We start from the raw sequence: 57,671 nt of genomic DNA on the forward strand, positions 1-57,671 counted from the left end.
GATATTACTTTCAGTGCGGGTGTATGTGAGGCGCAAGCTGCAAAGATGGATTTAGATACATGGATAGAGTGCGCTGATCAGGCTCTGTATCAAGCCAAGCGTGATGGCCGAAACTGCGTGAGAAGCTGGGCTCAATCAGATTGAACCCAGCTGTTGTGATGAGCTTTATGACTTGAGTTTGAGGTTCAAATCTTCTTCTTTTAAGCCCGCAGAAGCGTCGTTATAGACATCGACATCAAGCTTTCCTTCGCTTTTTGCAACAATACAGGTGACCATCGAGTCACCCGTTACATTGACCGCTGTGCGGGTCATGTCGAGTAGTCGGTCAACACCGATAATCAACGCAATACCTTCAACCGGCAAGCCCACTTGTTGCAGTACCATTGCCAGCATGATTAAGCCAACGCCCGGTACGCCTGCGGTACCAATCGAAGCAAGTGTTGCGGTGAGAATAACGGTCAAAAAGTCGCCTATCGATAGGTCAATACCGTATACCTGAGCAATAAACACAGTGGCCACACCTTGCATGATGGCGGTGCCGTCCATGTTGATTGTGGCGCCTAGTGGCACAGTGAAGGACGCCACGCTGTTCTTCACACCGAGTTTACGCGTGGCTGTTTCCATCGTGACAGGAATCGTTGCATTGCTTGATGCTGTGCTGAATGCGAACAGGATTGCGTCACGCATTTTCTTCATAAAAATAAAGGGGTTCAAGCGAGAAAATGATGAAAGTAAAGTAGGGTAGACAATCGTTGCGTGGATGATCAGCACGCAGAACACCACCATAAAGTAACCCAGCAAGTTATAAATAGTGTCGAGCGCCATTTCGCTGAACAACTTTGCCAACAAGCAAAATACGCCGTAAGGGGCAAGATTCATTAGAATCGTGACCAAGCCCATAATGACTTCACTCAAATCTTCAAACATGCGTGAAACGCGTTGACCTGCTTTGCCAGAAATTGACATGGCAAAACCAAATAATAATGCAAATACAATGATTTGAAGCATGTTTCCTTTAGCCATTGCTTCAATTGGATTACGCGGGAACATATCGATAAACACTTGGCTTAACGCCGGTGCTTGCGTGGCGTTAAAGTTTGCGGCGGTATCTAGATCAAGTCCATTACCGGGGCCTATCAGTGTGGCTGCTGTCATTGCAAGCGCAATCGCAATCGCAGTGGTGAGCAAGTACAGCAATATCGACTTGCCTCCAAGGCGCCCGAGTGTGGACGCATCTTTAAGCGAACATGTTCCGCATACCAGAGAAACAAACACTAACGGCACAACAAGCATTTGTAGGCTCGCTACAAATATTTTTCCGCCAACATGAAATACGCCTTGGATGACATAAGCATCAACCAGCTCATTGTTGGGGAAAAACTGTCGAAGTAAGAAACCGCATAAAATACCGGCTCCCATACCGACTAAAATCCGTTGCGTCAGTGAAAGATCTTTAAATTTAGACATCTTTAATCCTGATTGTCGAAAAGTTGCGATAGCCTAGCAATTCATTCTGATGCTATAAAGCTTATCTGCGACGAGAGTTTGATCCAGTTAATGGAACTTTGTGATTACAGATATAGCAGAAAGTTGGTTATAGTTGTGAGTGTTTTGAACAGTCCGGCATACGCAGGGAGAAGTACATAATGTGGAATAGGGTTCAGTGGCCAGCACTTCTGATGGCAATTTTGTTATCAGGATGTGGTGGAAGCAGCGGTGGAAGCCTAGTGTTTGATGATGGTACAGGTGATGATACTGACCCTGAACCAACAGAGCCAGTTAGCACAGTAGAAATATCGTTATGGGATTGCGATAGTTACGACATTTCAGATCCTAGTATTTCCGATTGTTCTGAAACGAACGAGGTACGAGAGACGCCAACCACGGTGGTGTATGTGGTTGCCAAAGAAGGAGGGCGTGAAGCCTCCGGTGTCAAAGTCACTGTCGACACAGACAAAGGTAATTTGTCGGTCTCAGATGGCAGTGTTTTGACCAATTCAAATGGCCAAGGCTACATGACGTTAGCGCCCGGAGAAGACACCGGTGTTGTGACGCTCACGGCTAATTATTCTGATGCTGATTCAGCGGAAGTGATTGCCACTATTTTTGGTGCCCCAACTACATCTGACAAAACCATTGATGTGAGTTTATGGGATTGCCCGCCAAGTCAAAGCGGATGCATGGAAATTGATGACTTCTCATCCGCATCACCTGCACTTATTATCGTGAAAGCCACTAGCGATCAGCAACCAGCCACTAAAGCTAAAGTGGTAGTGACTGCCGACAAAGGCACCTTGTCACCGTCAGATGGTGTTGCCTTAACGGATGACGAAGGTATGGCTTACATAGACATATCAGCGGGCGTTGATAGCGGTATTGTCACCATTTCTGGCACATACGATGATGCTTCTGACGAAGTGCTAGCAACGATTAACGAGGTTAAAATCAACCTTGAGCTGACATCAACTTTGGCTCCGGGTGATGAGTTGGCCGATGGCTCTACATTGCCGATTACGGCCACATTAACCACAGATGATGGCGAACCTTATTTGTCGCCAGTGGAAGTGACGTTTACGTCTCAATGTGTGGCAAGCGACAAAGCTGAGTTAGATGATTCTATATTAGCCACCAATGGTACAGCTCAAGCCACATACAAATCAGCAGGGTGTGAAGCTGAAGATGTGATTACGGCCTCTGTGACATTGGGCAGTTCGAGCGACACGCAGCAGCTTCTTATTCCGATTGCAGTGACGTTGGCTGGCAATATCGAATTTGTTTCAGCAGCGCCAGAATTGATCAACTTGCAAGGTACGGGGGGGCAAACAAGTTCTGTCGTGACCTTTAAAGTGACAGACTCAAGTCAAAATGTGAAACAAGGCCAACAAGTTAACTTCTCACTCGCCAGTGGCGAAGATAAAGTTGAATTGAATGTGATGTCGGCCATTTCTAACAATGACGGTGAAGTGACCGTGACGGTGACGTCTAAGTCACTGCCAGGCTCGGCTCGTATTCAAGCCGAAGTGGACGGAAGTGACCCTATCATTACAGCGGTATCATCCGTGCTCGCAATTGCAACGGGCCTGCCTGACGCGGACAGTTTCTCAATTTCGTTTGATACTGTGAATCCGAATGCGTGGAGCACAGATGGTGTTCCTGTTGTTGTGACTGTTAGAGTTGCTGACCACTTTAACAACCCAGTCCCTGACGACACGTCTATCTCGTTTATTGCTGAAGGCGGTTCAATTCAACCGGCTTGTAAAACGAGTGGTGGCAAATGTTCGGTGACGTGGGAGTCTGCAGATCCAAGGCCACTCGACGCGCGCGTCACTGTATTAGCATTTGTTGAGGGTGAAGAATCATTTTATGACCTTGATGGGGATGGTTTGTACACCGAGGGTACAGACACCTTTGTTGCTTATTACGATTTAGGCGAGGCCTATCGCGATGACAATGAAAATGGTGTGTATGACGATGTGGACCAATTAATCGACCGCAACAAAGACCGTATCTATAACGGGCCAAATGGCATCTACGACGGCTTGCTGTGTAGCGATGCTTCATCTGCAACCGGTGGGTGTAATAAATCATTGGTTGATGTCACTAGTCTTGGTGCCAATGTGATTGTCATGGCTGGCAACAGTCCTGAGGCATATTTCTGTGCCAACGATGGTTCTGATGTTGATTGCAGCGGCGGACCAAGTGGTGCACCATCGACTCAAGCCAGTAATATTGATCGTGTGTATGTTTGTATACGCGACCGTGCACCAGACGGAACCTATAACCCTGTTGCTCAAGATAGTACGATTAGCTTTAGGGCGGGGTCGGGCTCTGATCTTGTGGTTGAAGCACCGTCAAATTTCGTGCAAGGATTTACCAATAACGCGATTTACCATGACTTCTTGGGTATTGATGATACCCAGTCTTGTGGTGATGGGTTGTACAGCGTTTTAATCAATACCGATGAAGGCTTGGGCAGTGTTATTGTCGAACTTGGAACTGGAGAAAACCCCATTTCATCTTCAATTTCGATAGTGGCTCCATAAGCTATAAATCGACTAAAAAGGCGCCGTTTGGCGCCTTTTTTTATGGGGGGGGCTAAAAGGACTGTTGGAATGGGTAAATAGAACCTAAATCAAGAAGTTGAGTCAGTTGATCTAGTGCCTCATGGCACTCTTGAATAAACGTCATGTCAGCGAGATCTGCTACTTCAACACGATCGCGGTAATAGCGTTTAATGCATTGTTCCAATGCTGCAATTTTAGTCTCTGACATGAGACACGCTTGGTTTACCGCGGCGGCTTCGACATCGTTTAATACCACTCGTAAACGAAGACAAGCAGGGCCACCACCATTGGCCATGCTTTGTTTCACATCGATGAATTCGACCTGTTGTATCGGCGTGTTCTGTTGCATCAAGTCTTTTAAATAAGTCTCTACGCTTGCTGTTTTTTGGCACTCTGTTGGCGCTACAAGAGCCATGGAGCCATTTTCTAGCGTTATTAGTTGAGTATTGAACAAATAACTTTGAATGGCGTCAGAGACGGATACAGCCTTATTTTTCACTTCAATTAAGTGTAACGGGTGATGACCTTCGTAGGCGGCGGTTAAGTCGGCTTTTAATTGTGCCGGTTCGGCAAACGCTAGCTCGTGATAGAAAAGTGCGTTGCTGTTCCCCACGCTGATGACGTCATTGTGAAATACGCCAGCATCAATCACATCGGGATTTTGTTGCGCGTAAACCACTTTGCTTGGCGATAATCCATGTTTCCGTGCAACCGCTTGACTGGCTTCGAGCGTTTGGCGGGCAGGAAATTTTTTGGGAGAAGGGACTGAACCATCAAAAGCTACTTTACCGTAAACAAACAATTCTACGCCCGCTGTGCCATAGTTACTGCACAAGCGCGTGTGGTTAGCAGCGCCTTCATCTCCGAAATGTTCTGACATGGGCAGAACAGCGTGATGATGGAAATGCTGACGGCTCGGAAACACCCGTTGTAAAAGTGTTCGGGTAAATTCGGGCTCTAGTGAACGATGGTACTTATTGACCAAGTTTGCTGCGGTAAAGTTGACCTTGCCGTTGGCGCAATCGGGACTGGGTGAAACCGTGGCAGCATTGGCGGTCCACATGGATGACGCCGACATGCAAGACTGAAAAATTGCAGGACATTGTTGACTTGCGGATCGAATCACATCAGCATCTGTGCCAATGAAACCCAAGTTTCGTAATGCCGAAACGTCAGGTCGTTGTTGCGGAGCGAGTACGCCTTGAGGTATTCCTAAAGAGAGTAGCGTACGCATTTTTGACAAGCCTTGAAGGGCTGCTTTTTGAGGGTTAGATGGCGTTTGAGCATTGCCGGTTGATGCAATGTTGCCAAATGATAGGCCCGCATAGTTATGGTGAGGGCCGACCAAACCATCAAAATTAAATTCTTTAAACGACATAGTTAGTTTCTGGCATTGTTTTTTGAGTAAGCCGGTCAGTAAGTATGGGAAACGTAGAGGCATTGAACAATGCCCTAGGGGGTAATTTCTTGCTCAGCAATTATCAATTTTTTGCAAACAAAAGTTGACATCCTTGCATTGAGCGCATTATCTCTCTATATATACGCATCATTTTTCGAGTTGCTTCGAACCACCAAAGGTTGCATTCAGTCATATGGGAAAATCGCTGGTTATTGTGGAGTCACCGGCTAAAGCCAAGACCATCAATAAATATCTCGGTAAAGACTTTGTAGTGAAGTCCAGTGTTGGACATATTCGCGATTTGCCTACGGGTAGTCGTAATAATGGGACAGCTGCGCGTAAGCGTGCGTCAACCGCTGGACTTTCAGCAGAGCAAAAAGAAAAACTCAAACGTGAGAAAGAGCGTAAAGCGCTGGTCTCACGTATGGGAATCGATCCCGATCATGGTTGGAAGGCTCAGTATGAAGTTCTTCCGGGCAAAGAAAAGGTTGTTAACGAACTCAAAGCGCTCGCTGAAAATGCCGACTGCATCTATCTCGCAACCGATTTGGATCGCGAGGGAGAAGCCATTGCATGGCATTTACGCGAAGTCATTGGTGGTGATCCAAGCCGCTATCAACGTGTTGTGTTCAACGAGATTACTAAATCTGCTATTCAGAACGCCTTTGCTGAGCCGGCGATCCTTAATCAGGATCGCGTTAACGCTCAACAGGCGCGTCGTTTTCTCGACCGAGTTGTTGGTTTTATGGTGTCGCCTCTACTTTGGAAAAAAGTAGCGCGAGGTTTATCTGCTGGTCGTGTTCAATCGGTAGCCGTGCGCCTTGTGGTGGAACGCGAACGTGAAATTAAAGCATTTGTACCCGAAGAGTTTTGGCGTATTCATGCTGAGCTAGACGCTCAAGGTGAGGTCTTTAAGGCGGAACTTCAGCGTTATGCGGGCAAAGCCTTCAAAGCAACCAATGAAACTGAAGCCATGACGGCGGTTAAAGCATTAAAAGCAGGGCAGTTCATTGTTTCTAATCGTGAAGTGAAGCCTAGCCGTTCTAAACCTTCAGCTCCATTTATCACCTCAACGCTGCAGCAAGCAGCGAGTACACGCTTGGGCTTTGGCGTGAAGAAAACCATGATGATGGCACAGCGCTTATATGAAGCCGGTCACATCACTTATATGCGTACCGATTCAACTAATTTAAGCCAGCAGGCGGTTGAGTCATGCCGCGAATTTATTGGTTCTAATTTTGGTAGTCGTTATTTGCCTGATTCTGCAAATTTGTACGGCAGCAAAGAAAATGCACAAGAAGCTCATGAAGCGATTCGTCCTTCCGAAGTGTCGCTTCAAGCCTCTCAGCTGTCGGGCATGGAAAAAGATGCCGAACGCTTGTATGAGTTGATTTGGAAGCAGTTTGTGGCGTGTCAAATGACTCCCGCAGAATATGATGCAACTAAGTTAAGCGTTGCCGTGGGCGACTACGAGCTACGTGCAAGTGGCCGAACGTTGAAGTTTGATGGTTGGACGCGCGTGTTGGCTCCGCTGGTACGTAAAGCTGAAGACGAAGTGATTCTGCCCATGGTTAAAGCCGGGCAACAACTGGGTCTGGAGCAACTGAAGCCAACACAGCACTTCACCAAACCGCCTGCTCGCTTCAGTGAAGCTGCATTAGTGAAAGAGCTTGAAAAGCGTGGTATTGGACGTCCATCAACGTACGCTGCAATTATTTCTACCATTCAAGATCGTGGTTATGTGCGTCTAGAAACACGTCGTTTCTATGCTGAAAAAATGGGTGAAATTGTCACCGACCGTTTGGTGGGTAACTTCCGCGATTTAATGAATTTTGATTTTACCGCTCAAATGGAAAATACACTTGATTCAGTGGCCTCTGGTGACAAGAATTGGGTCGATGTATTGGACATGTTCTACGCCGACTTCTCGGGTCAGCTAGAGCAAGCAGCATTGCCTGCTGAAGAAGGTGGAATGTCTGATAATCAAATGGTGATGACGGATATTCCATGCAGCAAGTGTGGCCGTCAAATGGGAATTCGTACCGGTCAAACGGGTGTGTTCCTTGGGTGCTCAGGATATTCCTTGCCTCCAAAAGAGCGCTGCAATAACACCATGAATTTGACGCCGGGAGATGAAGCGGAGTCGGCCAACTTGTCGACTGAAACCGAAACGCTTATGGCGATGAAGCGTTGCAGAAAGTGCGGCACTGCCATGGATAGCTACCTCATCGATACTGAGCGAAAGCTACACGTTTGTGGTAACAACCCAAACTGCGATGGTGTAGAAGTCGAGAAAGGCGAATTTAAGATTAAGGGTTATGACGGTCCTCTACTTGAGTGCGACCGTTGTGGCTCTGACATGCAACTTAAGTCTGGACGATTCGGGAAGTACTTTGGCTGTACTAACGAAGAATGTAAAAACACACGTAAGTTACTTAAAAATGGTGAAGCAGCTCCGCCGAAAGAAGATCCAGTGCCATTGCCAGAATTGCCGTGCGAAAAATCTGATGCGCACTTTGTTCTGCGTGATGGCGCGGCAGGTATCTTCTTAGCGGCTCATACGTTCCCGAAATCACGTGAAACTCGTGCGCCACAAGTGCAAGAGTTGGCTCGTTTTAGAGATCGTATCTCGTCTAAGTTCTATTATTTAGCCGATGCGCCGCAAAAGGATCCGGATGGTAATCCGTCTGTGGTTCGTTTCAGCCGCAAGAATAAAGAACAATATGTGATGAGTGAAGTTGAGGGCAAAGCGACCGGTTGGACGGCTCATTATCGTGACGATAAATGGGTTGAAGAAGCCAAGCCAAAAGCGAAACCGAAGAAAGCCGCAGCTCGCAAGAAAAAATAGCGCAGCAGTGACTCATTCTGAGCCACTTGTAACAACCAGCCTGTAAAAACGGCTAGGTTAATGCCTCAAAGGCCTTACACACCCGTGTAGGGCTTTTTTATTGCATATTGATGACTAGAGTTTGAAGGCACACCATGTTCATCGTCATGATAGCTACTGTAATTGGTCCGCGATAGATTCAATGATGAAATCAACAAAGCATTTGAGTTTTAGTGAACTTTGGTAAGGTTTGTAAAATACTGCATGAATGGGCTGGTATTGTGTGATGGTTGCGTCAGTTAGCACTTGTACCAAGCGCCCTTGAGTTAAATCGTTGCGGGTCATAAAGTCGGCTAAACACGCAATGCCCATGCCGTTGAGCGTTGCTTGCCGAATTAAAGATCCACTGCTGCACGCCAGTTTTGTGTTGAGCTCAAATGCTTTGCTCTGTTCGTCTTGAATGAGTGGCCAATGGTTCAGACTGAGCGGTTGAGAAAAACCAATACACGCATGTTGATGCAAGTCATTCACATGGTTCGGAACACCGTGATTCTTCAAGTACTCCGGGCTTGCAATAATCCGCAGCGGCGATTTGCCAACACGCCGGTAATGCAGTGATGAATCTTTCAGCTCCCCAATTCTAAACGCGACGTCAACTTGCTCGGCGATTAAGTCGATTTGATGATCAAAGCTCGCTAGTTCCAATTGAATTTTGGGATACTTTTTCATAAAGCCATCAATGTAAGGCATGATGCAGTGCTCTAGAAATGGTGTAGGAGCGTCCACTTTCAATTTACCCGCTGGTTCACCATGACTAAGGGCTGCGTTGTCTTGAATATCATTGACGATGGTCAATGCTAATTGCGCTTTTTCAGTGATGATTCTCCCTTCGTTGGTTAGGCTAATACGTCGAGTTGTGCGGGTAAATAGTTGAATATTTAACTGTCTTTCTAATTGGCCTATTTTTCGACTGATGGCTGAGGGAGTTTGTCCTAGCAATTCCGCTGTTTTACTGAAGCTGCCGCTGGTATTGACCGCCACCAAGACTTTGAGTTGATCTAATGTAATATTCATTTGTTCTCTTTTGGCACAAGTGATGTTCCATTGATGATATTTTAGTAGGTTGTTTCTGCGTTTAGTATATGTCTCCTAGAATAAATACACCGTTTTCCTTTGGAGTCATCATATGAACTTACAACTCACCAACAAGCTTGCATTGGTTACCGCATCTACTGGCGGTATTGGTTTAGAAATTGCCAAATCGTTGGCAGCCGAAGGCGCGACTGTCATTGTCAATGGTCGTTCATCTACCAGTGTTGAACGTGCAATCGAAGCAATTACTGCTGCGATTCCAACCGCGAAACTAGAGCGTCTAGTGGCTGACAATGCAACTGCCGAAGGAAATGACATCACCACCCAGCAATTCCCTAACATTGATATTTTGATTAACAATTTGGGGATCTATGAGTCGGTTGAGTTTTTGAAAAGTACCGATGAGCAATGGCAGCACATTATGGATGTGAATATTATGAGTGGAGTGCGATTATCGCGCTTTTACTTGAATACTATGCTCGCACAAGATTCCGGTAGAATTATCTTTATGTCCAGTGAGTCGGCTGTAAATCCGGCACCAGAGATGGCGCATTACAGCGCCACGAAAACAATGCAAATGTCGTTGTCCAGAAGTTTGTCGGAGTTGACGAAAGGGACTCAAGTGACAGTCAATACCTTGTTGCCGGGCTCGACTCAAACCGAAGGTGTGAAAGAATTTGTTCAAAACTTATTTCCCGAACTTGCTTATGAAGAAGCCGAACGTAAGTTTATGGAAGAGAACCGCTCCACGTCGTTGATTGGCCGTTTGATTAATCCAAAAGAGATCGCAGACTTTGCCACTTTCATCAGTAGCCCACTATCTTCTGCAATTAATGGCGCAGCACTGCGTATTGATGGCGGAATTGTGCGCTCCGTATTTTAAGCACGTTGTAGACTAATGATGTGTATCGCCCCAAAAACCGTGTGTCGGCTATGGGGCGATATGTGTGATGCACCATTACTTTTGAGGCGCTTGTTGACCATAGCGTCTTTGATAAAGGCTTTGATGCACCTTTTTCGCAGATTTTATTAAGTGCGGGTATGGAATATCTGTGGTGGTGACAAAACCTACGTTGTAGTTTTCGCCATCGTGCGCTCTGCCTGTGATAGGCGAATCGATGTATTGGAACCAGTGTGCGCCGACTAGGTATGGATTGTCGATCACCGTATCCATGTATGTTTCATACATATCTGCGCGCGTCTTTTGATTCGGCGCATGGATGATTCCGGGGTTTGGTTGACCGGTATCCGTTGAACCAATATGGAACTCACCAATAATGGTTGGCATGTCTAGCTCTTCAAGAAATCCCCACGTCACTTGATCGAGTCCTTCTCGATAATAGTTGTAACTAATCACATCTGCATATTTCTTGGCAGACCAACGTGCTTCTGGTGATGTTCCCCACGAGGTGAAACGAGCGCCCATATACATATGGTTGGGCAGTACATCAGCAACGGCTTGTTTGACGACCTTGAAATATTCATCTGCATAGCGTTCTAGTAACCACGAGAAATCACTCAGCATGGCTTCAGAGAATTCGGTGTCCATTTTGTAATCAAGGCCATTATCGAGCTCTGCCCACGAATTGATGTCTCTGTGCCATGCTGTTGCCAACGCATCGATGTTGCCATATTTATCTTTGAGCATTTGGCTGAACACGTCTTTGGTTGGGCTGTCTGATGGTGTTTTGGTGAGAGCGTCAAATACAATACCGTAGCGCTGAATCGGTTTTCCTTGTCCCCCCCAACTCATTTCATTGTCGATGAAGACACCAATACACCACGGGTTATTTTGCACTTCTTCAGCGATCACTGCCGTGGTGATATGGGCTCTGCGTACAAATTCTTGATCAAATGGATCTGGCATTGCCCCCCAATAATCAAACCCTGAGCTGAGTGTTTTAAAGTCACCTATGATCCAACCATTGGCAAAATAGGGCACTTGATTGTTGTTGTAAAATGACGCATCTGTCCAGTTACCAAATGAGGTGAATCCCCAATCATTCATTCGGTCGAGAGTCACTTGTCGCCATTGATCGATGTAAGATTTTGGACTGCTTTCACCGTAACGGCGTTCTAGGTTAGCTTGGTAAAAACTAAAGACTTCACCGTGTTCAATTGGACCCATGTGGGACTCTCTACGGTAGCCGTAATGTTCTGCTAACGGCGAGTTGTAGTCAGGCAACCACTCAAACATATTGTGACGTTGTTCATTGGCGATATAAGCTGTTTTTTGGGCTTTTGTGTAATTGCCACCAATGGCTTGAGAATCTTCAGGTGTCACATCATTTGGGTCTATGTAGCGCACAGAGTCGTCTTTATAATCAACCCCGGTAAAGGTTGATGTATTGGCCATACGAGCATTGGCAATGCCGCTGGAAAAGAACAAATAACCTTGAGGATCGACCATGGCCCATTGACCGCTCACTTTTTCTGTACGGAAGTATCCTGTTGCATTCAATTTGGGGCCCGATCTCCAACCGCCAAACTTGCTGCGTTCAGGCCAGCCCTTCGATTGTGCTAATTGTTTTAACTCTTCATCGGCACGCGCTTTGAGTTGTGCATCAGATGTTACTTTTAAGTCAAATTCAACATCATTGCGCTGCCCATACGCATCGACGATTTTATTTAAATAGTCGGCGTTGGGGGTTGGCGTTGTTTCAAATCGAACATTGTCGAGCACCACTTGAGTCAGGTTGATTTGAGTTTCGGTATAAATTGAAATGTCGTACACGTCAGAAAAATCTGCATTGACTTTCCCGCCGCGCAGAATCATTTTGCGCGCAGGTGAGTCAAACGTAGGGGGCGTATCTCGAAGGCCCGTGTCTACATTTAGATCGAGACCTTTTAATTCGAAATATAGGGTTGTTTTTTCACCTACATCGAGCCCGATTGTGCGCCGCTGAACCGCGTCTGAGAGACCTTTAACGTTGGTACTTAACATCACTGGCGTGACGCCCGTGTTTTGTATATCAAACATCAATGCATTGTTACCAAGCTCTGAAGTGTTCCAAGGTGCAGAAGGCACTAAATTGATGCCTGACGAGGCGTGTGAATTTGAAAATGATACTTGCAAACCCTGGCTATCAACCCCGTTCTTAACCAGTGTTATATCCGCATTAAACGCTTCAATGAACGATGGAATGTGAGCCGATTCAAAATCAGTGACCCGAACTTGTGATAACTGTTTATCTTCGCTATCAGTGACAGCACCACATGATGTGATGAACGGACACACGATTGAACTTAGCAGTACAAGGGGTAAGTTTAAAAATTTACTTTCGCGCAAAACGCTGACCTCAAGTTGAACGATTTAAAGTTTATTGTGGTCAGCGTTTTGAATTGACACATGTAATGTTAATTTATTTTATCGATTCATTCTCAAGCGCTAATTTGTTCTGATTCATGAGCTGTTGAATTTGTTGCTGAGATAGGGCTGCTTCATGAACGTAAAGCTCATCTAAAGCGCCTTTGAAAAACATTTGTTGCTCATGTTGAGCCTTGTCTTCGTAGCCAATATTCCGGCCTAGACTCAAAGGTCGCGACAGAGGGTGATCGAGTAAAGTATCGATTTTCGCAATGGATTTGTTTTGCGTGCGCTCTAATTCACCATCCACATAGAGCAACACATGTGTGGCAATATTAGATGTTTCGCCGCCGTAAAGAACCACTGCAATATGATGCCACTGATCGTCTCGAAGGTCGGTAGACCCTACAACTTGTGCTTGATAGGTACCAATGCGAAGTCGGCCTAAAGGGCCGTCTATCGCTTCTGGATTGGGCGAAATTTGCCAAGCAGCATAATCCTGTTGCAACCCCCAGTTGACCACACCATAGGCGTGATTGATCGAGAAATCTTTCGGAATTTTCAACCAAAAACTAACGGTTCGAGGGTCGTCATGACCAATGCCTGGAAAATTAGTTTCTAACCAGTTGCCTTGGCCATCAAACTCAATTGCCTGATCAAATACGCCGGTTATATGCGAAATTGGCGTGTCGGCTGGAGAACGATCAATAGCGGGGTATTGCTCGGATGTAAGCCCTTGACCAGTCGATGGAAACTGTTGCTCGATTTGCTCATTGAAAGACCAGTGCAAATAATCAGGCTCAAGCGCTGAGTTACCCGGCAACACTCGCATGAATTCGCTGGCATCGCTCTTGAAATTTGTTACTTGGTGGGCCAAGTCGAAGGCTAGACCTTCATCTTTTTTCGCATGGCGATAACTCTGTTCTGTATTGCCGCGCGCTTTAATTTCACCGTCTAATACATGCACCTTCGACGCACCGTTTTGGTTTACTTCAACACCAAACTCTGTTCCTAAGTCAATGATTTCTGAGCTGGGGGTGTCAATACGGAAACCAATGGCATTGGGGGGTACTCGCGCAATTAACTTGCCGTGATCCAAAATGACTTGTTCGGCTGATTTTAATTGCAACTTAATGGGGGCTTCTAAAACGAGCACCACACCGTTATTCAAGGTGATTTCGCTGTATCCTTGATGCAGCTCTACTTCGCCTCGGCCTAAATGATTCCCGATATGTAAGCTGTCCAATGCAGGTGACACGGCTGCGATTTTGGTAACTTGAGCAAAATCCTGTTGTAAATCTACATAATTGGCAGCAAACAAAATGCTCACTAACATCACAATGCTGGCAGCCATCGCCATTGGTTTTTCATACCAAGGGGTAGGGGCTTTGATGTTGTTAATTTCGTTGTTGACGCGATCCACAAGGCTGCTGGATTGCTCTGGCAGAATGCGCTCGATCACTTCACTCGAAAACGACTGAGTATCGTTTTCCGCCATGAGTTCAGCTGCCAATAATCGTTCGATGCTGACTTGTTCGCTCAACGTTGTTAACAGTTGAGGCGTCGTTTTACACTCAGCCAATAGCTCTTCAGCAACATCTTCGCCACTGAGATAAGCTGCGACCAGCCGTTCATGCTCGGGTTTTAAATGGGAATTTGATGTCATTGGGTCAGATCCCTCATTTTGCTATCGATACAGCTTTTTAATTTCTGCCGCAGCCGATAGAGCCGCATGGTCATCGTTGAATGTCGTTCATCGTATTTAGTACAAAGCTCGGTCACGGAAAAGCCGAGGTTATAGTGCTCATTTAACAACAGACGCATTTTCTGATCGAGCCGATTAAAGCAGCTTTTTAAATTGCTTAGATGTGCTGATTCATTGTCTTCGTTAAAACGTTCATCAATGTGTTCGTTGACTAACGTTTCTAGCTCAGCATGACCGCCGACGGCAATCAATTTGTGTTTACGCCTGTAATTTCTTAACAAGTTAATGGCAATGCCCCGAAGCCAGGCACCAAACGAGCAATCGGATTGGAAGTCCTCAAGCTTTTTATAGGCCAATATAAAGGCTTCTTGCGCCAAGTCTTCAGCTTCATGAGCCGTTTCTAAGCGAACACGAAGACAAGCCCTGACCGATGGTTCGTATCGTCGAACTAATATTGAATAGGCATGAATATCACCGCGTTTTACCTGTTCAATAATGTGAATATCGGTCAATTCTATGGGGGCCTTCTGGCTCATTGTGTGGAGCCACCTCTCACTGGCAACAGAGCAGAATTATCAAAACTTTGAATGAACGATGGCTTGTGGACGCTAGCTTCAACTGTGGTTGCAGTGAGTACACCTGTTTGCTTGTTGCGCTGAATTAAATTCAGACGATTACTATGCTGGTTTGCCACCAGTATGTAGTTGCCACTGGTTGAGAAATTAAAGTCTCTTGGATGGTTGCCACCGGTACTCAATTGGGTGACTTTCTTTAGTTCACCAGAGTCTTGGATTGAGTATCCGTACAACATATTTTCGCCTCGAATGGCGACGTAGAGATATTTTCCGTTAGGGCTGATACGAATGGCTGATGCGGTATTTTTCGGAGTTGTGTTTGCAGCTGAAATAACCTCCACTCGTCCAGATGGGATCAGTGTTCCATCAGAGTTTTGTTGTTCAAATATGGCGATACTGTTGCTGAGCTCGTTCAGGCTGTACACCCAGGGTTTTGACGGGTGAAAGGCTAAGTGTCGAGGGCCGTCTCCAGCGAGTGTCGAAACTTTATGTTGAGGCTTAAGCGCTTGCTTGTGGGTGTCGAACATCAATATTTCATCGGTTCCCAAATCGGTAATATACAAATAGCGGTTATTGTTGCCCCATCCTGCAAAGTGCAAATGAGGCGCTTCTTGGCGAGACGTGAGGCTGCTGCCGCTATGCTGATATTCATCTCTTAAAACGGGTGTTTGTGTTGGACCTTCGAGGTCGAATAGAGCGCTATTGCCACTGTTATAATTCACAACAGCAACTTGTTGGTGTTCAGGGTTCACGCCGATATGACAAATGCCGCTGCCGTTTACGGGCACAGAATGGAGCAATTCGAACGCTTGCTGCTGAGCCTGCCATTGGTGGATTTCCAATCGTGGTTCATTTGTAGTCGTCGTCGCAATGGCGTACAGCATTTGAGATTCTGACTGCCAATTCAGATACGACGGATTAATCGTGTCTGTGACCGCTTTTTCTAGTTGCAGTTGCTGTGCTGAAATATCGAAACTGAGCAGTTGAACACCTGGTGTTTCAGGCGCGGTGTAGCTGCCCACTAAAAAGTATTCTGTGTTACTGACAGATGCTTGATTTGCGTTTAGGCTGGCGGTCGGGTGAGTTTCGCATCCGACTGTAAATAGCGCAGCAGTTGCGCAAGCCCATGTGGTGATGGCTTTGCCAACTGTCCCTTTGTTCAATGCATTTTTCAGTAACACAGGTGTATTCCTTTTTAGTGAATTTCTATTCCAAATAGTGCCGCAGGCACATGATCCGATGGATGACTAAACTCAATAACGATTTGCTGAGTTTGAATCGGTGATGCTAAACACAAACGGTTCATAGTTTGGTGGTTGTCGTTTACATCGGCAATGAGCTTACCTTCCGCTGTCTTAATGCGATAGCGTTGAACGCAGTAAGGTATCACTGTTTCAGGGTGTTCCATCAATACAGTTTCCAGTGCGTGATCTGAATCGGAATCAAAAAACATGTCGATCTGCTCAATTGTCACTTCCTCAGGCCATGTCAGCGTTAAACGGGGCTGAGGATCGCTTAAATCAGACACCCAAGCATTAGCTTTGAGCCAAGGGCGAACATGGCCATTGACCACTTGCTCAACGTTAAATGCTGCCAATGGAGGCGAGAATGTCATGGCTAAGTTCTGGCCGTTGGGGCGGCGTTCAGGTGTCCAAAGCTCAAATTCATCGATACCACTGTTAGGCGGTGGCGTTTGACGGCCAGTGTTTGACACGGCTTTGTGTACCTTATTGAACACGGCTAGGGTGCCCGTGATGAGTCGATCTGAAAGCGGCAACGATATTGCGTCATTGGCTAAGAAGCAGATAAAACCGTATTGATCGCCAACATTAACATCTGAGAAATCAATCGAAACGCATTGTTCACCGACTTCAACCGGAATCTCTATCGTTTTAAGTATTTCATCTGGCGTATAGTTCGCGGGTTTTGAGCTGGTGCGGAGTTGGCATGTCAACTGCGTTGCTTCAGTGGCTTTAACGGTTATTGCCATGAGCGGCGCAGGGCCAGACTGCAGCGGCACGAGTTGCGCGCTGGATTGGCACAATTGCTGGTAATCACCATTCGATTCATAAGTACTAAGTGCCAACTCACTCGAAGCGGACAAGGTGGCAGTGGCGGCTTTGTTTTGGCTTTGATCCAAAGTAATGCCCGGAATGCCATGGGCAACGGCGCTAAGGCGCTGTTGTAGCTCTTGCATTTTTTGGGGAGCCAATAACGACTTCGGTGAACAGTTCTGCTGAATACACATGGCTGCTGCGGCGCCAACTGCCTGACCGCCGTGAGCGCAGGTGATCATGACGCGAGTAGAGCCAAACGCCATGTGGCTTGCACTGATAATCCGACCTGCGTAAAACAGGTTGTCGATGTCTTTGCTGACAAAGCATCGATAAGGAATTTGATACACACCTTTGGAATGAAATTGAGAGCATGCAGGGCGATCGCTATAAATACCTTCGGCAGGATGAATGTCGATAGCCCAGCCGCCATACGAAACGGCATCCGAAAACTCTGTTTGCTCGACGATGTCTGATTGAGTGAGCATGTACTCGCCTTCGAACCGGCGACTTTCACGTTTGCCCGGTACTGTGCCAACCCACTCCAAAGTTAAGTTGTCTACGTCATCAAATTTACCGCTGTTTTTGATGTAATCCCAGATACCGTAAACAATTTTCCAAAGTTCCCATTTGATATCTTCGGTTTCATAGATCGTGTCTTTTACTCCACCAAATTCAATCCACCAAAATTTACACCCTGAATCGTGGCCTTGAATGTTTCCACAGCGCGGAATAGCGCCAATTTCCTCTTGGGTATAAGCGAATTTAGGAGCGCTATAACTCACTGGTTTATTCATTTTTTTGCTGTAGAAGAACAGCGTGTGACCCAACAATTCGGTATTGGCCTCGTCCGATGCCAAAAGCTCGTTAAATTCAGTTTTTGCTTCAGCGCCAATTCTAAAAGCAGCGCCTGCATTAAATGCAACGAGGCCGTCACCTGTCGCGTCACAAAAGAGTGGGGCTGAAATACTGTATTGTGTGGAATTTTGGCTACAAAAAGCGTCGATACGGGTAATGGTCGTATCATCCGATTTATGCACTTGCTGAGCCGCAGTATTCAGTAGCAACGTGATATTGGATTCTGCCACCACTTTGTCGAGTAGAACAGTGTCGAAAATCAGAGGGTTGCCTTCGGGGTTAACACGCAAATTATCCAGCATGATTTCGTCAATGACGCCGCCTTCGCGAGACCAACGGTTGTTGTTCCCCATGTGCGAAGTGGCGCCTAAAGCCCACAATCGAACTTCGCTAGAGGCGTTACCGCCGAGTACGGGTCTATCTTGCACCAATATGACTTGAGTGCCTGTTCGGGCTGCTGAAATCGCGGCACAAACACCCGCTAAACCTCCGCCAACAACTACAAATTCTGTGGTTAAGTGATTCGTTTTATTTTCACGAGAGTCGGGATTAAATTTTTCTATAATCATGGTTCTTACTACTTTGATTGATTTGCTGAGCGAGCGCTGGCAGAAGTTCGGGCATCTTTCTCAGCCGGTGTTAATGCTTGGCTGAAGTACACATCGGGATGGTGAATGACGTCTGTTTGTTTCATTTCACCACTGTGATTAATACGAGATAAGTTGCAGTCGAAACGGCCCAGAAAGCTATGCTTAGTGGTGGGGTCACGCTTGTCGCAAAAGTGGCTTAAGCCCCATTCAATGCCATGCGCGTGCGCCGATGAATCAAACGCTGAAGGAATGAAAGGGCCTGCGGCCACGGGCATCATTGATGTGACTGATGCAATCGAGAAATTGACGCCGTCTGCAGCGTATTGAATGGTATTGCTTTCATTGCCGTTGCGAATAGCAAATGCCGCAATACCTTCTCCGAACTGAAAGTAAGTGGTTTCATGCCCGGAATTCAAAATGGGATTTAAAGGGTGTTTGTTAAACGGCCCCATTGGGTCGCTGGCTGTTGCGACGCCATTGCCTACAAGGTATTCGGGGCGGTCGCCATATGCGGCTTTGTAATACAAAAATATCTTGTCTTGGTAGACTAACAAGTAGGGGTCATGGATGGAAAATTGATCCCAGCTTCCCTCCGGTCCGTTGGGCACAACGAGTGCGCCCGACGCTTGCCAAGGCCCGTCAGGAGAGTCTGATGATGACAGCGTGACTGGACAATGGTCGCCTTGGGTCCCGCTAGCCTCCATAAATGCTTGATAATACAAGTAATACCTATTGTTCCAGACCAAAATGTCGGGCGTGGATACTGAACGCCAACCTAGCTCTGGTTTTGGCGGGCGTGACACGGCAACGCCTTGCTCGGTCCAACAAAACCCATCATCACTGGTTGCATACCAGATCTCAGCTAAATCCCAGTCTGTGGATGGAACCGTCTCTGAACATTGCTCGGGCCCCTTGGGAGGGCATACGGTATGACGCTTGGTATACCAAACGTAATATTTTTGATTGACGCAGATGATTTTGGAGGGGTCGCGACGCGACACCGTTCCGTCATCATTGTTATAATCTAAGCCTTCCAACTGCGTGTATTTAAAGCTAGTAAATAACGGGTTATCTTCCGGCCTAGGTGTTAAGTAATTGTCGTAAAGACGTTCCATTGCTTGACTTAACGCCATTTTCGGTTTGGTTTGGGGAATGTCCCACGGAAAATATGTAGATTTATTTGGGCTCATAATTCACCTCTGGCTCCGAGCGGTCACGCTGGCTGAACAGCAGGTAACAACCAATGCAAAAGATAATGCTGCCCATCCCGGCGATGACGATTTGTCCGTTATCGGCAATGGATGACAATGCCAGCATAATGGCGCCTGTTGCTGTGATGCCGAAGCCTACAACTCGAATGCCTTTTTGGTTTTCCGACTGGTGCTGCGATTGAGACGTGGCGGATGCAAGTTGGGTACGCTCAGACATGGCATTCACGTGATTTTGATACCCGCTCGCTTCTTGCTTACGCGTGCGTAGCATTAGCTCGAAGAGTGTCAAAATCAGCACAGGAAATAGCACTCCCAACGCCATTTCTTCAGTCCGGCTCAGTTTTACGTTGATGAGCCACGGTGCTAAAAATTTGAAGAAGCCATTGACGGTGAGCGTCATGACCGTGGTGGTCAAGATAGATATGCCGTTTTGGTATCGAGAAAATAGTAACCAAATTGGAGGAAGGAAAAGTGCACCACCGGTTAATGCAGCCATGGTCATGACGACTTCTACAACACCTCCCATTTGGGGGACGAGCAAGGCCACAACAATTGTGATAAAGCCCAAGGTAATGGTAGCAATGCGACCGACCGCGACGAGCATTTTTTGCGATGCTTGAGGTTTAAAGTGCTTGAAAATGTCGTTAGTGATGACGCCCGCGGCAATGTTAAGGGATGTGTTGATAGAGCTTGATGTGGCGAAAATCATCCCTCCCAGCATTAGACCAAGCATGCCAACAGGTAACACTTCTTTGCACATTAACAAGTAAGCTCCTTCGTTTTCAAATCCAGCTAATTCTGGATTCAAAGTTCGGTAAATCATCGGAGCAATCATCCAAATGACGGGGCTTACAAAGTACAAACCGGCAAATAGCCAACCGACTTTTTTGGCATCTTTGGGCGTAGAAACGCTCGTAAAACGTTGAATATAAGCCCAGTTACCTGCAATGAAGAATAGGTTGTAAATCCCAAAGGCAAACATAAAGCCCCAGGAATACTCGTCATTGGTCCAATTGAAAAAGTTAATCGGTGCTTTTTCAACGAAATTGCTGATCCCTCCTATCTTGTCCAGTGACAACGGCACAACAATGAGGACTGCCGCAGTCAGTACTATAAACTGCAAAATATCGGTAACGATCACGGCCCATAAACCGCCTACAGCGGTATAGATAAGAATGAGAATACCCAGAGCAATGATGGTGTGCTCGATGGACAAGCCCGTCGAGACCTCAACGATTTTGGCGACAGGGTAGAGGAAGGTACCCGTTGAAAAGCTCGCAATAATTAAAAATATATAGGTATAAGTTTTTTGTACTCGCAAACCTAACCGATCTTTGATGAACTCTGCGGCCGTGAGTACTTTGGTTTTTTGCCACTTGGGTGCAATAAAGCAGCCGATAATGATACCGGCAATGCACATGGTCCACTGGATGGTGACTGCAACCCATCCATGCTTGTAAGCAATAGAACCCCAAACTACGAAAGTACCGGCAGAAAAGAAGCTCATAAATAGCGACAAGCCACTCATCCACCAAGGCAATGCGCCTCCGGCGGAAAAGAAACTACTCATGTTCTTGCCCGACCCGGAAAAGCTTATTCCGCAACCGAGCACAAGAACGCTGAATAGAATAATTACGCTGATATCAATAATATTCATTTAAATGGCCTTGATATCTGCTTATTGGGCTTTGGGTGTGTAATAGCGCACCCAGTCAATGGCCATACTTGTGCCGTCGATGTCGTCGCTTACGGGCCCTGCAATGTCAGCTTTTAAGATCGCTAAGCTAAACAACATGGTTGTTTCGCTGAAGCACACATCGTTTCGCATGGAGTAGTAAAGCTTTCCATCAAAGTAAAAATGAAAGTAATCTTCGTCCCACTCAAGGCCGTAGGTGTGAAACTCTTTAGAAAAATCAGCAATGTCGGCAGCATTGTATTGAGCAAGCTGAACCCATTCTTGCCCATCGTGGTATTCAACCGTGTAATCGCTCATTAAGTTGCGATAATTACCGTTGGATGGGCCAGACTCTTGCAGCCATCCATTGATAAATTGTACGGCACCAATTTCTTTTTCGTTGGGCCATGTAAGCTCAATGAATTTTTCACCATGCTTCTCTGACACCCAACGGGTGTCGCTGCGACCGTCGATTGCAAATTTTTCTTCAGACGGTAACTTATTGAAAACGCCATTGGTTTTGAGTTCAACATCATCAGACAGAGCATGATTAGTGAGTGCATTTACTTTGTCCTGATCAAATGCGTCGGGATAGCCTGATTTTTCAGGGGCAAAAGCTCTGAACTCGCTTAAGTGTATTGATGCTGGATTGCTCGATTTTAGGCGGATTTTTTTTGTTTTAATGGGCTCGGATAGCGCAATAGTATGATCGGGTTTACCGAACAAAGTGTGATGTAATTGGTCGTCTGAATGACTCACTCGGCCATTGGGTAATGTGTACGTATCCGTCCAGTTGTGGACGTTAGTATTCATAATATTAGGGTAATGCCCCTCATTAATATCGATTTCGCAGGCTTTTTCATGGTCGGCTACACCTTGTTTGGGCCAAAACCAAAATGAATTATTGGTGCCGTATGCGCCTGCATATTTATAACGGGCTTCAAAATAGCCGTAGTGGAAGGCTCGTTTAGACCAAATGTTTCCTGTCGTCCATTCTTGACCTCCACGACTCTCTTTCTTACTCATCAAGTGAAGAATGCCGTCTTTAATCTCTGAGTTGTCGCGCCACCGGCTGCTTAACACCCAAGGGTTTTCTGTGGGGCCATTTTGAGAGATCCAGTTATTATCGAGCTGTTCATTGGCGTAGTTAAACTCATCGCTCCAGGCTAATTGCCACTGGCTTAAGTCAATGTGTTGCTCCGCTGACGCGACAGAAATGGTTGAACCTAACAGTGCACAAAACACTCGTTTTTTGGAAATACACAAAGTCACAGTAATACCTCAAGTCGTTTAATTTGCTACCAGCCGTAACAAACTCGGTTGAATTACTAGAAATTGTTATGAGATTTAAAAGTGACACACATATTTTTAAAAATTTTTAAATGAGTCTGTAAGTATTTGCTTTTGTGGATGCTTGATGAACTCTCGCACCCGAAGACCAGGTGAATGGAATCAAGGAATTGAAGGGAGGTGGATATTGCTGATATGTAGCTTAAAAAACAAAGCCACCAGGAGAGGTGGCTTTGTTCGATATGCTGCGTCAAGTTGACTTAGAAGCCTTCGCAGTCAGTTTGCGCACTGTGGTCACAACCGTTGGTACCAATGTAACCTTGAGTGCTGTATTCATCTTTAGGTAATTTGGCTTGAGTCTGATTGTTTTCTGAAAGTTGCGTCATGTACTTGATAAAGCCTTCCGCGTACTCCGTGTAAGTATCAACAAATTTAGAGTCGTTATAAATAACGCCAAACGTGTCATAACCGTCACGACCAGAAGCGATGAAGTCATTGGTGACAACTGTATATGTTGCAGACGTATCAATGGCAATCCAGTCACCCATTAGTCGAGAGTTGACTTCGACCTGACTCACACGTTGACCTTCTATTTCACTGGCATTGACATGAAAACGAAGCCCTGAAGCGTACGGGTAAGAGCCCGTCGACCCCTCATCGTCGAGCGTGTTGGACAACGCATCTTCAATCACGGTGATGATCTCAGCACCTGTCATGTTTAAGGTGACGAGTGTGTTTGAGAAGGGCAGCAAGGTAAATGCATCTGCGATGGTATATTCGCCAGTCGCCACATCAACACGAACGCCACCGCCGTTTTGAATAGCAATATCGGCGGTGGGGGTCACCGTTAAAAATGCTTTTGCAACAATATTTGAGATATCACTACCGTGCTCATAGGTTGCACTTGCGTCACAAATTGTGGAGCGTGCTTGTCCTGGCCAGCGGTCTAGGCATAGATCTTCAGACACCTCTCCAATGACTGTTTGTTCAAGCACCGCAACTTGCTCATTGAATCCATCGATGAGCGTTTGGGTGGATGCTGCTGGCTCAACAAAAACCGGCTCAGAAAGCTGTTCTAATTCGGCAACCACTCGTTGAGAGTCACCTGTACTAAGAACGCGGTTTTCATCATCACTGTACTCGTATACAAACGTGGTATCGAGCGGCATTTGAGGGCTACCAGAGCAATGGGTAACAACGCCGTTTTCGTCAAAATCGACCTGAAGCATGCCCATTAAATGCGCATACTCCCAAGCTTGAACGATACACACTGTTTCACCGTTTAAATTCGTTTCAATACTTGGGTAACTTCCCACCGCATTAAAGCCAATGTCTGTCAGGTTCTTAGGAGCTTCACCTGACATGTCTGAGGAACTAGCGACCGGGTAATTTGGAACCAAAAGGCTATGAGAATCACCACCAACAATCACATCTACACCTGTAAGGCTTTGTGCGAGTAAGAGGTCATTTTTGTACTGGTAGTGTGTGACTAAAATAATTTTATTTACGCCCATTGCTTCGAGTTCATCGATGTATTTTTGTGATGTTTCAATTTCGTTCAAAAACTCGGTTTCGGCATCAGGCTGTGATGAATTCTTGGTTTTGTCGGCAATGTCGATTCCAATAATACCGACTTGTTCGCCTTCAAATTCCATGAGTTTATAAGGCTGAATATAATCATTCGCAATAGGGGACTGGGCGTGCGGCACTACGTTAGCTGCGAGCACTGGAGTATTGCAACTCCCGCGATTTAAAAAATCGAGGAAACGGGCTAAGCCGGCATCTCCATCATCGAACTCATGATTTCCCAATGCAAACACATCAAAGCAAATGTCGTTCATGACCGCTGCGTCAGCTTCACCTTTGAACAGACTGTAATAGACGGTTCCTGTCATTGCGTCGCCAGAGTGAATTTTAATCGGGTTAGTTGCAGTTGCGGCTAAGTTATCAAACAAGGTTTTCATCATTGGAAAACCGCCGTAGGTGACGGACACTTCGCTAATGTTGGAGCCATCTTCGAGCTTGTCTGACAATGACAATGCTGAAACATCGTAGTCAAAGTCGTCTGCGTTGATATGAGAATGGTGGTCATTCATATGGAGAATGGACAAAGAAATTGCTTTGCCGTTGTTATTGTTGCTGCTATTGCATGCAACGAGCGTTGCACACAAAATCGCGCTCACTAATATCTTTTTATAGTGTTTCATGTCACTTCCCTGAACATCATTTCAAAAACAACGATTAGAAGTGATTTATATGACGGTTGCGTGACGGTGATATGACCATCGTTTGACAAGTAGGAGGGAGCAACAAAAACGCCGAGTGATAAGCACTCGGCGTATGTGTCATGAGCGTCAATTGAACTACCATTTTTTCTGAGTGAATTGCTCGTCCTCAGCTGGTGTTTGAACCTTAGCCATGTTTTCCGCTTCGGCTTTTTGGGTGATTTCTTGAATCTGAGCGCGCATGTCGTTGATGCTTGCGATTTTTGATTTCACATAGTCATCGGGCACAGCTACAGATGCAACGATGGCTTCTGCTTTGTCGAGCATTTGTCGGCAGCTACCAATTTGTTGAGTCAACAAAGACGAAGTCGCGCGCGAGACTAAGTTGTCGAGGTTGATTCTTATCATGAGACGATCAATGCGCTTTTCTTCTTCAACAAATATGGCCGGTGGGACGGTGCCCTTGTTGTGTTCGGCACGCAGCAGCAAGCGGAGCTTCTTAATGCCTTGAAGCATTTGTACCGCGTGCTTTTCATTGTCTGGAATCGTAAATGTTGCTTCGGCAATTTCGCGGTAGCCGGTTTTTATATTGGCTTGTTGTTTTTTAATGTCTTTAAGGCGTTGCTTTAAATCATTCGTGGGTGCAACTCGATTCCAGGATTGCAGTGCATTGCCAATACGGTTCAGCAACATCGATACAACGTTTGAGCTCATCGGAATTTTACTGCTGAGTAGCATGACCTCTTCAGTCTCATCGATGATCGCTTTTTGGCGAACAGATTCCTGACGTTTTTCTGTTTCTTTCTTTTCTTTTTGTTGCTGCACTAGGTTTACGACGATCATCAAGACCACCAATAACACAACTAGAGCTACAACAACGAGTGACATACCTGACATTAAGGAATTATCCTATCGCTCAATAAATTATAAAATCTCGGCTTATGCTAACTTTACTCGAAACCGATGAATTAAGGTAGAGTTAATGTAAATACACTGCCGCCGAATCGTCCGCCATTGCGAAGTTGAATATAGCCTCTTTTTGATTCATTTTTGTGAGACTCTGCAATAAGTCCCGCAAAATACAGCCCTAAACCGGTACGTCCGCTTGAAGCTTCAAATTCAGCCATGTCTCCGTGCAAGCTAAAGTTTAGCATTTGTTCTGGGTATCCATCGCCATCATCTTCAATCTGCACCACCAGTTCGTTCTGTGGGGAAATATAAGCTGATAGGGCAATTTGGCGATCACAATAGCGCAGTGCGTTGTTAACAATGTCACTTAATAAATTGCTAATAAGGTCATTGTCGAGGTACCACACTAAGTCGCTATCGACCTCGCAGGTCACTTCGATACCACGGTTGTCAAGATACAGACTGTTCTTAGCCACCATCTCATCGAGAATGTCTGCAATAAAGTTTTCTTCGACATTGAGGGGCAATGACTTTTTCTCAAGCCGGTATAGACCAAGTAGTTGCATTAAATTGGTGTTAACGCGATAAGCTTCATAATGAAGTTTTGCTAATTCTTGTTTTTTCTCATCGGCCATATTTTCGCTGGCAGCAAGTTGCTCAATGGATTGAAGTAGCATAAACAAGCTATTCTTCATATCGTGAACGCACGCGGCTAATACACTTGAAAACTCAATATTCGGTGGCTTTTCGGTCATCAATCGTACTCGTTGTTATAACGCTCTAACTTTATCCAATAAGGTCAGGTAGCGCTGATATCTAGGATTGGTCGGTTGTAATAAACTAAGTTTTTCAAGCAATTGCAAGCATTCTTCACGCACGTTTTGCTTGTTCTTCGAATTGATCGGTTGCTTTAACATGGATTGAATTAAGTTTAATACAATTGCCGTACTTGAGGGGCTTTGTGACAGAGCAATACGGAATGATTGAATTGCTCCCATGAAGTCACCTGCCTCGTAGCACTTCATTCCCTGTTTGTTTTCTTGTGAGTTGGCCGCCAGATGCTCTTGTTCTGCATGCGCTTTTTGGGCGGCTTGTTGTTGTGCTTCTAAGGCTTTTAGTTCGTTGCTGCAGTCGGCGTTGACCAGCGTTCGTTTGAGCATTTGGAGGCTGGTCTCGTCTTGAGACTCTAGTAATTCCTTGGACGATGTCAGTGCCCGTTCTAAATAATGTTTACTTTTTGCTGTGTCGCCCGTGATGTGCGCAAAGCGAGAAATCAATACGTCGTTTTGGACTTGCTCTCGTGTTGAACGCTTGGTTTTCTTTGAAATAATATCGACTTGGCGTTGTGCATCGGCCATGAGCCGGCGGCGGTTGGAACCACTGGCTGTTTTTGAGTGCTCTAGTAACTCGTCTACATACAAAGCGTGATCATCCGCCTCAGACTGAATAGAGTGCTGACCTAATGAAGAAACTTGGCGTAATGCCCTGAGTCGTGCTTGAGGATCGTTCGCAAGCGTTGCTAAATGAGCAGCTTTGCGTTGACGCTTAATCGACAAAGGTGAAATGGCTAAAGCTTTGGACAGGTGCTCTCTGGCTTGAGGGATTTGTTTTTTAAGGGTGTAACATTGCGATATCAAATCATGAATTTCAACCGAGTTAGGATTGTCTTCCAAAGCAATGTGGCCGGTGGCAATGCATTGATCGAACTGTTTAGCCATGAATTGGCTTTGCGCAAGTCCGAGTAAGCACCACTGAGCGGGTCTCAAATCAACAAGTTGCTGGTAGATCTTTTGTGCCTGAAGCGGTTTTTCCTGTTGCAGCAGGGCTTCGGCCATAATCCGATAGCAAATGCCTTTGTACTTATTTCCGTTGGTGATTTTTTGTTTACACAACGCGACAACCTGAGAAAATTCCCGTTCATTTTGCGCCTGATAAATTTCAATTAACTCGGATTTTTGCTCCAACGTTCGGGTCAGGCGGGTTCTAAGGTTGCCTTTGGTAATGGGTTTAGTCATGTAGTCGTCGGGCCTAAACTCTAACGCACCCATCACCATACTTAACGATGTTTCAGCAGTGATTAACACAAAGACAGTGTCGGCTCTAAGCCAACCTTGCAGGCTAATTTCCTCCAATACTTGCTGTCCATTTTGGCTTTTGCCCAAATTATAATCACACAAAACGATATCGTGTTTTTTGGCGGCATATGATGCTGTTGCTTCTTCGCCATTCCGGGCCAAGTCAATATCAGTGCATCCAAAACTCTCCATCATTGACTTCAGAGAAACTCTAAATTCAGAGAAATCATCAACGATGAGCGCTTTCTTATTCAGAAATAATTCGTACATTTTGCCTTTTCAATGGTCAAGGGCTTGGAGAAAATGCCTCAGGAACATACACTAAGTCTAATTACATTCGGTGTAATAGCCAACTTAAGGGGTTCTGATGAAGTTACAGCAGCTCAGATACATCGTCGAAGTCTTCAATCACAATCTCAATGTTTCTGCTACAGCAGAAAGTTTATATACGTCTCAGCCCGGAATTAGCAAACAAGTTCGCATGCTTGAAGACGAACTTGGAGTGCAAATTTTTGGCCGAAGCGGTAAACATTTAAGCCATGTGACTCCTGCTGGCATTGAAATTCTAGACGTTGCTCGTTCGATGCTAGAGCAAGCCGATAGTATACGCGCGATTGCGCAAGAGCATACTAAGCCCGATCAAGGCTTGCTCAATATAGCCACCACTCATACTCAAGCTCGCTACGCATTGCCGGAAGTGATCAAGGGGTTTATCGAGCGTTATCCAAAAGTAAGTCTCAACATGCACCAAGGTACACCTGTGCAAATTAGTGAAGTTGCGGCCAAAGGCGAAGCCGATTTCGCCATTGCGACCGAAGCCATGCATTTATACCAGGATCTGGTGCGCTTACCTTGTTATCACTGGACTCGTTCATTAGTCGTTCGTTCAGATCATCCTTTAGCTCGAAGCAGCAATATTACCGTTGACGAATTAGCTGAATTTCCACTCGTGACTTATGTATTTGGCTTTACAGGACGTTCAGAGCTTGATGAAGCATTTGCAAAAGCAGGACGCAAACCTCACATTGTATTTACGGCCACCGATGCTGACGTGATCAAAACCTATGTGAGGTTAGGGTTAGGGGTAGGAGTCATCGCAACGATGGCAATCGACAATGAGATCGATCGTGATCTTGTGACGATTAATGCGAATCACTTGTTTGAGCCGAGCACCACAAATATTTGTTTCCGTAAAGGAACCTTTATGCGTGGTTATATGTATGATTTTATTGAACGCTTTGCGCCCCATCTCACAAGAGATGTGGTGGATGAAGCCATTGCATTAAGTCATACAGAAGACTGCATGAACATGTTTAAGAACATGACCTTACCGGTACGCTAATTTAGTGGTAACGCGTGCTGACAATACGGTCGCATAATTCTGTAGGCCCTTTTGGCGTTAATTGCGTGGCTGTTTTATTGGCGTCGAATTGGACTTGTAGCACGCAACGTTCTTCTGTTTCATCACCATAAATAGTTGTGCCAACTGAGCCTCCAACATTACTCCCAAAACCACCCAGACCGAGCGATATGCTTGGGCCTGATTTGGTCTGAGCGGCCTGCCATTCGGCAAAGCCTGTTTCTGTCTCAAATGATTGTCGAGCGGGTAATCCCCAAGCTTGAACTAATTCGTCAAAACTGGCGCCGCGCCATTCTTCCAGCCGTTGAGGCAATGGCTTTGATGGGGCTGTAGTCTGGCAAGCTTGCAGCAATAACACCGCTGCACAGGTATATAAAATTTTCTTTATAGGCATAGTTAGCATTCGATAATGTTGACTGCGAGACCGCCGCGAGCTGTTTCTTTGTATTTAGATTTCATATCGCGGCCTGTATCTCGCATGGTTTTAATGACTTTGTCCAATGAGACTTTGTTGAGTCCGGAACCTCGTAATGCAAGACGCGAGGCGTTAATGGCTTTAATCGCTCCCATTGCATTTCGTTCGATGCAAGGCACTTGAACCAGACCACCTACTGGATCACAGGTTAACCCTAAATTGTGTTCCATACCAATTTCAGCTGCATTTTCGATTTGAGCAGGAGTGCCGCCCATAATCGCAGTGAGTGCCGCGGCGGCCATTGAACAGGCCACTCCAACTTCACCTTGGCAACCGACCTCTGCACCTGAAATACTTGCATTGTATTTATATAGGGTACCAATGGCTGTTGCCGTTAAAAAGAACTCTTCTAAGGTTTCATCGTCGGTGTCGCCAATAAAGTGTCGGTAATAGGCAAGCACCGCTGGAATCACTCCCGCAGCACCATTAGTGGGGGCGGTGACCACTCGGCCTCCTGCTGCATTTTCCTCGTTCACTGCCAGCGCATAAAGATTGACCCAGTCCATTGCGTTTAGTGGATCGGATGTATTGTGGCGCTCGGCTTTAAGTTGTCGGGCCAGCTGTGGGGCACGCCTTTGTAATTTTAATCCCCCGGGCAAAAGCCCCTGCACACGGCATCCTCGTACAATACTTTGCTCCATGACGTCAGAGATGTTACGGATGTGTGCCATCGCGTCGCTGGAAGCTGCCAGCTGTGCTTCGTTGGCCTTCACTAATGATGCAATTGAGAGGCCTAATTGCTGGCAGTGAGCGAGCAGCTCTGAACAGGTGGTAAAAGGGTATGGTAATGCTTGTGGATATTGTTGTTCAGTGGATGGATTAAAGGCTTCATCGCTAACAATAAAACCGCCACCAATGGAGTAATAAACCTGTTGTGATAAGAGTTTGGTGCCATCAAATGCACTAAACATCATGCCATTACTGTGTTTAGGTAACGATTTACGGAAGTGGAAGGTTATCGCGCCTTTATTAGGGAATGCACTCCAATGCTGGTCGAGCAGCTTGAGTTGTTGAGAGCGGTCAACTTCAGTGAGAATCGAATCTACAGCATCAATATCGACAGATTCAGGCAAAAAGCCTGCGAGTCCTAAAATGACCGCTTTACCTGAGCCATGACCTTTACCCGTTTGCCCCAGAGAACCGTATAACTCTGTCTTAATATGGCTAACATGGCCAAGTGTGTTCGTTTGCGCTAATTGAGTGACAAATGCATGAGCGGCCTTCATGGGCCCCACGGTGTGAGAGCTACTTGGCCCAATGCCGACGGTAAACATTTCTCGAACACTGATCATCTAAATATCCGTTGGTACAATTTTAAGACCAGAATGATACTAGCGGTGGATGAAGCTAAGGCGCAAATAACAGCTTCATATCCGACTTACTATCGCTGTAAAGGATAACGTGCGGCTCGCTCAGAGCTAACATTAATGCCCTTGATGTGGCTGTAAAGCGTATGAATAATACCGGCTGTAACCCCCCAAATGTAGTGCCCGTTCCATGCGATCCAATATACATCTAATATGCGATGACCTTTTTGAATAGGCAGGCAGACGTGATGACGTGCATCAAGCAAAAACGACAACGGCACACTAAAACTAGAGTCAACTTCATCAGGGCTGAGTTTCAGTGTTGGAAATTGTTCAAAAACACCCAAAAAAGGGGTGATCTCAAAGCCACTATTTGAAATGTAACGAGGAAGCGAACCTAAGACATAGTCTGGTTTAGCGCCTATTTCTTCAATGCATTCGCGCACTGCTGTATGGCAAAGCGTTGGATCGGAGTGGTCGTGTCTGCCTCCAGGAAAGCTGATTTGTCCACCGTGGTGACGAAGATGTGCGGCCCTAATAGTGAAGAGCACGTCGTAATCGTCGCCATTTTTTATTAATGGAATAAGCACTGCAGCTTGATGGTCAAAATCTGCTTGATGATCGGCAATTGATATTGGACTTAAGCAATAGCGCGACAGGATATGTTGCTGATAATGGGACATCAAAGAGCGCTCAACAAAGGTAAAATTCGACTGACTTTGTCGATGGTTTCTTGATATTCATCGTTACACTGACTGTCGGCCACCAAACCACCTCCAGCCCAGCAATAGATTGTATTTGGGTCACATACCAGCGTTCTAATCGCGATATTGGTGTCCATGGTGCCATCAACTGAGATGTACCCGATGGCGCCGCAATACACACTGCGGCGGTTAGGTTCGAGCTCTTCAATAATCTCCATCGCCCGTATTTTGGGCGCGCCTGTAATGGAGCCTCCGGGAAAACATGCTGCGAGCAAATCATATACGCTATGCGATGGATTTAAATCGGCAGTCACGGTGGAGACTAAATGGTGCACCGCTGGAAAGCTTTCAATTTCGAACAATCCTGGCACATCTACCGTCCCGGGAGCCGCCACACGTCCAATATCATTGCGCAGCAAATCCACAATCATTAAGTTTTCAGCGCGATCTTTTTCTGAATTTTGGAGCGCAACCTTTTCGCTCTGATCCGCTTGTGGCGATTCTTTGCGGGGACGAGTGCCTTTGATGGGCTTCGTTTGAATTTTTTGTCCGTCACATCGAATGAAACGTTCAGGTGAAACACTTAGCACTTGGCCTTCGGTACCATTAACAAAAGCTGAGAAAGGGCCCTTATTGTGCTGGCGAAGGGCACAATAGGCAGCAAAAGGGGAGCCGGTAAAATGGGCTTGGTGTCGTTGAGCTAAGTTGACCTGATAACAATCACCCGCGTGCAAATAATCTTGGACACGGGAGAATTTGTTGGCATATTCAGCGGCTGTCATGTTTGACTTCCACTCGGAAGTCAGTTGGAACTGAGCGCTGTACTCATTCGGTGAATGGGATTTTAATTCGCTTGCTAGGGCTTCTGCACTTGGCGCATGCCCCACCACAACAACGCGCTGTTGTACCATATCGATAATGAGTGCTGCGTTATACCAGCCCATTTTGATATCGGGCAAACGAATATCGTCTCGGGCGCGTTCTGGTAAAGACTCCAAATAACGGCCTGCATCATATCCCCAATACCCGAGCCATCCGCCTTTGAATGGCAGTGAGTCGGACTCCGGTACCGACCATGCCATTTGCTGGGCGATAAACTCTAATATTTTAAACGGTTGGCCTTCAATCTGTTTAGGTATCGAGGGCAACGAACGTTGCGTATGCGGATGAAGTTTGACCTCATGATGGTGCGCTGTCAGTGTGAGTTCGGGTTTGCGGGCAATAATATGATAACGGCTATCTTGATGGTCCGAACTAGCGGAATCCAGCCAGGCAAAGCCTTTTTCGTGGGCGTATTGATGAGCAACAACTTGAGGATCGCCAAATTGGTTCCAATCCATTTCAATGATTGCTGCTTGCGACTTCATATCTATGATTTTTCCCTAATATTGATTTGTTGACTGGTGCCTAAATCGGACCGAAGGTATTATACGCTTGCCTTATAAAACATCTACCTGAACCCGAGGAGCGGATAAGGCTCTAAGGTCTGAATTCGGAATAATAAAATGACAATAATTCGCCAAGACGACTTAATCGAAAGCATCGCAGATGCGCTTCAGTACATTAGCTATTACCACCCTTTAGATTTCGTAAATGCGCTCGCAGAAGCCTATGAGAAAGAGCAGTCTCAAGCTGCCAAAGATGCGATTGCTCAAATTTTAATTAACTCTCGGATGTCGGCCGAAGGTCGTCGTCCAATTTGCCAAGACACTGGGATCGTGACCTGCTTTGTAAAAGTGGGAATGAAAGTTCAGTGGGATGGTGATTTAACTTTACAAGAAATGGTCGACGAAGGCACTCGTCGCGCATACAACCATCCTGATAACCCACTTCGAGCATCCATTGTTGCCGATCCAAATGGTAAACGTTCCAATACGGGGGATAACACTCCTTCGGTTGTTCACACTGAATTGGTGGCGGGTGATCAGATTGAAGTAATGATTGCTGCCAAAGGCGGTGGATCTGAGAACAAAAGTAAAATGGTCATGTTGAATCCATCAGATGATGTTGTTGAATGGGTTCTTAAAACACTTCCAACCATGGGAGCCGGATGGTGCCCTCCAGGTATGATTGGTATTGGTATCGGTGGCACGGCAGAAAAAGCGGCAGTGTTGGCCAAAGAGTCATTAATGGATCCTGTTGACATTCAAGCCTTGATTGAAAAAGGCGCTGAAAACGCCGATGAACAATTGCGATTAGATTTGTATGACAAAGCCAACAAGTTGGGCATTGGCGCGCAGGGCCTTGGGGGTTTAACGACTGTGGTTGATGTAAAAGTTAAAACAGCACCCACGCATGCGGCGTCTAAACCTGTGTGTATGATCCCAAATTGTGCCGCGACTCGTCACGTGCATTTCCACCTTGATGGCACAGGCCCTGCCGAACTCCCTACACCGAAAGTAACTGATTGGCCTGAGATCACATGGGAAGTAGGCGAGGGGGTGCGCCGAGTCAATCTTGATACCTTGAACAAAGAAGACATCAAAGAGTGGAAGACGGGTGAAACGGTATTATTATCTGGTAAAATTCTAACCGGTCGAGATGCTGCTCACAAGCGCATCCAAGAAATGTTAAACAATGGCGAAGGCTTGCCAAACGGTGTGGATTTTACGAACAAGTTTATTTACTACGTTGGCCCTGTGGATGCCGTTGGTGATGAAGCTGTAGGACCTGCTGGCCCAACAACGTCGACTCGTATGGATAAATTTACCGACATGATGCTCGAACAGACCGGTGTGATTGGCATGATTGGTAAAGCTGAACGTGGCCCTGCGACGGTTGAAAGCATCAAACAACATGAGTCAATTTATTTGATGGCCGTTGGCGGTGCTGCGTACTTAGTGTCTAAGGCGATCAAAAAGGCCCGCGTCGTTGCGTTTGAAGATTTGGGAATGGAAGCCATTTACGAATTTGAAGTGGAAGACATGCCTGTGACCGTTGCTGTCGACAGTTCAGGAGATAATGCCCATGTTAGGGGACCAGCGTTATGGAAAGCGAAAATAGCAGACTTAGACGCTAAATTGTCGTCTTAATGGAGCACAATTTGTTGGCAACAAAAAGCCGGTCATCGACCGGCTTTTTTACTTTTAAGAACCGTGATTGTTAACTTCGACGAGCACGAGAAAGGGCGATTAAGGCCAATGTGATCATAGCGATTGATGTTGGCTCCGATACATGGTGTGCCGGCAATGCTGGGCCGAATGCTGGCGATGATCTAAGCGGCAAAAACGGTGGTTGATAGTCTCGAAATAAGACAACTCGAACTGGGTCATAGTCGATTGCACGTCGGGTTAGAGATGATGCGACGGACTCCGTATACTGAGTCGGAAATATACTCACTTCGGCTCTGTCTTCATTGACTAAGACACTTCCAATATTTCTATCTTCACGGCCTGCTGGGGCATTGACTACACTATTTGGCGCAAGCTGAAACAAACCGTAGCTATAGGTGTCTTTGTAAAAGTCTTTAGAGCCGAACATCAAGTCGTAAAATAGTGTTGAACTGTCTTCTTGCTGATGTGCTTCTCGCGAATCAAACTTCAAGTCGCAAGGGGTTTTAGCCGTGTCGGTACAACTTGCTTCGTCGGTCCAAGTTCCACGGAAGTTTGCACTGCTTAAAAACGACAAAACATCATCTAACCCGGCGATTGACCAGCCAAAAAATGAGCTCGAGGAATCATTGAGTGCTGTATTCAATGAGTCCCACGTAAAAGCTTGTTGGTAGTCCCACATCATCCATTCTGTATTGTTGGCAGAATCGAAAACAATATTAGAGGACTCGTCGCGGCTCAATTCGCCAATTGTGAGTAGTGCTGCTGATGATGGCATCGACATCAGCACAACGGATGTCATCATCAAAAACTTAGCTAGTTTGTTCATACATCTTTTCCCAAAACGCCAAAAATTGGCCGGTAAAATCAAATTCAAAATGAGTGGGTTGGTTCTGCGTCCAATACTCCACCTATAAATACTGTCAGTTAACGTATGTTGACGTGTCAATTTGCTGCGTTTGCCCATGTCGGTTGTTTAGATAATTCATGAACAACTAATCAAGTAATCATTGATCTCAGTCAATTTTTGCCCAAGATACAGTTTTTTTGATGAGTTTGTACTCTAAATGTTAAATACATGCGTCAAATTTGTGACAGGCGTCAATAATGTCGTTATTGCGGCTAATTACTTATTTTTAAGCAATAATCTTTGATTTTTGGCTTTGTGGGCTAGTATGTGAGGTTGCTTTGAAGTCACTAATGAGTGACATTTAGATGATTTTTATATCTGCCAAATTTGAGGGTAGGACTTATTGTTATTTTGACCAGATAGTTTTCAATAAGCCCTAAAAGTACCGTCTGCTGGCTTGCAGTCTCAAGGTTGTTGTGTGCGATAGGGCAGCTTTGCGGTTGCTCAATTTGTAAACCAACGAGTGATGCAAATGTTAGATGTGTCAAATATACGCACCAAATTTACGCTTGGGCTATGCATGTCATATTTTACAGCTAAGCTGTACTTCACTTGTTAATCCGTATAATGAACGTTCTAAATTACTAGTCGGTACAATAATTATGAGTCAATGGAGCCCCGAGAGCTGGCGTACAAAGCAGGCGATGCAGCTGCCTAATTACCCAGACCTATCAAAACTTAATGCAGTTGAGCAACATTTAGCCAACCAACCCCCGTTAGTCTTTGCGGGTGAGGCTCGAGCTTTGAAAAATGATTTAGCACGTGTATCGCGTGGCGAAGCATTTCTGTTGCAAGGTGGGGACTGTGCCGAAAGCTTCACTGAATTTAGAACCAGTCATATTCGTGATACGTTTAAAGTTATGCTGCAAATGGCAGTGGCCTTGACCTTTGCGGGTCAAAGCCCAGTGGTTAAGATTGGTAGAATTGCTGGTCAATTTGCTAAGCCGCGCTCGGCTGATCTAGAGCAAATCGATGGTGTTTCTTTGCCGTCATATCGCGGCGATATTATTAATGATATCGCTTTCACCGAATCGAGCCGCATCCCTGACCCTGAGCGTATGGTAGCAGCATACAATCAATCGACCTCGACGCTTAATTTACTTCGCGCATTCGCTCAAGGCGGTTTAGCCGATTTGCATCAAATTCATAAATGGAATTTGGATTTTGTAGCGAAGAGCCCGTTAAGCGAACGTTATCAAAACCTCGCTCATCGCATTGATGAATCGTTAGCCTTCATGAATGCGTGTGGCTTAAACTCATCGAACACACCGCAGTTGCATGAAACGACCCTTTATACGTCGCATGAAGCGTTATTGTTGCCTTATGAGCAAGCGTTGACTCGTTGCGATAGCTTAACTGGCGAGTGGTACGACTGCTCTGCTCATATGCTGTGGATTGGTGATCGTACTCGACAGCCAGACGGCGCTCACGTCGAGTTTTGCCGTGGCGTGAAAAACCCCATCGGTCTTAAAGTAGGACCAACCACGCAAATGGATGACTTGAGACGTTTAGTCGATATCTTAAACCCTGAAAATGAGGAAGGTCGATTGAACTTAATTGTCCGAATGGGGGCTGACAAAGTTGCAGATCACCTGCCTGAGATTATCCGTACTGTCAAAAAAGAGGGTTATAGCGTTGTTTGGAGCAGTGACCCAATGCACGGCAATACGATAAAAGCGGATACTGGCTATAAGACGCGACGAGTTGATGCGATCTTACGAGAAGTAACGCAATTCTTCCAAATTCATGGTTCAGAAGGCACTTATCCGGGCGGTGTTCATTTTGAAATGACTGGACGAGATGTGACTGAGTGTGTGGGAGGTGCGTTTGATATTACTGAGCATGATCTCGCGGAGCGCTATCATACCCATTGTGATCCTCGCTTGAATGCAGACCAAGCGCTTGAGTTGGCATTTTTGATTGCAGAGCACATCAAGGAAGCTCGCGCAGCCATTCGTTAATGTGCCTCACGTGTGTATCAAAAGGCTGCCTTGTGCAGCCTTTTATCGTTTAGGGCTTGCAAGCCCTGTTTTTGCCTCTGTTTTATCGAGTATAGCGGAGTGTTGCTGTTGGAGTGTTGTCAGGAGTTGCTGCCACGTATGGCATTGGCCATGCTCCGTTCTAAGTTGAGCGAGTCTACTGGGCGTTATACCAAGCGTAAAGCTGGGCACAGCGTTAGCACTTTGCTCTGAACTTATATGTTGATGAAGACCCACATACCGGTCGATCGAGTCGGCGCATTGCTGCTCAGTCATGGCAAAACTTGTGGTTGAAAAGAGTAAAGTGGCCACTGCGACGATAAGCTTATTATTCATCACTTCAACGAATCCCTTTGTCTTAAATTAATAACACACTAGACAATGAGTTATCATAATTTGCAACTATTCTTAGTTACATCTGTTGAGTCTGCTAACAAAGGAAGCGCGCAGTGAAAAAACTACTCTACGTTTTAGGTGGGTTGATTGTTGTGATAGTCGTGGCTGGAGCCATTTTTATTTCAACGTTTGATCCCAATGAATACAAGCCCCAAATTAGTGGTGCGGTTAAAGATGCAACAGGTCGTGATTTGACTATTGCTGGGGATATCGGTTGGAAAATATTTCCATCATTTGGCCTCGCGTTGTCCCAGGTTTCTTTGTCAAATCCAGAAGGCTTCAGCCAACCAGAAATGGCAACGCTGAATTCGCTTTCAGTGTCTGTGGCCGTCATGCCACTGTTGAGTGGCAACCTTAAAGTCGATTCGGTGTCACTGGATGATGTGAACCTGAATCTGATCACCCTCAAAGACGGTACGAATAATTTATCTGATTTGACTCAAAGTGATGGCGCCGAAGAAAACGCAGAAAATACAGAGAAAGCTGCATCAAGCCCTTTGAATTCGATTGAACTTGGCAAAATCACCATCAACAACGTTGATGTGAAAATTTCAAATCAGCAAGCAGGAACTGAGCAGAAAATTACGTTAGAGCAACTGGTTTTATCTAAATTTGTGCCCGGAGAACGTTCGGACGCGTCTATGAAATTGCAGATCGTAGCCGATGGTACTCAGGTAAATGTAGAAACAGATGCCGCGATTACCATTGCCAAAGCATTTGATGTGATTGAGTTACATGCGCTTGAGTTGCAAGCCCAACTTCAAGGTCCATCAATTCCAAATGGTAAGATGGTGAAGCGCATTGCAGGGCATGGTCTTATTGATTTAAACGGCCCGAGTGTTGATTTAAAAGACATCGAGATAGACGTAGAAAGCCTTAAAGGGACAGGGTGGTTTAAGCTTCAGCAGGCGGCTGTTCCTGATATTCAATTTGCTTTAGCGTTCGACACTCTCAATGTTGATGATTTTGTTGATGATTCTGCATCAAAAACTAAAGAATCGGATAATCAGTCATCAGAGCCAACAAACCCAGATGCTGAGCCAGACCTTACGGTGTTGAACAGTTTTAATGTTGATGGTGATCTAACCTTCAGTAAAGTTCTAGCGGCTGGTTTGACCGTGTCGAATGTGAAATTGCATGCCAATCTAAAGAATGGAAAGTTGGTGGCTAATCCGCTGCATGCTGATTTGTACCAAGGCACATTGGACTCCAAAGTGACATTAAATGCTCAAGCGCCAGTTTCATCCTATACGGTTGGGGTCAATCTCAAGGGTGTTGAGGCTCAACCCATGCTCACTGATTTGGCCGAATTTGAAATGCTTTCGGGCAATGCCAACTTTGAAATGACAGTGCGTGGCAAAGGGTTGTCGACCAATAAGCTCAAAGCAGGGAGTGCGGGAGCGGGTAAATTCTGGTTTGCCGATGGCGCGGTTCATGGCGTGAATGTGGCGCAGATGATTCGCTCGGCCAAATCAATGCTCAAAGGAGAATCTGGCGAATCAGAAGTCAAAAAAACTGATTTTAGTGAACTCAGTGGTAGCTTTACTCTTGCTAAAGGGTTGGTCACCAATCCTGATTTGAAACTCTCGTCTCCATTATTGCGGGTTGACGGCAAGGGCACTTTTGACGTTATTAAAAGCTATATCGACTATGCAGCGACCACCGAATTGGTTGCGACATCAAAAGGTCAAGGTGGCAAAGAAGCTAATGACTTAGCGGGTATTAAAATACCCCTGAAGATTTCAGGAACTCCAGATGACTTAAAATATGGCCTTGATATGGAAGCTGCACTTAAAGGTGATTTGGAAGAGAAGCTTGAAAAAGAAAAAGAGAAGGGGATAGAGAAACTATCTGAAAAACTCGGAGGCTTTTTAGGCGGTCTTTAGTTGTTGCATCTGAGGCGTGTATTGGTGATAATGCTCGCCGCTTTATGGTGGCCCTTCGGGTCCCCCCGCATTGATAGTTTGTGAACCTGGTCAGATCCGGAAGGAAGCAGCCACAGCAAATGACTCAAGTGCCGGGGTGTGGCTTGTTGGGCTGCCACCCTTGATGTTTGCATCAAAAGATTGCATAAATTGCAAAGAAGTTTGCAAATTTGCACACTAAGTCTGCATAAACTACTTTTTGTTGTAGGTTTACAACAAAACGGTAGCCTGACATGTACGACCAAACCAAAAAATCCTCTCATGTCCACAACATCTGCAAGTTTATGAGCTTGAAGAATGATGCTGTTGTGCGCACCCAATCTCTCCTTGAGTTTGATTTTTGCTTCCACCTTGAATACAACTCAGATATCGCTCGCTACCACTCTCAGCCTTTCGGATTTCAATATCGTTTCAACAATCGTCTTTGTCGCTACACGCCAGATTTTCTTGTAGAAAGCAGAAACTCTGAAGCTGCTTTCTTTGAGGTGAAACACTCAAGCCAAATTCTCAAACCCGACTTTCGGGCCAGATTTGCCGAAAAACAGCGCATTTCGTTAGGCGAGCATGGAAAGCGTTTGATTCTCGTAACCGAAAAGCAAATCCGGCTAGACCCAGTGATCGGCAACCTTAAGTTGTTGCACCGCTACTCGGGCCTGCAAACAATCACCGAGGTACAAAAAGCAATATTAAAGTTCGTGCGAAAACATCAGCGCGTGACCTTGTTGGACGTTGCTTTATCACTAGGAACTTCTGAGAGTGAAACCCTCATTTCAGCATTGTCATGGATTTCTAACGGCACACTAAAAACCAACATTCGCAACACTGCGTTCGGCTTAGATAGCGTTGTGTGGAGTTAACTTGATATGGGTGATGGCGGTATGTTTGACTTCATCGATGAGATGGCTGCCAGCGAACAGCAATTTGATGCGCAACCAGAGTTAGCATCGAATGTTATCGCCCCACCGCCTAAACTTTCTGAACCAAGCTTTGATTCAATTCCCCCGAACCTGCAACAGGAAGCGATGCAACGACTGAAAATCATTCATTTTGTTGCAAATCGCCTAGATGGCGGCTGGACCGAAAAAAACATCAAACCATTACTAACGCTCGTTGAAAAACAGTTAGATATATCTCCACCAAGTTGGCGGACGCTTGTAAATTGGAAAAAGGCTTACTTTGAGTCTGGCAAATCAGTGGATGCATTAATTCCAAAGCACCGTTCCAAGGGAAACCGTCAAATGGTGCGCGATTCACAGTGGCTGGTTGATGAGGCAATTAGAACGAAGTATCTGAGCAGAGAAAGAGTCTCTATTGCTGCGACTTACCGTTATTACAAGAGTCGAGTCATAATTGAAAACCGCTCGATTGTTGAGGGGAAAATCAAACCTCTTAGCCAACGTGCGTTTTACCAGCGGGTGAATAGTCTTCCTCCGTATGATGTTGCTGTAGCAAGGTTTGGTAAGCGTTATGCGGATCGAGAGTTTAGAACCGTTGGCCAGCAAATTCCTGCAACTAAACCAATGGAGTACGTTGAAATTGACCATACTCCAGTTCCTGTAATTCTTATTGATGATGAGCTGGATGTTTCTCTCGGACGGCCTTACCTGACGATGCTCTATGATCGCTTCAGTAAGTGTATTGTTGGTCTGAGCGTTAATTTCAGAGAGCCTAGTTATGACTCAGTCCGGAAAGCTCTGCTCAATACCTTGCTTGATAAGTCGTGGCTGCGAAAAAAATATCCGTCAATAAAAAATGAGTGGCCTTGCTGCGGTAAAATTGACTACTTAATTGTTGATAATGGCGCTGAATTTTGGAGTGCTAGCCTTGAAGAATCACTTAAACCCTTAGTGACTGACATTCACTACAGCCAAGCAGCAAAACCTTGGCGCAAAACCGGCATTGAAAAACTATTTGATCAACTCAACAAGGGGCTCATCAATGAAATGCCGGGGAAAACGTTCACCAACCCCACGCAGCTCGAAGATTACGACCCCAAAAAAGAGTCAGTGATTCGAATCTCAACGTTTATGGAGCTTGTTCACAAATGGATTGTCGACCATTACCACATGACGCCAGATGCCCGAGTCCGCGCAATCCCTTACCATACTTGGAAAGGCTCTGAATGGCCTCCAATTACATACAATCAAGAAGAAGCCGTCCGTTTGAGTATAGAACTCGGTTTGCTAAACATTTCTACCGTCAGGCAAAACGGCATCAATATACACGGGCTGCGCTATCAGTCGGATGAGTTAAACAATTATCGAAAATACACGCCTGCTTTAAACGGCAGCCTTCAGGTAAAAACCAAGACCGATCCATCTGATATTAGTGCGATTTATGTCTACCTAGAACAAGAAGAGCGCTATATCAAGGTTCCTGCTGTAGATGTCACTGGTTACACCAAAGAGCTATCTCTTTTTGAACACAAGGTGATTCAACAAGTAAATCGGACTAACACCAGAGCAATGGTGGACGAAGAGGATTTGGCTGATACAAGAATGTATCTAGAGCAACGAATCCAACAAGACACAAAAAGGATTGCGGAGCGACAAACGAACAAAGCTTCCAGAACCAAAACTGGCAATACATCCAAATTAGCCAAAATCCGGGATGTTGGCAGTGATGGGCCAACGACCATAGTTTCTAAAGCCATTCAAACCCCAAACTCGTCGCACGAACATCCTTCGAGTTCTCTCGATGATGATCTTGGCGATATTGAGGGCTATTAAAATTGAAGAATCTAAGTCCCTCGCAACTTGAGCAGTTATCTACATTTGCCAACTGCTACATTGAGTACCCTCAAATAACCGAAATATATGACATATTTGATCAGCTTCGGTTTCAACATTCGCTAGGGGCTGAGGCGGAATCATTTCTTTTAACTGGTGAGGCTGGCTCAGGAAAGTCAGCGCTAATAGCGAATTACTTATCTCGCTTTAAAACTTCCGCAGGTAGCTTCGCGAAAACGCCGGTTTTGTCATCCCGTGTTCCGAGTAAAATATCCGAACGTAATTCCTTAGTCCAATTGTGTATCGATTTAGGCCAAAACACGGGATTTCGTCCTACAAGAGGTCGCATTGATATAGCGCTTGCCAAAGGCCTTGTGGTTCAGCTTAAACGTAAATCGGTAGAGTTAATCATCCTCAATGAAGTTCAAGAATTGGTTGAGTATTCATCTCCTAAACAGCGGCAGGAGATCGCGAATGCGTTTAAGTACATCAGTGAAGAGGCCAATGTATCTTTTGTGCTCTTAGGGATGCCGTATGCAGAAATTATAGCGGAAGAGCCCCAATGGAATTCCCGTCTAACGTGGCGGCGAGAGTTGGAGTACTTCAAGCTGATACACACGCTCGAAGAGTCAGGAAAAATTGAGCATCGAATCGATACAGAAAAAAAGCGCCACTTTGCGATGTTTGTGGCTGGGTTAGCGTCAAGAATGGGCTTTGAGGATAAGCCAAACCTGACAAGTAATGACGTTCTTTATCCGCTATTTGCAATGTCGAAGGGCGAACCGAGAGCTTTAAAGAACTTCCTGCAATATGCGTTGATGCTGAGCCTTCAACAAGACGCTCCACTCGATAAAGCCATACTGGCCATAGCTTTTGAGCAAAAGTTTAAGCAAGATAAAAACCCTTTTACCACATCGCTAGACGATCTTGGCTTGAGTCAAATTCAGGCCAGTTCTAGCTATAACATCACGGCTACGAATGATGAGGACAAACTTCTGAAACCTCGGTTTAGTGACCATCTGTCACTGAGCACGCTACTTAGCAAAAAGCCACTTAAAGCCTAGCCTGATTGTTTCGTCAAATCTTCGAGTAACTTGCTTTGTTGTTGAGGGCTTAATTTAGCGATTGCACAGGCTAATTCTGCGCTTAGGTCATCATCGCAAAAAAAGTAATTGAGCGGCACATTGAGCTCTTGTGCCATTCGCCGCAAAGTTCCTATGTCGGGCATGTGTCGGCCTTTTTCATAGTGGTTCATGCGGCCACTTGCTGAGCTTTCCTCCATGCCAATTTTTACCCCTAGTTCCTTTTGAGTAATCTTGGCTTTTTTACGGGCGGCTTTGAGCCTCGCTGGGATCGGGTTTTCGTTGAACACTTATTCATCATCAAACAACCGTTAGGTAACTTAGATTGTCTAAGTTTTGCTGATTTCTGTATACTTAGCAATCCTAAGTTTTATCAAGGTGTTTGACGTTAGTGAAAGCTGTTCCAAAAATTAATGCCATCATGTTTAAGCTGCTGATTGAAAAGGAGATGAACAATTTTACGGTTGTAGAATTGAGGAATGCAGCGTTAGAAGCGGACTTATTGCCGCAAGACCCCAATGAGGCGAGAAAGAAAATATACCGGCAAATTCTGAGCTTCCAGCGCAAAGGCTGGCTGAATTCGACTGAGGTGGATGGAGCCAAGCGTTATGTCGTTTCAGACGAATTTCTTGCGCAATCGTTTGCCTCACACAAAGCCAAATATCAGCAGCCTAAAGCAAATCAACCGATTCAAAATGAAGATAAAAAGGTATTGGGTGAAGAGTTGAGCCGCCACAAAGGCGAGCTTGAAATTACGCTGGGCGAAATCGAGGAATACCAATCCCTGCTCTGCCGCTTTCCAAGCCTTAGTGTATCGCTAAATAAATTACTGCACGAAGCACAAATTCGCTCTGCAAATTTGTTGGGTAAAGTCAAAGCTGTTTCGGCTACTATCAAGTCGCTGCGGAGTGAATCCAAGTGCTAAGAGGTTGGCAGCAAGAGTGTGCACAACGTGTAGAACAAAAATTCACCTATGATGAAGCTCATTTCTTCCTACAGGCAACGCCAGGCAGCGGCAAAACCTTCCTTGCAGCAGAAGTTGCTAAGCGGCTGCATCAGAACCGCCAAATAGATTTAGTGCTTTGTTTTGCGCCTTCTAAAGAAGTCTGCAACGGTATCACTGCAACATTCTCAAAACACCTAGGTTGCTCCTTTGATGGCGGGCTCGGCACGCTAGGAAAATGCCTTACATATCAAGCCATACAATTCCTTCCTGAAAGCTTCTGGCAGACGTTGTCTCGCTACCGGGTATTTGTGGTTTTTGATGAAATCCATCATTGCTCAACAGGTTCGGTACAGGCCAATATGTGGGGGCAAATGATCATGAGGCGAGTGCAAAGCCTTGCAAGTTACACTCTTGCCATGTCAGGCACGCCATGGCGTTCAGATGAACTTCCTATTGCATTGGCAAAATACACCAATCCGGAAGGTGAACTTGTGGTTGATTACCAATATGGTCTTAAACAAGCCGTTGCGGATGGAGTGTGCCGCATTCCTAAAATTGTTTTAGTTGATAATCAGGTTGAAAGTCGCTCGCAAAATGAAGGTGTAAAGCAGTTTTCCAGCCTGCAGCAGATGCTTAAAGAAACCAAACACTCATACCGCAGTGTTGTTGAGGAGCCTAATGCGTTAAAGTACTTGCTAAAACTGGCGTGCCTTAAGCTCGCAGGAATACGTCAACAGTCCCTAAATGCAGGCGGACTGGTCGTGGCATCGTCAGTGGCTCATGCGAATGAAATTGCTCACCTGCTCACGAGCGAATTTGGTCAGTCAGTTTGCGTCGTCACGTATCAAAAAGAGCGTCCACACCAGCAAATCGAATCGTTTCGCCACAGCAAGCTGCAGTGGATTGTTAGCGTTGGCATGATTAGCGAAGGCACTGATATTCCGCGCCTACAAGTCTGTTGCCACGTCAGTACAGTACGAACGGAGCTCTATTTCAGACAGGTTCTGGGGCGAATCCTTCGAGTGAATCAAGCTCCTAACCAAGAAGCGTGGCTGTATACGTTTGCTGAGCGCCGTTTAATTGAATATGCGCAACGAGTCCAAGACGACCTCCCAGAAAGTTGCTCATTGGTGACCATTGAACCTCAAAACAAAACCTTGCCTGATACTGTGCTGATAGACTGCGAGCATGAATCAACTAAAGCACTACCGCCGCAAACCTTGGACACGACTCCTTTGAGTCATAACGAGTTGACACTTCATGCCAGCAAGCCAAATTTTGATACGCTGAGTTTTGGTCACTTTCACCATCGAGTGATTAAAGTATTTTCTGAAATACGGTGATTTAACTTGGGCTGCTCAAACCTAACCTGACAAAAGGGATTATTGACCGACATCACAAGCCCAATGAATTAAGAGAGTGTCGCATGGTAATTGTCGTAAATTAATACACACTAAAACTTAGTTAACCTAAGTTTTGGTGTGTTATGGAAAACCGCAATATCGCCCTATATCCTGATGAGTCGCTGGAAAGCTGCTTGCTACGCCTTGGTCAGCATCAAGGCTATGATCGCTTTGCTCACTTTGCCGAAGAGTGTCTTTGTCGCTTTCTGGAAGAGAATGAAGCTGTTTCGGGGGCATTACCCAGAGAGCTACAGCGCATCAATGTATATCATGCCCAAAGCAGTCACCAACTGCGAGTTAGAGTCCTGCGCCAACTAGAAGCGGATTTGCAGTTAGAGCCTTTTTCCATTCTCAAGTTGGCTTTGACACGCTCGGATACTCATTTCTCACCAGAGCAACGAGCCGTTCACCGAATGGGCGTTGATTTCCCACAAGCAGTGCTCCGTACGAATAACACGCCTGTATGCCCTCAATGCCTTCGTCATAGCCCCTATAGCCGACAGCGGTGGGAGTTGCTTCCATACACAGCCTGCCATATTCATGGATGTGAGTTGCTGCACCGATGCCCAGAGTGCGGCAAAAGTTGTGACTTTAAATACTCGGAGGATATAACTCATTGCGATTGTGGTTTTGACTTTCGCGATGCGCAAACGAAGCCGGCAAATGAGGCTAGCCTGTGGCTATCAACCATATTGGTGGTAACCGAAGCAGAGGGGTATTGCTTGAACGATTTAGATATCTCGGCAAGATTCGGCTTCTTGTCATGGTTTCTTCGTTCCCGATCTGAATCTGATATCGACATTCTCGGTTTTTATGATTATTGCCGAGAATGGCCCAAAAACTTCAGATCAGAGCTCAAAGAAGCCATAGCTAAAGCGGATCAAACACGGATGAAGCCCTGGCAACAAACTTCGCTCGATGATGTATTGGGCGCAACTTTACGCGATTGTTTGCGATTACCGTATCGAGATTTCAAACGTAATATCGTGCTTAGTGTTTTGTTTGATGAGCTACTTTCTGCAGTATCGGTGCCAACCTCGAAGAGTGGTGGTCTTGGAGATGTTTTAGTGAGTGTACTTGATGCCGCTGCGTTGCTGTCTTGCTCGACCAATCGAATCTATCAACTGTATGAACAAGGCGAGCTCAAGCTTGCAACCAAAGTTAGCCTGCATAGCAAGCTGCCCTCATATCAGCCCGCCTTTACACTTCGCTCGATCCTCGATACGAGGCTCGCCTTGTTGGGGACTGCTCTCAATAGTTCCACTAATGACTGCGGCCAAGGTGGATTATGAAGCAATTACGAGAGCTCACCATAATTGAGCCTGTGACAAAGCAGCAAGAGGTTATTAAGCGGGCATTCATGCTGTATACCGAGCCTGTGGATGTTACCGGAGACGAATTAAATGCGCTGGTCGTTTTACTCAACCTGTCGCTAAGCAAACCAGTTTGCAACGACTATTTAGATGTTAAACGTGCCAAAAGTTACTTTGAGCACGAGAGCTTTTTTGAGATTGCTCTAGGCGAGTTGGTATGGGCGCATACTCACAACCTTAAATATCCAGATTCGCGAGTGTATGGGCAGCGCATTATTGCTGAGCATACCGACCCGCTAGAGCTTGGCTGGGCACACAACTCAGGTTACTACCGTCATACGATCTGGTTGTTCAACACTTTTTTGTGGGAAGGCAGAGAAACTTCCTTGATGGTGGAAGTGCTGCAGGGGGCCCGTGCGTGGCTTAGGGCTCTCAAAAAACTGGGCTTAAACAACGATCGGTTAGAAAAGCTAACGGAAACAGTCCGAGAAAGTATAAGAATTCCATCGTACCCAGATGAAGTAAACCCATATTCACCTCAGGTTCAATTTCCTTATCAGCAGGGTTATGTTTCTGTCACACCTGTTGTTAGCCATGCCCAGCAAGTTCAAGCGGAGCGAGCAAGTCGCATGCAAACAGACCATCGCTTTGTGAGTTCGGAACTGCCACATCCTGCTAGCGTTGGCAATCTCAGCGCCTGTATTGGTGGTAATCACAGACTACTTTTCTCGCCGCTCCAGGCGGAGCATAAGCCCCAACATAGCCTGTTGCAAAGCCGAAAGAACACCGTCAAGTATTTTGATGATTATCAGCTCACCAATCGGCGAATTTGCAACGTATTAGCTCATTTGTGCGGTTATGAACCTGCAATTACCCGTCAAGATTACCAGCGAGCCCGCAAAAGTCAGGTCAAAGTTTTACGCAAGCATTTGGCGCTGTGGTTACTTCCAATGATTGAATTGAGGGACCAATACGAAGAGACAACTGTTGATGCAGAGGAGCTTACTCCTATTGCTAAGGCGTTTATTCAGCTACCTACTGATGAGATCACCAGGCTTGGCAAAGCGCTGAGCCAGCAGGCTCACTTAACTTTGCAGAACAATAAGTATTCCAAACGATTTGCGTTTCATGGTCGATTGATCCAGCCCATTCGAACTCAAATCAATTGGATTTTGAAACAGTTTCAAAAAACGTTGTCAACGGAGTTGCCATCGACTGAACAGTATATTTATCTAACCGAAATGCGAGCAGAAGATTGTAATGCACAAAGCAGCCCTTTTGTGGTTGGCCTGCCAAGTTTGACTGCATTTTGGGGCTTTATGCATCAGTTTGAACGAGGCATGAGGGCAAGCCTTAAAGAAAGTGAAGAGCTAAGCTTCATAAGTTTCGCTTTGGTCGTGCGCTCAGAACGTCTTTTTAATGCTGCAAACTTGGCTGAGCCCAAAAGCGTTGCAAAAAAACGAGTGGTTTCGGCGGCTAAGCGACCTACCACTCGATGCAATTGGCGATCTGATTTAGAGTTCGATCTTGTTATCAAAGTCCGTACAAATATCGACTTAGCGACGCGATATCAAAGTCTTCAGGCGAACCTTCCTTTAACGCTGGCCGGGGGAACTGTCTTTCCGCCCGAGCTTAAAAAAAACACATTATGGCTTCGAAGTTTTAGCTGCCGGTCGGAGCTGTTTTTTCTTCTTAAGGGAATCGATTGCAGTGCAAGTTGGGTTTACCCGGCAGGGTTTCATACGGATTCGTTTTACGAACTGTTAAACGAGTTAGAGCAGGATGAATCTTTCATCGCAACGGCGTCTGGTTATCAACATATGCATACGCCCTGCGAACGAAGCGGGAGCGTTGCTTCGATGCATGCTTACGCAGATAACTTGCTGGGAATCGCGAAGGCGTTTAATCCCATTGAAGTGCGATTACTTGGCCAGTCTCACTTTTTTAGCAGCGCTTTTTGGCGCATGAGCTCAAGCCATGAGTCTATTCTTATAGAAAAGGATCAGGACTAAGCTTCTATGGAATTGTGCTCCCAGCTGAATTATTGTCGCTCGCTCTCTCCGGGGAAGGCATATTTTTATTATCTCGTTGATGGCAAAGAACAGCCTATCGGTGTCGATCGAACTCGTATTAGAGCGCCAAAATCTGGTTTTTCAGAGGGCTTTGAACCCAAAGGCATGAAACCTAAGGATACGGCACCGCAAGATCTGGCCTATTCGAACCCGCAGTTCATTGAAGAGTGTTATGTGCCGCCAAGGGTTTCTGAGATTTATTGTGACTTTTCACTGCGTATCAATGCTAATTCCCTGAAGCCCAACGTGTGTGCTCTTGATGAAACTAGACAAACCTTAACTGCTCTCGCTGAGCTCTATAAACAGCGCGGAGGCTACGGCCAGATAGCCAAGAGGATAGCGAAGAACATACTCATGGGAACATGGCTGTGGCGTAATCGCACCTGCCGCTCACTAGATATTAAGGTTTTGACGAACGACGACCGAGTCATAACAATCTCAAACGCATTTAGCCTCCAATGGGCAAGCTCTTGGAAGGGGGAAGCACAAGACGCGCTAGAAAACCTCAAAACATTCATCGAAAAAGGCCTCACCGATCCAAAGTCTCTTTATTACCTTGATGTAAACGCCAAACTAGCAGTAGGCGGAGGTGATGAAATTTATCCCAGCCAAGAGTTCGTTGATTCAAAGCAAGATGGTGTGCCCACAAAGCAGTTGGCAAAGACCCAGCTCAACGGACAAGAAACCGTTGCCTTTCATGCGCAAAAGATAGGCGCTGCGTTGCAAATGATAGATGACTGGTGGCAGCCAAATGCGGATAAGCGTTTGAGAGTGAATGAGTACGGCGCTGACAGAGAATATGTGATTGCCCGCAGACACCCTAAAAATGGGAATGATTTTTACCAGCTTGTCGGGCGGTCCGAGCGCTGGGTTGAACAACTGGAACAGGGAAATGAAATCCCAGACGAAGTGCATTTCATCATGGCTGTTTTGGTCAAAGCTGGCGTATTCAACGGCGCAGCTAAGGGGAAGGCATGAGTTGCCGCTACGGCTTTGTAGTTGAGTTTATTCCTGAGTCTGGCGACTGCAATTTGCTTGCAGGCCGGTGCATCAAAACGTTGCATGGTTTCTTAAATGCGAATAAAAACGCAGCAAACTCCATTGGTGTTGCATTCCCGCTCTGGGGGATTCAGTCGGTTGGCAAAGCCATCGCTTTTGTCGGTCCTTCAGAGAAAGAACTAGTCGGTCTAAGCTACCAGCCGTATTTCTCGATGATGAAAGAGGAAGGGCTTTTCAATATGTCTAGTGTGAAAAAGTTACCAAAACAGTTGGCTGAAGTACGCTTTGTGAGAAACCAGACTATTGCTAAAACCTTTGTTGCATCGAAGCGGAGGCGAATGAACAGGGCTATTGAGCGGAGTGGCAGCGATAGTTACACACCGAAAGCTTCAGAAGAGCGAGAGTTCGATTTTTTTCACTGCATACCCATTGAAAGCAAATGCTCACAACAAGAGTTTGTTTTGCATGTACAAAAGCAAGATGCTCTTGAGGTTAACGTCGCTGGTTTCAACTCTTATGGATTGGCAACCAATCAGCGATGGCAGGGAAGCGTACCGAATATCGATTTAACCCTTTTTTCTTAGGATATTAATTTGTTCCTTTAAATCAGAGTGTTATTTGATCTTGCAAACAATTTTTTTTTCTAACCCTTTGTTCAATAAACAACTTGATATTCAAGGCTTTGCTGACTAATTTTCATAGTGACCTGCCGCATAGGCAGCTAAAAAGCATACCTCACGATAACAATCCGGGCATGGTATGTGACCTGCCGCATAGGCAGCTAATAAAATTATGAGCGATGGGGCTTCCAGCCTGTGGAGGTGACCTGCCGCATAGGCAGCTAATAAAGCTCGAAGACACGCGCTGGAAGAGCTATCAATGTGACCTGCCGCATAGGCAGCTAAAAATAGGTCAGGAAGAAAGCAACCAAACCTGCTGAACAAGCAGAAAATAAGAACCCACCAATTTCGGTGGGTTTCTTTTTAGGGCTGTTGCTTTGTTTTGAGCTTATCAATGGCTTTGGCCATTCAGCTGAATGGCCAAAGGGGAACTGGTTTGTTTTTCCCAAGTTCAAGTTTGGGAGTGCGAGGTTATTTTTCCATAGGTGGCTAGTCAGCTCGGATTTTTCCTAGATACATCTTCATCGGACAATGAAATTCATATTCCCCCTTTGCAAGTGGCGGTAATGTTAAGCTCACCGACTTGTTTAATGGAAGCTCAACAGAAAAATCTGCTGCCGGAATAACAATAGAGCTTGCACATGGGGACGGATCTTTACGATGAAAAGTGAGTTGAGATTGTTGCATCGCATTAATTTGAATAAAAGCTGGTGTGTATACCCCATTCTCGACGGTAATAACTAGGTTACTTTGTAATTTAACAGCGGGCTTAGGACGATAAAGCCAGAACCACCAAACGATTAGTAAGATGATAGCAAGCCCGATAATATTGATGGTGGTCATGCTGCTAAGCCCCCTTCATGTTTCGTTTAAGCCAACGCAGGCGATTGGCATTGCTAACCACGGTGAGAGATGAAAGAGCCATTGCCGCTCCCGCGATAACTGGATTCAGCAGTATTCCCCAAAACGGATACAAAACACCTGCGGCGATTGGAACCCCCGCAGCGTTATAGATGAATGCTCCAAATAGGTTTTGCTTAATATTTTTGAGCGTTGCTTTACTGATATTAATGGCGTCAGCGAGGCCGTGCAAAGAGCCTTGCATCAGTGCTATATCCGCGCTTTCGATTGCTATATCGGTTCCTGTACCAATAGCAAAACCAACATCAGCTTGTGCTAAGGCTGGAGCATCGTTAATCCCATCTCCAGTCATTCCTACAACCTCAAAGGCTTGCTGTAGCTTTTGAACTTCATGTGCTTTTCCTTCTGGCAGAACTTCAGCGAATACTTCATCAATTCCGACTTGAGAAGCTATCGCTTGAGCTGTGTGCTGGTTATCACCAGTAATCATGATGACCCTAAGACCACTAGTTTTAAGACGCTGAATTGCGCTTAGAGAGTCTGCTTTTACTGGGTCTGAAATTGCGATTAAGGCTTCTAGTTTTCCATCTATAGCAACAAATATCGGGGTCTTGGCCTGTTGTGCAATTTCTTTGGTTGCTATCGCATGGGCCTCATACTCGATGGAAAATCGATTCATCAGCTTATCGTTGCCAATCAGAATATGTTTACCGACAGACTTGGCACTCACGCCATGCCCATCAATTGAGTCAAACTGGTCGACCGGGCTTAAAGAAAGCTCTTTTTCTTGAGCTGCGCTCAATATGGCCTCGGCAATAGGGTGTTCTGAACCTGACTCAACGCTTGCCAATAGAGTTAAAACCTGCGATTCATCCAAGTCACCTAACAATTTGAGATCCGTCACTTGCGGTTTGCCTTCGGTGATGGTTCCGGTTTTATCCAATACCATGGTGGTTAATTGTGAGGCTGTTTGCAGTGCTTCGCCGTTGCGGATCAAAACGCCGGACTCTGCTGCTTTGCCAACGCCAACCATAACCGACATTGGAGTTGCTAGACCCAATGCGCAGGGGCAGGCAATAATAAGCACAGTTGTAGCGGAGATAATGGCTAGACTCAGTGCTCCATCCGGCCCCCAATTGAGCCAAGCAAGCGCAGAGACGATTGAGATGATCATGATGGCAGGCACGAAATACGATGAGATCGAGTCGGCAAGTCGACCAATTGAAGGCTTAGAGGCTTGAGCTTGCTTAACCATGTGAATGATTCGCGCAAGAGCGGTTTCTTTACCAACATGCGTCGCTTGAAAAACAAGCGTCCCATTTTTGTTAATAGTGCCTGCAGATACGCGATCGCCCGACTCCTTGCTGACAGGCATCGGCTCGCCGGTCAGCATGGACTCATCAATAGAAGATCTTCCGTCTATGATTTTCCCATCGACCGGAATCTTTTCTCCCGGCCTAATGCGGATCAGATCGCCAGCCAAAACATGCTCTATGGGAATATCTAACTCTACCTCTTTGCGCAAGACTCTTGCTGTTTTCGCTTGCAAGCCGATCAACTTTTTAATCGCAGAAGAGGCCGAGCCTCTAGCTTTAAGTTCTAGCGCCAGGCCTACGTTGATTAGACCAATGATCATGGCTGAAGCTTCGAAATAAACATGGCGCGCGGCCAACGGAATAGCGTCAGGGAAAAGCACAACAACCATGGAATAAAGCCAAGCCGTTCCTGTCCCCAATGCTATTAGGGTATCCATACTTGCCGTATGATTGAGGAGCGATTTCCATGCACCTACAAAAAAGTGTTTGCCAGAGGCAAAAAGAACTCCTCCGGTCGCTAGCCCAATCAGCAACCAAATGAACTGCTGGCTCTGAGTTTGAATCGACATATCACCACCGAGCAGTCCATAAAGCATCAGGGGGAAACCAAGCCCTAGGGCCAGGATTGCATGTCGCCAACGGCTGCGGTACGTAGATATGTCTTGTTGCTCCTGCGCTGATTGAGAATCTAACAAATTATCTTCATCGAATTTCTTGGCTTGGTAACCGATTTGTTCAATGGTTGATATAAGCCGCTCTGCGCTAGCATTTCCGGTTACGGCAACGGTCCGGTCAGCAAAGTTCATTTGGGCATTGCTGACACCCTCGATTTGAATAAGGGCTTGTTCAATTTTACTGACACAACTGGCACATTTAGCCCCAGTGACCGATAACCAAATTTCACCGTTGGGCGTCGAACCCGCTTTAGGCCGGCTTGGAGATAAGGACATTACAACTCCTCCTTAGATGAACAGCAGTTGGACTTTGAGCTGCTAGTTTGACAACAGTCGCGGCCCTGAGATGCTGTTTTGATGAAAACAAGCGCAATTAATGCAACAAGGATTAAAGCGGCGATTGGTACGATACCGGCGCTCAAGTACAGCAAAACAATGGCTACGAGCAGAGCACAAGTGGCAAACATTTTCATATCACGACCTTTATTAATGAGTGTTGCTATTGAATAGCTTAAACCTTACCCTTGCAGTAAGGTCAAGGTTTGAGTCAGTACAATGAAAATTTCCGAAGTGGCAGAAAAAGCAGGGTTGACGGTTAAGGCCGTCAGATATTATGAAAATGTAGGTTTAATCCCAAAGCCAGCTCGACAGCAAAACGGGTATCGAAGCTATGACGATTCAGTGCTTCCGATCCTCAACTTGATTCATCGGTCAAGAGCCGCAGGTTTTTCTGTTGACGAGTGTCGGGAGTTGATTGAGCTGTTCAACAACCCAGCACGTCATAGTGCAGACGTACATGAGCTTATTTGCCAAAAAGTTGAAGCTATTGAAAAGCAACAAGCTCAGTTGGAACACATCAAAGAACACTTGATTGCGTTGGCTAGTCGATGTGAGAACAATGAAAAATCAACATGCTCAATTTTAGCTTCATTGACCAAGTGAGTGGATTAACATTTCGTTAGAAAAAATTTAAAACTATTATTGACCTTACCCTTAGGGAAGGGTCTAAGATGCATCTTATAACGTTCATTTTAGCAATCCGATCAATGTCACTATTGCGTCTACAAAAATACAACTATCGCACGGCAGCGCTTCTGTCTGTGTGGTTTATATTTTGTGTCACGGTGACTTGCTCAAATCTGTTTGCTCATGATGATACCGTTTCTCAAGTCAGCACTTCCGAGCATATTGCTTTCACAGAAGCAAATTCCCATGCGCGCCACCAACCCATGACTACGGAAGACCCTGCTGCTTCGGAGCACGGATGCTGTGGTGACAATGCTGATGATTTTTCTATAACCAAACTGGTTAACTCTAAAACAGATAACTTCCAAACGCTTGCCGTTGTTGTTGTATTGGCACTAATGCTATCGCTATTCATCGTGCGACCTAAACCAATCCTTCGACCAAAGCGTCATATAGTACCCACATCGGGATACCCCCCCATCTTCCTGACAATTCAGCGCCTGCTGAATTAGCCACATAGTTCCGAACACCCCAATCAACTGTGCTCTTTGAGTGCAGCACAACCCTATTTGTACATTTAATCATTTGGCTTATAGAGGCCCGTACATGATGAACCGAAATCGTAACTTGCGCCTGTGTGCGCTGGTAGTTGCTTCATTTTTGCCCTTGGCTCACACCTCAGGAGTTTGGGCTGAAGAAACCAAACTATCGTTGGCTAAAGCTGTCAATCTGGCGCTATCTGGCGATATTTGGCAAGAGGGAAACAAACTCAATGGGCAAGCATTTTTGAGTGAGGCGACTGCCGCAAGCTCTTTGCCTGATCCGAGAATAAACATCTCCGCAGCAAATATTCCAACGGACACTTTCAACTTCGACCAAGAAGGTATGACGCAGCTGAAAGTTGGCGTGAGTCAAATGTTTCCCCGAGGGGATACACTGCAGCTGCGACGTGAGCAGGGAAAAGAAAAAAATGAGCTTACGTTAATTGCTGCAAAAGTTAGATCTGCCAAAGTCACTTCACTCGTCAGTCAAATATACCTAGACGCATGGCTAGCTCAACATATTGCAGATTTAATCGAAAACAATCGATATTTGTTCGAGCAATTGGTTGATGTAACCGAAAAAGGGTACACATCTGCTGCAGGCAACACTCGCCAGCAGGACTTAATTAGAGCCGACTTGGAGCTGGCTCGTTTAGATGAGCGCGTATTAAGAATTCGACAACAATTCGACACTAATCTCCAATTGCTATTGGAATGGTTACCACCTGAAGCAATAGCAAATGCGCTAACGATCGACGCCCCTGAAATCGAACCACTAGCTGTATTCAAAGCTGGAGAATTAAGTGCGTTGACACGAGTGCTGGCCAAGCATCCAACAGTAAGAGGTATTGAGCAACAACGAGAAATTGCAAATACCGATGTTGAAATAGCTAAGCAAAGTTACAAACCAGAGTGGGGACTGACCGCAAGCTATGGTTATCGTCAAGATGATCCTTACGGCAACAGTCGCGCTGATTTTTTATCAGTAGGGGTCACTTTTGATTTGCCTGTTTTCACCGAGTCTCGCCAAGACAAGCAAGTCGATGCTGCTCGCTATCGAGCACTCTCCGTTGAAACCGAACGCCAACTGCTATTGCGAAAGTTGAGCGCCGAATTTGAATCGCTCACTGCTCAAATCAACCGATTAGAACGACGTGAACTTCAATACAGCCAAAAGTTGTTGCAGCAAACCAATCAGCAGGCCGACTCAGCTTTGAATGCTTACACCGCTGATCGTGGAGACTTTGCAGAAGTCATGCGTGCATACATTGCTGTTCTCAACACTCAGATTGAAGCTAGCCAAATTCAAGTCGAGCGTTTGAAAAAGGTTGTGCAGCTCAACTACTTACTAGCCGGTGAAGTTATTTAAGGGAATTTGAATTAATGAATACTTTTGTCAAAACATCACTAACAATAACCGTGGGTGTTGTGTTAGGTGCCGCTGGTTACCATGTGTTGAGTCCGACGCTAACTCTTCAACATCAAAGCGCGGCTGATGAACCGCTCTATTGGGTTGCGCCTATGGACCCCAATTACCGAAGAGATCAACCAGGAAAGTCTCCAATGGGAATGGATTTGATTCCTGTTTATGCAGACAGCGAAGGTGCAAATAGTCCCGGAACAGTGACCATTTCTCCCGAAGTTGAAAACAACCTAGGCGTCAGAGTAATCAACGTGAGTCACCAACCTTTCCATTCGGAAATTAACACGGTTGGCTACGTAGGCTTCAACGAGGATGCGCTAATTCACGTTCACCCTCGCGTTGAAGGCTGGCTTGAGACGTTATTCGTCAAAGTTGAAGGTGAGCGAGTGACTCAGGGGGATCCGCTATTTTCGATATATTCGCCAGAGCTCGTCAATGCTCAAGAAGAACTTCTTCTTGCTCTAGATAGAAAAAGTACAAAACTCATCAAGTCCGCTAAAGAGCGCCTGAGAGCATTGCAGGTTCCCGAATCCCAAATACAAGCTGTTGTCGAGAATAGAGCAGTGTCTCGGACGGTAACAATTGTGGCACCTCAATCGGGTGTAATTGCCAATCTCGATGTGTATGAGGGGTTCTTCGTCAAGCCCGGCAAGACAATTTTGTCAGTGGGGCCTCTGGATGAAATTTGGGTTACGGCAGAGTTATTCGAAAGACAAGCTAACTTAGTCAATGTGGGTGACAAGGTCTCGATGACATTGGACTA

Annotated in this window: 45 protein-coding genes and 1 other RNA gene (2 of these 46 only partly in view); 22 read left to right on the forward strand and 24 right to left on the reverse strand. The window is 45.8% G+C overall.

The annotated features are described in order from the left end of the window. Nucleotides 1–144: the end of a GGDEF domain-containing protein gene (locus NAF29_RS08780; RefSeq protein WP_251261195.1), read on the forward strand. The gene continues 891 nt to the left of window position 1, outside the view; 144 of the gene's 1,035 nt are visible here — the last part of the coding sequence; its start codon lies off the left edge, out of view; its stop codon occupies nucleotides 142–144. Nucleotides 145–165: 21 nt separating this feature from the next. Here the strand turns inward: NAF29_RS08780 and NAF29_RS08785 are convergent, their stop codons facing one another. Then, the gene (locus NAF29_RS08785) at nucleotides 166–1,467 is read right to left on the reverse strand and encodes a dicarboxylate/amino acid:cation symporter (RefSeq protein WP_251261196.1); all 1,302 of its coding nucleotides are present in this window, start codon (nucleotides 1,465–1,467) and stop codon (nucleotides 166–168) included. Nucleotides 1,468–1,646: 179 nt separating this feature from the next. Here NAF29_RS08785 and NAF29_RS08790 point away from each other — a divergent pair, with 179 nt between their 5' ends. Then, on the forward strand, nucleotides 1,647–4,043 hold the full coding sequence (locus tag NAF29_RS08790) for an invasin domain 3-containing protein (protein WP_251261197.1): 2,397 nt from the start codon (nucleotides 1,647–1,649) through the stop codon (nucleotides 4,041–4,043). Nucleotides 4,044–4,095: 52 nt separating this feature from the next. Here the strand turns inward: NAF29_RS08790 and astB are convergent, their stop codons facing one another. Next, a complete protein-coding gene (gene astB, locus NAF29_RS08795) occupies nucleotides 4,096–5,442 on the reverse strand; it encodes an N-succinylarginine dihydrolase (protein ID WP_251261433.1) in 1,347 nt (448 codons plus the stop codon). A 214-nt stretch (nucleotides 5,443–5,656) separates the two neighbouring features. Between astB and topA the strand changes: the two genes are divergently transcribed. Continuing rightward, nucleotides 5,657–8,311 (forward strand): type I DNA topoisomerase, encoded by a 2,655-nt coding sequence (gene topA / locus NAF29_RS08800; protein ID WP_251261198.1) that lies wholly within the window; start codon nucleotides 5,657–5,659, stop codon nucleotides 8,309–8,311. Nucleotides 8,312–8,464: 153 nt separating this feature from the next. On the opposite strand, the gene NAF29_RS08805 is transcribed toward topA, so the two are convergent. After that, nucleotides 8,465–9,364, reverse strand: a complete 900-nt coding sequence (locus tag NAF29_RS08805; RefSeq protein ID WP_251261199.1) for a LysR family transcriptional regulator — start codon at nucleotides 9,362–9,364, stop codon at nucleotides 8,465–8,467. A 112-nt stretch (nucleotides 9,365–9,476) separates the two neighbouring features. Here NAF29_RS08805 and NAF29_RS08810 point away from each other — a divergent pair, with 112 nt between their 5' ends. Beyond that, complete coding sequence (locus NAF29_RS08810) at nucleotides 9,477–10,265, forward strand: SDR family NAD(P)-dependent oxidoreductase (protein WP_251261200.1); 789 nt, start codon at nucleotides 9,477–9,479, stop codon at nucleotides 10,263–10,265. A gap of 75 nt (nucleotides 10,266–10,340) precedes the next feature. Here the strand turns inward: NAF29_RS08810 and NAF29_RS08815 are convergent, their stop codons facing one another. The 12 genes from NAF29_RS08815 to NAF29_RS08870 all read right to left on the reverse strand — a co-directional run bounded on the left by NAF29_RS08815 (nucleotide 10,341) and on the right by NAF29_RS08870 (nucleotide 28,126). After that, nucleotides 10,341–12,671, reverse strand: a complete 2,331-nt coding sequence (locus NAF29_RS08815) for a beta-galactosidase (RefSeq protein ID WP_251261201.1) — start codon at nucleotides 12,669–12,671, stop codon at nucleotides 10,341–10,343. A gap of 73 nt (nucleotides 12,672–12,744) precedes the next feature. Continuing rightward, nucleotides 12,745–14,355: a LamG-like jellyroll fold domain-containing protein gene (locus NAF29_RS08820; protein WP_251261202.1), complete on the reverse strand. Its 1,611-nt coding sequence runs from the start codon at nucleotides 14,353–14,355 to the stop codon at nucleotides 12,745–12,747. Then, a complete protein-coding gene (locus NAF29_RS08825) occupies nucleotides 14,352–14,930 on the reverse strand; it encodes an RNA polymerase sigma factor (protein ID WP_251261203.1) in 579 nt (192 codons plus the stop codon). The genes NAF29_RS08820 and NAF29_RS08825 overlap by 4 nt, the downstream gene beginning before the upstream one ends. Further along, nucleotides 14,927–16,150, reverse strand: a complete 1,224-nt coding sequence (locus NAF29_RS08830) for a lactonase family protein (protein WP_251261204.1) — start codon at nucleotides 16,148–16,150, stop codon at nucleotides 14,927–14,929. The genes NAF29_RS08825 and NAF29_RS08830 overlap by 4 nt, the downstream gene beginning before the upstream one ends. Nucleotides 16,151–16,164: 14 nt before the next feature. Next, nucleotides 16,165–18,450, reverse strand: a complete 2,286-nt coding sequence (locus tag NAF29_RS08835; RefSeq protein WP_251261205.1) for an FAD-dependent oxidoreductase — start codon at nucleotides 18,448–18,450, stop codon at nucleotides 16,165–16,167. An 8-nt stretch (nucleotides 18,451–18,458) separates the two neighbouring features. Beyond that, entirely contained in the window at nucleotides 18,459–19,661 is a 1,203-nt protein-coding gene (locus NAF29_RS08840) for a glycoside hydrolase family 117 protein (RefSeq protein ID WP_251261206.1), read from the reverse strand. Further along, nucleotides 19,648–21,252: a sodium:solute symporter family protein gene (locus NAF29_RS08845; RefSeq protein ID WP_251261207.1), complete on the reverse strand. Its 1,605-nt coding sequence runs from the start codon at nucleotides 21,250–21,252 to the stop codon at nucleotides 19,648–19,650. Before NAF29_RS08845 ends, NAF29_RS08840 begins: the two co-directional genes overlap by 14 nt. A 108-nt stretch (nucleotides 21,253–21,360) precedes the next feature. Continuing rightward, a complete protein-coding gene (locus tag NAF29_RS08850) occupies nucleotides 21,361–22,629 on the reverse strand; it encodes a family 16 glycosylhydrolase (protein ID WP_251261208.1) in 1,269 nt (422 codons plus the stop codon). 278 nt (nucleotides 22,630–22,907) lie between these two features. Beyond that, complete coding sequence (locus NAF29_RS08855) at nucleotides 22,908–24,854, reverse strand: 5'-nucleotidase C-terminal domain-containing protein (protein WP_251261209.1); 1,947 nt, start codon at nucleotides 24,852–24,854, stop codon at nucleotides 22,908–22,910. 156 nt (nucleotides 24,855–25,010) lie between these two features. Then, on the reverse strand, nucleotides 25,011–25,769 hold the full coding sequence (locus NAF29_RS08860) for a hypothetical protein (RefSeq protein ID WP_251261210.1): 759 nt from the start codon (nucleotides 25,767–25,769) through the stop codon (nucleotides 25,011–25,013). A 71-nt stretch (nucleotides 25,770–25,840) separates the two neighbouring features. Continuing rightward, a complete protein-coding gene (locus NAF29_RS08865) occupies nucleotides 25,841–26,536 on the reverse strand; it encodes a sensor histidine kinase (protein WP_251261211.1) in 696 nt (231 codons plus the stop codon). 15 nt (nucleotides 26,537–26,551) lie between these two features. Next, the gene (locus NAF29_RS08870; RefSeq protein WP_251261212.1) at nucleotides 26,552–28,126 is read right to left on the reverse strand and encodes a tetratricopeptide repeat-containing response regulator; all 1,575 of its coding nucleotides are present in this window, start codon (nucleotides 28,124–28,126) and stop codon (nucleotides 26,552–26,554) included. 97 nt (nucleotides 28,127–28,223) lie between these two features. On the opposite strand from NAF29_RS08870, the gene cysB reads away from it, so the two are divergent. Next, nucleotides 28,224–29,198 carry an HTH-type transcriptional regulator CysB gene (gene cysB / locus NAF29_RS08875; protein WP_251261213.1) on the forward strand — a complete coding sequence of 325 codons (975 nt, stop codon included), beginning with the start codon at nucleotides 28,224–28,226 and terminating at the stop codon, nucleotides 29,196–29,198. A gap of 1 nt (nucleotide 29,199) precedes the next feature. Here cysB and NAF29_RS08880 read toward each other — a convergent pair whose 3' ends face one another. The 4 genes from NAF29_RS08880 to pabB all read right to left on the reverse strand — a co-directional run bounded on the left by NAF29_RS08880 (nucleotide 29,200) and on the right by pabB (nucleotide 33,069). After that, nucleotides 29,200–29,610 (reverse strand): hypothetical protein, encoded by a 411-nt coding sequence (locus NAF29_RS08880; RefSeq protein ID WP_251261214.1) that lies wholly within the window; start codon nucleotides 29,608–29,610, stop codon nucleotides 29,200–29,202. Nucleotides 29,611–29,612: 2 nt separating this feature from the next. Continuing rightward, entirely contained in the window at nucleotides 29,613–30,983 is a 1,371-nt protein-coding gene (locus NAF29_RS08885; protein ID WP_251261215.1) for an L-serine ammonia-lyase, read from the reverse strand. Between the two features lie 89 nt (nucleotides 30,984–31,072). Then, nucleotides 31,073–31,681 carry an NUDIX hydrolase gene (locus tag NAF29_RS08890; protein WP_251261216.1) on the reverse strand — a complete coding sequence of 203 codons (609 nt, stop codon included), beginning with the start codon at nucleotides 31,679–31,681 and terminating at the stop codon, nucleotides 31,073–31,075. Next, the gene (gene pabB, locus NAF29_RS08895; protein ID WP_251261217.1) at nucleotides 31,681–33,069 is read right to left on the reverse strand and encodes an aminodeoxychorismate synthase component I; all 1,389 of its coding nucleotides are present in this window, start codon (nucleotides 33,067–33,069) and stop codon (nucleotides 31,681–31,683) included. Before pabB ends, NAF29_RS08890 begins: the two co-directional genes overlap by 1 nt. Nucleotides 33,070–33,207: 138 nt before the next feature. On the opposite strand from pabB, the gene NAF29_RS08900 reads away from it, so the two are divergent. Then, a complete protein-coding gene (locus tag NAF29_RS08900) occupies nucleotides 33,208–34,734 on the forward strand; it encodes a fumarate hydratase (RefSeq protein ID WP_251261218.1) in 1,527 nt (508 codons plus the stop codon). 70 nt (nucleotides 34,735–34,804) lie between these two features. Here NAF29_RS08900 and NAF29_RS08905 read toward each other — a convergent pair whose 3' ends face one another. Beyond that, nucleotides 34,805–35,581, reverse strand: coding sequence for a hypothetical protein (locus NAF29_RS08905; RefSeq protein WP_251261219.1), 777 nt, complete (start codon nucleotides 35,579–35,581; stop codon nucleotides 34,805–34,807). Nucleotides 35,582–36,264: 683 nt separating this feature from the next. On the opposite strand from NAF29_RS08905, the gene NAF29_RS08910 reads away from it, so the two are divergent. Further along, nucleotides 36,265–37,623, forward strand: coding sequence for a class II 3-deoxy-7-phosphoheptulonate synthase (locus NAF29_RS08910; protein ID WP_251261220.1), 1,359 nt, complete (start codon nucleotides 36,265–36,267; stop codon nucleotides 37,621–37,623). Nucleotides 37,624–37,665: 42 nt separating this feature from the next. Here the strand turns inward: NAF29_RS08910 and NAF29_RS08915 are convergent, their stop codons facing one another. Next, complete coding sequence (locus NAF29_RS08915; protein ID WP_251261221.1) at nucleotides 37,666–37,977, reverse strand: hypothetical protein; 312 nt, start codon at nucleotides 37,975–37,977, stop codon at nucleotides 37,666–37,668. A 113-nt stretch (nucleotides 37,978–38,090) separates the two neighbouring features. Here NAF29_RS08915 and NAF29_RS18400 point away from each other — a divergent pair, with 113 nt between their 5' ends. From NAF29_RS18400 to NAF29_RS08940, 5 genes are all read left to right on the forward strand, one after another. Beyond that, nucleotides 38,091–39,923: an AsmA family protein gene (locus tag NAF29_RS18400; protein ID WP_251261222.1), complete on the forward strand. Its 1,833-nt coding sequence runs from the start codon at nucleotides 38,091–38,093 to the stop codon at nucleotides 39,921–39,923. 54 nt (nucleotides 39,924–39,977) lie between these two features. Further along, nucleotides 39,978–40,074: signal recognition particle sRNA small type (gene ffs, locus NAF29_RS08925), an RNA gene on the forward strand. Nucleotides 40,075–40,195: 121 nt separating this feature from the next. Continuing rightward, nucleotides 40,196–40,819 (forward strand): TnsA endonuclease N-terminal domain-containing protein, encoded by a 624-nt coding sequence (locus NAF29_RS08930; RefSeq protein ID WP_191143496.1) that lies wholly within the window; start codon nucleotides 40,196–40,198, stop codon nucleotides 40,817–40,819. Nucleotides 40,820–40,840: 21 nt separating this feature from the next. Then, a complete protein-coding gene (locus tag NAF29_RS08935; protein WP_251261223.1) occupies nucleotides 40,841–42,691 on the forward strand; it encodes a transposase family protein in 1,851 nt (616 codons plus the stop codon). Nucleotides 42,692–42,693: 2 nt separating this feature from the next. Beyond that, on the forward strand, nucleotides 42,694–43,755 hold the full coding sequence (locus tag NAF29_RS08940; protein WP_251261224.1) for a TniB family NTP-binding protein: 1,062 nt from the start codon (nucleotides 42,694–42,696) through the stop codon (nucleotides 43,753–43,755). Here the strand turns inward: NAF29_RS08940 and NAF29_RS08945 are convergent. After that, nucleotides 43,752–44,063 (reverse strand): helix-turn-helix domain-containing protein, encoded by a 312-nt coding sequence (locus tag NAF29_RS08945; protein ID WP_251261225.1) that lies wholly within the window; start codon nucleotides 44,061–44,063, stop codon nucleotides 43,752–43,754. The two genes, NAF29_RS08940 and NAF29_RS08945, sit on opposite strands and share 4 nt — an antisense overlap. 101 nt (nucleotides 44,064–44,164) lie before the next feature. On the opposite strand from NAF29_RS08945, the gene NAF29_RS08950 reads away from it, so the two are divergent. The 6 genes from NAF29_RS08950 (at nucleotide 44,165) to cas6f (ending at nucleotide 51,090) form a co-directional block, all read left to right on the forward strand. Continuing rightward, the gene (locus NAF29_RS08950; protein WP_191143500.1) at nucleotides 44,165–44,698 is read left to right on the forward strand and encodes a VspR family transcription factor; all 534 of its coding nucleotides are present in this window, start codon (nucleotides 44,165–44,167) and stop codon (nucleotides 44,696–44,698) included. Beyond that, the gene (locus tag NAF29_RS18405; RefSeq protein WP_191143501.1) at nucleotides 44,692–46,062 is read left to right on the forward strand and encodes a DEAD/DEAH box helicase; all 1,371 of its coding nucleotides are present in this window, start codon (nucleotides 44,692–44,694) and stop codon (nucleotides 46,060–46,062) included. Before NAF29_RS08950 ends, NAF29_RS18405 begins: the two co-directional genes overlap by 7 nt. Before the next feature lie 143 nt (nucleotides 46,063–46,205). Continuing rightward, a complete protein-coding gene (locus NAF29_RS08960) occupies nucleotides 46,206–47,414 on the forward strand; it encodes a TniQ family protein (RefSeq protein WP_191143502.1) in 1,209 nt (402 codons plus the stop codon). Continuing rightward, on the forward strand, nucleotides 47,411–49,447 hold the full coding sequence (locus tag NAF29_RS08965) for a type I-F CRISPR-associated protein Csy2 (RefSeq protein ID WP_191143503.1): 2,037 nt from the start codon (nucleotides 47,411–47,413) through the stop codon (nucleotides 49,445–49,447). The genes NAF29_RS08960 and NAF29_RS08965 overlap by 4 nt, the downstream gene beginning before the upstream one ends. Before the next feature lie 6 nt (nucleotides 49,448–49,453). Then, complete coding sequence (csy3, locus tag NAF29_RS08970; RefSeq protein WP_191143504.1) at nucleotides 49,454–50,485, forward strand: type I-F CRISPR-associated protein Csy3; 1,032 nt, start codon at nucleotides 49,454–49,456, stop codon at nucleotides 50,483–50,485. Continuing rightward, a complete protein-coding gene (gene cas6f, locus NAF29_RS08975) occupies nucleotides 50,482–51,090 on the forward strand; it encodes a type I-F CRISPR-associated endoribonuclease Cas6/Csy4 (protein ID WP_191143505.1) in 609 nt (202 codons plus the stop codon). The genes csy3 and cas6f overlap by 4 nt, the downstream gene beginning before the upstream one ends. A gap of 525 nt (nucleotides 51,091–51,615) precedes the next feature. Here the strand turns inward: cas6f and NAF29_RS08980 are convergent. Both NAF29_RS08980 and NAF29_RS08985 read right to left on the reverse strand, forming a co-directional pair. Further along, a complete protein-coding gene (locus tag NAF29_RS08980) occupies nucleotides 51,616–51,969 on the reverse strand; it encodes a cupredoxin domain-containing protein (protein WP_191143506.1) in 354 nt (117 codons plus the stop codon). A gap of 4 nt (nucleotides 51,970–51,973) precedes the next feature. Next, nucleotides 51,974–54,253: a heavy metal translocating P-type ATPase gene (locus NAF29_RS08985; RefSeq protein ID WP_191143507.1), complete on the reverse strand. Its 2,280-nt coding sequence runs from the start codon at nucleotides 54,251–54,253 to the stop codon at nucleotides 51,974–51,976. A 279-nt stretch (nucleotides 54,254–54,532) separates the two neighbouring features. On the opposite strand from NAF29_RS08985, the gene NAF29_RS08990 reads away from it, so the two are divergent. The 4 genes from NAF29_RS08990 to NAF29_RS09005 all read left to right on the forward strand — a co-directional run. Beyond that, nucleotides 54,533–54,919 carry a MerR family DNA-binding protein gene (locus tag NAF29_RS08990; protein WP_191143508.1) on the forward strand — a complete coding sequence of 129 codons (387 nt, stop codon included), beginning with the start codon at nucleotides 54,533–54,535 and terminating at the stop codon, nucleotides 54,917–54,919. Nucleotides 54,920–55,023: 104 nt separating this feature from the next. Continuing rightward, on the forward strand, nucleotides 55,024–55,455 hold the full coding sequence (locus tag NAF29_RS08995) for a hypothetical protein (RefSeq protein WP_191143509.1): 432 nt from the start codon (nucleotides 55,024–55,026) through the stop codon (nucleotides 55,453–55,455). A gap of 94 nt (nucleotides 55,456–55,549) precedes the next feature. Next, entirely contained in the window at nucleotides 55,550–56,854 is a 1,305-nt protein-coding gene (locus NAF29_RS09000) for a TolC family protein (RefSeq protein WP_191143510.1), read from the forward strand. Nucleotides 56,855–56,868: 14 nt separating this feature from the next. Next, on the forward strand, nucleotides 56,869–57,671 hold the 5' portion of the coding sequence (locus NAF29_RS09005; RefSeq protein ID WP_251261226.1) for an efflux RND transporter periplasmic adaptor subunit. It continues 1,000 nt past the right edge of the window; the window shows 803 of its 1,803 coding nt (coding positions 1–803); the start codon lies at nucleotides 56,869–56,871; the stop codon falls past the right edge of the window.

The sequence above is a fragment of the Echinimonas agarilytica genome, from assembly GCF_023703465.1.
Classification (GTDB): Bacteria; Pseudomonadota; Gammaproteobacteria; order Enterobacterales; family Neiellaceae; genus Echinimonas; species Echinimonas agarilytica.

Bases quoted from the DNA above. Each gene is read 5' to 3' on its own strand.
- NAF29_RS08785 (WP_251261196.1), bottom strand. From the start codon at position 1,467: ATGTCTAAATTTAAAGATCTTTCACTGACGCAACGGATTTTAGTCGGT.
- NAF29_RS08790 (WP_251261197.1), top strand. From the start codon at position 1,647: ATGTGGAATAGGGTTCAGTGGCCAGCACTTCTGATGGCAATTTTGTTA.
- astB (WP_251261433.1), bottom strand. From the start codon at position 5,442: ATGTCGTTTAAAGAATTTAATTTTGATGGTTTGGTCGGCCCTCACCAT.
- topA (WP_251261198.1), top strand. From the start codon at position 5,657: ATGGGAAAATCGCTGGTTATTGTGGAGTCACCGGCTAAAGCCAAGACC.
- NAF29_RS08805 (WP_251261199.1), bottom strand. From the start codon at position 9,364: ATGAATATTACATTAGATCAACTCAAAGTCTTGGTGGCGGTCAATACC.
- NAF29_RS08810 (WP_251261200.1), top strand. From the start codon at position 9,477: ATGAACTTACAACTCACCAACAAGCTTGCATTGGTTACCGCATCTACT.
- NAF29_RS08820 (WP_251261202.1), bottom strand. From the start codon at position 14,355: ATGACATCAAATTCCCATTTAAAACCCGAGCATGAACGGCTGGTCGCA.
- NAF29_RS08825 (WP_251261203.1), bottom strand. From the start codon at position 14,930: ATGAGCCAGAAGGCCCCCATAGAATTGACCGATATTCACATTATTGAA.
- NAF29_RS08835 (WP_251261205.1), bottom strand. From the start codon at position 18,450: ATGATTATAGAAAAATTTAATCCCGACTCTCGTGAAAATAAAACGAAT.
- NAF29_RS08840 (WP_251261206.1), bottom strand. From the start codon at position 19,661: ATGAGCCCAAATAAATCTACATATTTTCCGTGGGACATTCCCCAAACC.
- NAF29_RS08845 (WP_251261207.1), bottom strand. From the start codon at position 21,252: ATGAGTAGTTTCTTTTCCGCCGGAGGCGCATTGCCTTGGTGGATGAGT.
- NAF29_RS08855 (WP_251261209.1), bottom strand. From the start codon at position 24,854: ATGAAACACTATAAAAAGATATTAGTGAGCGCGATTTTGTGTGCAACG.
- NAF29_RS08860 (WP_251261210.1), bottom strand. From the start codon at position 25,769: ATGTCAGGTATGTCACTCGTTGTTGTAGCTCTAGTTGTGTTATTGGTG.
- NAF29_RS08865 (WP_251261211.1), bottom strand. From the start codon at position 26,536: ATGACCGAAAAGCCACCGAATATTGAGTTTTCAAGTGTATTAGCCGCG.
- NAF29_RS08870 (WP_251261212.1), bottom strand. From the start codon at position 28,126: ATGTACGAATTATTTCTGAATAAGAAAGCGCTCATCGTTGATGATTTC.
- cysB (WP_251261213.1), top strand. From the start codon at position 28,224: ATGAAGTTACAGCAGCTCAGATACATCGTCGAAGTCTTCAATCACAAT.
- NAF29_RS08880 (WP_251261214.1), bottom strand. From the start codon at position 29,610: ATGCCTATAAAGAAAATTTTATATACCTGTGCAGCGGTGTTATTGCTG.
- NAF29_RS08885 (WP_251261215.1), bottom strand. From the start codon at position 30,983: ATGATCAGTGTTCGAGAAATGTTTACCGTCGGCATTGGGCCAAGTAGC.
- NAF29_RS08890 (WP_251261216.1), bottom strand. From the start codon at position 31,681: ATGTCCCATTATCAGCAACATATCCTGTCGCGCTATTGCTTAAGTCCA.
- pabB (WP_251261217.1), bottom strand. From the start codon at position 33,069: ATGAAGTCGCAAGCAGCAATCATTGAAATGGATTGGAACCAATTTGGC.
- NAF29_RS08900 (WP_251261218.1), top strand. From the start codon at position 33,208: ATGACAATAATTCGCCAAGACGACTTAATCGAAAGCATCGCAGATGCG.
- NAF29_RS08905 (WP_251261219.1), bottom strand. From the start codon at position 35,581: ATGAACAAACTAGCTAAGTTTTTGATGATGACATCCGTTGTGCTGATG.
- NAF29_RS08910 (WP_251261220.1), top strand. From the start codon at position 36,265: ATGAGTCAATGGAGCCCCGAGAGCTGGCGTACAAAGCAGGCGATGCAG.
- NAF29_RS08915 (WP_251261221.1), bottom strand. From the start codon at position 37,977: ATGAATAATAAGCTTATCGTCGCAGTGGCCACTTTACTCTTTTCAACC.
- NAF29_RS08930 (WP_191143496.1), top strand. From the start codon at position 40,196: ATGTACGACCAAACCAAAAAATCCTCTCATGTCCACAACATCTGCAAG.
- NAF29_RS08935 (WP_251261223.1), top strand. From the start codon at position 40,841: ATGTTTGACTTCATCGATGAGATGGCTGCCAGCGAACAGCAATTTGAT.
- NAF29_RS08960 (WP_191143502.1), top strand. From the start codon at position 46,206: ATGGAAAACCGCAATATCGCCCTATATCCTGATGAGTCGCTGGAAAGC.
- NAF29_RS08965 (WP_191143503.1), top strand. From the start codon at position 47,411: ATGAAGCAATTACGAGAGCTCACCATAATTGAGCCTGTGACAAAGCAG.
- csy3 (WP_191143504.1), top strand. From the start codon at position 49,454: ATGGAATTGTGCTCCCAGCTGAATTATTGTCGCTCGCTCTCTCCGGGG.
- cas6f (WP_191143505.1), top strand. From the start codon at position 50,482: ATGAGTTGCCGCTACGGCTTTGTAGTTGAGTTTATTCCTGAGTCTGGC.
- NAF29_RS08980 (WP_191143506.1), bottom strand. From the start codon at position 51,969: ATGACCACCATCAATATTATCGGGCTTGCTATCATCTTACTAATCGTT.
- NAF29_RS08985 (WP_191143507.1), bottom strand. From the start codon at position 54,253: ATGTCCTTATCTCCAAGCCGGCCTAAAGCGGGTTCGACGCCCAACGGT.
- NAF29_RS08990 (WP_191143508.1), top strand. From the start codon at position 54,533: ATGAAAATTTCCGAAGTGGCAGAAAAAGCAGGGTTGACGGTTAAGGCC.
- NAF29_RS08995 (WP_191143509.1), top strand. From the start codon at position 55,024: ATGTCACTATTGCGTCTACAAAAATACAACTATCGCACGGCAGCGCTT.
- NAF29_RS09000 (WP_191143510.1), top strand. From the start codon at position 55,550: ATGATGAACCGAAATCGTAACTTGCGCCTGTGTGCGCTGGTAGTTGCT.